Consider the following 57671-nt stretch of genomic DNA (forward strand, 5'->3'; position numbering starts at 1 on the left):
GGTGTAATTGAATTTCCGTCCAAAATCCCTTTGTAATCTTTAATTCCGGCAACATCCATAAATGTCGGGAAGAAATCTAAAACCGAAATCGCAACATCAGTTCTCCTAGCATTTACTTTCCCTTTCCAGTTCACTAGTGTAGGCACCTTGATTCCACCCTCATAAATATATCCTTTAGAATCTCTAAGAAGTTTGTTGGTACTAGGCCCTTCGTTTTGTCCATTATCAGACGTAACGATAATCATCGTGTTTTCTCTTAAATTATTTTTATCCAAATAATCAATCACTCTTTGAATATTATCATCTACAGACTCTACCATAGTGGCATATTCAACCATCGTTTGACGTCTTTTCCCTAAACCTTGCCCCGTGATTGGATCCCCTTCTTTCTTCGAATATTTATCCAACATTGCTTGATTACGTGCTAATATGGGATTATGTACCGCATAAAAATCTAAGTTTATCATGAAAGGTTCGTTTTTATGGGCTTCCATAAATTCAAGTGCTTCATCGGTCAATCGGTCAGTCAACCATTCATCCCCTTTTTTAGGTTCGATAAAAGGATTACTAAAAGGTGCTTTATACCCTTTCGTTTCACTCTTATATCCTCCTAATTCAAAGGCAGGATCTCCTCTAAAAGTACCACCAACATTTTTCAAAAAACCTCTTCCTTCTGGATAATACTGCTGTACCTCTTTGGATTTATGAAGTGCTACCCAATCATAATCACCTGGATCTGGTTGTCCTAGTTTTTCTTTCAGAGGATAACTCATCTTTAATTCATTTATTGGATCTGGTCCAACAATATGCCATTTCCCAAGATGGATTGCTTTGTATCCGGCTTTAGCTAAAGGTTCTGCATAGATTGGATGCTCTCTTCCTACTGTCCAACGGGAAAAAATATTTTCTTGATCAGTTCCTTTTTCTAAAACAGGAACGGTATAGACTCCCGTTCTAAAAGATTGCTTACCCGTAAAAATAGCAGTCCTTGATGGTGAACAGGTGGGATATGTATAGGAATTATCAAATACTAAACTCTCTTTGGCCAATTTATCTAAATTGGGTGTTTCATAAAACGTTGACCCATTAAACCCAACGTCAGCATAACCCAAATCATCGACCAAAATAAATACGATATTAGGTTTTTTATTTTGTGCATGCCCGAAACTCAGCCCAAGAAATAGAGTTACTATATAAATTAATTTATTCATTTGTCTTTACTTTTTTGATTAATCTTTTTTACTCTAACAAAGTACACAATCAATTTCCAATAATTTGTTCTCCTTAATTAATAGTTTGTATTCCTTAGTAAACAAAGGTTTTTTTTTAGTTAAATTACTCCATAGAAGTCAGGATTATTCATTTGATCGTCTATAATATATATCTTTATAAAAAACTAATAATGCGGTATATCCTAATTTTTCTATTTCTTAGCTATAACTTGAGCACTTTGGCACAAAATAGCATTCCAAATGTATTGAAAAAGTACAACAAAGAAACAGTACCCTATATTAAAATAAATGAGTTAAATAACTCTAGCTACATTCTTCTGGATTCCAGAGAACCCAGAGAATACGAAGTAAGTCACATTCCAAATGCCATTTTTGTAGGCTATGATCATTTCAAACCCGAAAAGATGAGTAAATTAATCAAAAACCGAAATACGCCAATAGTCGTATATTGTTCTATTGGTGTGCGATCTGAACAAATTGGAGAAAAACTACAAAAACTAGGTTATACCAACGTTCATAATCTTTATGGTGGTATTTTTGAATATAAAAATAATGGAGGTACAGTTGTCAATCAAAACAATAAAAAAACAGACAGTGTTCATGCCTACAACAAACAATGGAGTGTTTATCTTATCAAAGGAATTAAAATATATGAATAACGCCTTAATTATATTTACTCGAAATCCAGAATTAGGAAAAGTAAAAACTCGCTTAGCAAAATCGATTGGCGATGAAAAAGCCCTTCAGGTTTACACTGACTTGCTAGAACATACGATGTTGCAAACCCAATATTTGGATTGTGATAAATATGTTTTTTATGATACTATGATTATCGAAAATGACATTTGGGACAACAAAACCTATCATAAAAAACTACAAACAGAAGGGGATCTAGGAGAACGCATGCACGCCGCTTTTGAAGAGTTATTTGCAATAGGACATCAAAAATGTATTATTGTAGGTAGTGATTTATTCGACTTACAAACCATTGATATCAAACATGCTTTTCATGCTATGGATTACAATGAAGTCATAATAGGTCCCGCTTTAGATGGTGGTTATTATCTTTTAGGTCTAAAAAAAATGCATCCTACTCTTTTTAAAAATAAACAATGGGGAACAAATTCCGTATTATCAGATACTTTAAATAATATACCATTACACCATGTTTATCTTCTAAAAACATTAAACGACATCGACACAATCGAAGATTTAGAAAAAAGCAATTATATTTTTAAATAAATGAATAAATACTTACAAACTATACTAGACTCCTATACTGGATATTTCAACTATCTCCTCAATGAAATCCAATTCCCCAATTGGGACAATTATTTCTATGGATTAATTGCAATGTCTCTGGTTGTATGGATTTTGGAGTTACTTTTTCCTTGGCGAAAAAACCAAGCAATTTTGCGTAAAGATTTTTGGTTGGATTTATTCTATCTGTTTTTTAATTTCTTCCTCCTCAACCTTATTCTATTAATTGCCTTGTCCAATATAACAGCACAGCTCATTAATGATTTTTCAGGGATATTTGGACTCGAATTGACTTCCATACAACTCTTTGCTATTTCAGACTTACCCACTCCTTGGTCATTGCTGATTTTTTTTCTAATTAGTGATTTCATCCAGTGGAACGTACACCGATTGTTGCATATCGTTCCATTTTTATGGAAAATTCATCAAACGCATCATAGTGTTAAAGAAATGGGTTTTGCTGCACATTTTAGATACAACTGGATGGAACCCATAGTTTATAAATCAATTTTATACCTTCCTATTATGATTATTGGCGGTGTGAATGTTCAAGATGTATTTATTGTCCATTTCATTAGTATTGCTATTGGACATCTCAATCATGCCAACATTGGATGGGATTATGGTTATCTAAAATACATACTCAACAACCCAAAAATGCACATTTGGCACCACAGCAAAAAGCTACCGAATAAATATGGTGTGAATTTTGGAATCTCATTAAGTCTTTGGGATTATTTATTTGGAACAAATTATATCCCTAGTGATGGGAAAAACATTGAATTGGGGTTTAAAAATGACCATCAATTCCCCCAAGATTTTTTAGAACAAGAACTTTATCCCTTAAAAAAATAAGTTCATGGTGTCAGGAACATCAAAAAGCATCGTCTCTACTAACAAATAATTAAACTGTAATCATGAAAAAGCTACTCCTAACACTATTATTAATACCGCTACTGTCCATGTGCAACAACCGCTCAAAAGCCGATAGCGCACCAGAACAAATTCCAATCAGCACTAATGAGGTAATAAAAGAGATAGATCACTCTAAATGGGATGCTTTATTGAAAAAACATGTTTCTGTATCAGGAAATGTCAACTACAAAGGTTTTCTTAAAGATAAAAGAGAATTGGAATCCTACTTAGATGTTCTTGAAGCTAATACACCATCAAAATCTTGGAGTCGAAATGCAACTTTAGCGTATTGGATCAATGTTTATAATGCTTATACCGTAAAATTAATCGTTGACAATTATCCTGTAAAAAGCATCAAAGAAATCAGTAATCCTTGGGGTAAAAAATTCTTTACTCTAGGAGGAGAAAAATATAGTTTAGAAGAAGTAGAACATAAAATACTTCGAAAAATGGGAGAACCTAGAATACATTTTGCTATTAATTGCGCCTCGTATTCTTGTCCAAATTTATTAAACGAAGCCTATACTGAAGCTAAACTTAGTAAACAATTAGCCCAAGTTGCTAAAGATTTCATTAATGATAAAACTAAAAACACCATTACAACTTCAAGTATAGAAATCTCTGAAATTTTCAATTGGTTTGGTGGTGATTTCAAAACCAAAGGCTCTATAATTGATTTTCTAAACCAATACAGTACCGTAAAAATTAGTTCGAAAGCAAAAACGTCTTTCAAAGACTATAACTGGAATTTAAATGAATAAAATTTCCATAATCATACCTATATATAATGAGGTTGAAAACATTCAATCCGCTTTAATGTATATTGAACGTATGATTTCGAAAACTATTGGATATGAAATTATTATTGTCGACGGTGGCAGTACTGATGGTTCACAAGAAAAGATAAAACAATCTAAAACGATTCGGTTTATCAATTCTCCAAAAGGCAGAGCCATTCAGATGAATGCTGGAGCAAAAGTTACCACAGGAACTATTTTATACTTTTTACATTGCGATAGTTTGCCTCCAGAAAATTTTGATTTATCTATTGTACAACAAATAGAAAAAGGCAATCAAGCAGGCTGTTTCCGAATGAAATTTGACTGGAATCATCCTGTTTTATCTATTTCGCAATGGTTTACTAGATTCAATCACATTAGTTGTAGAGGCGGTGATCAATCCTTATTTGTGACTAAAGAGTTGTTCGATAGCATTAATGGTTTTGATGAAGCCTTTGTTATTTATGAAGACAACGAAATTATTAAACGATTGTATGCAAAAAAACAATTTGTGGTCATCCCACAATATGTGATTACATCGGCTAGAAAATATAAAAAAAATGGAGTTTGGCGTTTGCAATATCATTTTAGCATTATCCATCTCAAACGAAAAATGGGGCATTCAGTATCCAGTTTACAAACCTATTACAGAAAAAACATTATCTAAATATTAAACACAAAAAATGAATTTATTAAAACAATCAACGCTTTCAATTATTGTTCTAACTCTTAGTTTAACTGGATGTAAAACCCCTCAAAAAGAAGAAAGTTTTGTTGAAAAATCCGAAAAAGCACATGAGAAAGAAATATTTAACAATCAGGAAGCGGTGCAATTTGATATAAAAATAGAGTTTGGAGGTACAGAAAGAATGGATGCGACCATGACTTTATTGACCAATTCTAGTAAAGGTTTGATTGAATTCAAAAATGGTTCTAAAATTATTTATAATAAAGACCAAGTGTTTTATTCGCCTGATGTACCTTCAGAAAAATCAGTTCGTTTTGATGCTTATACTTGGGCTTACTTTTTTATGTTTCCAAATAAAATGAGCGATGGAGGAACCATTTGGAATCCTTACGAAAACCCTGCGACCAATAAAGAGCAGTTCGAAACTCAAAAATTAACCTTTGAATCAGGAATAGGAGATGCTCCCGATGATTGGTATGTAGTCTATAGTAATACAGAAACGCATTTGATTGAGCAATTAGCCTACATTGTTACTGCAAAATCAAAAAAAGAAGAAGCTGAAAAAGAACCACACGGAATTCAATACAAAGATTTTCAAACTGTCAATGGAATTCCAATCGCCACTAAATGGCAATTTTGTTCTTGGAATGAAAAAGATGAATTTGGAGAAACTATTGGAAACGCCAACCTTTCAAATATTAAATTTATTAGCGTCGAACCAGACACTTTTACGCCTGGAAAAGATTTCAAAACGATTTAAGTATTTTCAAAAACGAGTTTTCATTTTTAATACCACAACTTATGAAACATATTGTAATCATCGGAAACGGAATATCTGGAGTTACTCTGGCTCGATTCATTCGAAAAAAATCAGAGGCTAAAATCTCCATCATCTCTTCAGAAGCGAACTATTTCTTTTCACGCACAGCTTTGATGTATGTGTTTATGGGACATATGAAATTTGAACACACGCAACCCTACGAAAATGATTTTTGGGAGAAAAACAATATTGACTTAATTCATAAAACAGTTACTCAAGTTTTTCCAAAAGAAAAATCAATTGTAATAGAAGGTAATACTGTCATGAAATTTGACAAATTAGTGATTGCTACAGGCTCTAAATCTAATAAATTTGGCTGGCCAGGACAAGATTTAAAAGGTGTAACAGGCTTGTATCATAAACAAGATCTAGAAAACCTAGAACAATGGGCTTCAACTACTCAAAGAGCTGTAATTGTAGGTGGTGGCTTAATAGGAATTGAACTCGCTGAAATGTTGCGCGCTCGCAATATCGAAGTTACTTTTTTGGTTCGTGAAAAAAGTTTTTGGGATGGTGTTTTGCCTTTCGGCGAAAGCCAAATGATTAATCGTCATATTCTAGAACATCATATTGATTTGCGACTAGAAACGAGTTTAAAAGAAATTATTTCAGACGAAAATGGCAATGCCAAAGCCATTATTACAGACAAAGACGAAACTATTGAATGCCAAATTGTAGGCTTAACAGCTGGCGTTTCTCCTAATGTTGATTTCTTGAAAGAATCAGGAATAGAACTAGGTCGTGGCGTAAAAGTCAATCGCTTTTTAGAAACCAATCACAAAGATATTTACGCCATTGGTGATTGTGCTGAACAAAACGAAGCCATTGGTGAACGAAGAGCTATAGAAGCCGTTTGGTACACAGGAAGAATGATGGGAGAAACGTTAGCACAAACATTAACTGGTACTCCTACGGAATACAAACCAGGACACTGGTTCAATTCGGCTAAATTTTTAGATATCGAGTATCAAACGTATGGTTGGGTTTGGGCAAAGCCAAAGGAAAACGAAACACAATTTTACTGGGAACATAAAGACGGAAAGAAAGCCATCCGAATTGCTTTTGATAAAACAACCAGACAATTTATAGGTCTAAATACTTTCGGGATTCGAATGAGGCATGCCTTTTTTGATAAAGTCCTTTCTGAAAGCAAAACCGTTGATTATGTCATTGATCACTTAGCTGAAGCCAATTTTGATCCTGAATTTTATAACTCCTATAAAAAAGAAATCCAAAAAGAATTCACCAACCAATGTGTGGGACTTAAAACCGAATCAATATGAGCAAATCAGTAAAAAATATATCCGTCGCTTCTCACGAAAACTCAACCTTAGACGGCTTGCAAAAAACAGGAATAGCAATAGGACTCCTTGGACTTTTCATCATGGCACTAGCGCTTTTGAATGTTGAGTTTCCCAACAAAGAAATTTGGTTGACTATTTCCATAGTCTCTATTTTTTCAGGAATCATTTTATATGCCAATAGAACATATTTGAATAGTCCAGAAGGCATCAAAAACAACCATGTTTGGACCTCAAATTTGACACACAAAGGAACAATTGCATGGATGGTTGGACTAATTCTGACCTCTTTTTATGTGGTTTTATATTGGTTTCCACAATATTTAGGACTCAATGAAAACGGTGGTACAAATACTGGAATAGTTGGCTTTTTTGATCCTTTGAGCTTGATTTTGAACGGAAAACCTGCCAGTCAATGGTTTGTCTATGGAACTTTATATACTATTGCTATTCTGGGTCTAGGATACAAATTCATTTTAAAATACCGCCATAATAAATACCAATTGGTTCGTACCATTTCGGTTATGTTTTTCCAATTGGGTTTTGCCTTTTTAATCCCCGAAATTCTAGAAAAACTAAACCCTGAGAAAGCCTATTTTGCTAAAGATTTGAAAAATATGTGGCCATTAAATTATTACTTTTTTGACGAGTGGCATTTAAAAAATATGCTTGACGGAGGGAATTTAGGTTTGTTCATGCTTATTTTTGGAGTGGCTTTGATTTTTATCATCTCCCCTATTCTGACTTATTTCTATGGAAAACGTTGGTATTGCTCTTGGGTTTGTGGGTGTGGTGGATTGGCAGAAACTGCTGGAGATTCTTTCCGTCATTTGAGCGACAACTCAGTTAAAGCATGGAAAATTGAGCGTTGGATGATTCATTTGGTACTTGTGTTTTCATTTGTTAGTACTATAGCAGTGATTTTTACATTTCTCTCGAATAATCCTGGAATGAGTTTTATAACTAAAGACCAATTTGTTTGGGGAATCGTAATTTTTCTAGGGATTTTCACCTCTGCTTTATATTTTTTCAAAAGAAAAGAAATGGATATCGATGCGGTTTATACGATGCTTACTTTAGTTGCTATTATGGTTTTGGCTCTTTTGATGAATTATTTTTCAGGCAACCAAAACATCTTCTTTATGGACAGTTATAAAATGAGAGAATGGTATGGTTTTGCGATTGGAGCTGCTTTTAGTGGTGTAATAGGTGTAGGTTTCTACCCAATTATGGGGAATCGTGTTTGGTGTCGTTTTGGTTGCCCTATGGCGGCTGTTTTAGGATTACAACAACGATTATTTTCTAAATTCAGAATCACGACTAATGGTGGTCAATGCATCTCTTGTGGAAACTGTTCTACTTATTGTGAAATGGGAATCGATGTGAGAGCTTATGCTCAAAAAGGCGAAAATATTGTTCGTTCATCATGTGTGGGTTGTGGAATTTGTGCTGCAGTCTGTCCTCGTGGGGTTCTAAAGTTAGAAAATGATACTCCCGCTGGTCGAATTAATGCGAATGAAATATTGCTTGGAAATGATGTAGATTTGATGGATTTGATTAATCAAAAATAAAAAAAGTCGCCAAGACCCGAGCGATAGCGAACTGACGAAGTAATTTCACGAATTTTAAAATTAAATAATTGTTATTCGAAATAAAACAGGAATAAAAATTGAATTGTAATTTTTATAATACTTTGCGAAAGGTCGCTCCTATGGAGCTTATTTTTAAAACATTAATCAATCCTACAATCAATATTTCCCGATGGGACTAAAAAGAACTCCGATAGGAGTTAACTGTTTGAAGTGATTAATGTTTATGCGAGTATCTAGCTCCCTAGGAGCGACCTGTTTGTTTGGTATATTCCACTAATTGAAGTTGTAGAAGTATTTTTTTTATTTGCACAATTTTGCGTGAAGGAAAGTCCCGAAGTGTCGGGAGAAAATCCTTTTTTGGGGCTTTTTCTGCCCCAAAAAAGATTGAAGCGTCGGGAGCCTGACCCGCTTTTTCAACGTTCCGATAGCTATCGGGAGCCTAAAATTCATACAATGGTAAAAGGATTATTTTTTCTAGTTTTAATCACGGTTTTTGGAACTTCAGAACAGAAGAAGTATTCCAAAAACTATTTCCCTAATGGCAATATACAATCCGAAGGTTGGTTAAACCAAAACGATAAAGTTGATTATTGGTTTTACTATTATGAAAACGGTTCCAAAAAAGAAGAAGGTCATTATCTTAAAAACCATAAAGAAAAATGGTGGATTTACTACAACGTAGAAAAAGAAATAATTAGAAAAACAGAATACAAAAATGACAAGCCAGACGGACTTTCCATAGTCTATAAATCCGGAAATATTATTAAAGCTGAAAAATACAAAATGGGTATCAAAATAAACGAATGGAACACCCTATTGGATTACCAAAAAGACCCTAATAAATGAACACAATAGTTGTAATTATACCCGCTTTCAATGAAGAAAAAGCCATTGGTCATGTCATCAATGAAATCCCTAATATAGTTAGAGAAATCATTGTGGTAAACAACAACTCCAATGACAATACCGTTTTAGTAGCTCAAAAAGCGGGTGCAACCGTTTTATCCGAAAATAAAAAAGGATACGGCTATGCTTGTTTGAAAGGTTTAGAATATCTCGCCCAAAAAGAAACGAAACCCGATATTGTCGTTTTCTTAGATGGAGATTTTTCAGATTATCCGGAAGAATTGACTAAAATTGTCGGCCCTATTATCGAAGACAATATCGATTTTGTTATTGGGGCTAGAGTTGCTGCTTTACGTGAAAAATATTCCATGACACCACAACAAATTTTCGGGAATTGGCTAGCTACTTTTTTGATGAAAATGTTTTTTAAAGCTAATTTTTCCGATTTAGGTCCCTTTAGAGCTATTAAATACAAAAAATTGTTAGCTTTGAAAATGGAGGACCAAACTTATGGTTGGACGGTAGAAATGCAATTGAAAGTTCTCAAACAAAAAATGTCTTACGTAGAAATTCCGGTGCGCTATAAAAACCGAATTGGAGTTTCAAAAGTCTCTGGAACCGTAAAAGGAACTGTTATGGCTGGCATCAAAATCATAGGTTGGATTTTTAAATATACCTTCAAATAATTCTATGTTATCACTTTATTATATTATTTTATTCCTTTACTGTTTATCAATTGTATTGATATTCTTTTATGGATTATCACAGTTCAACTTGTTGCTTAATTATTTAAAAAGCAAAAAAAAGAACGACGATAGTCCTCAATACAATTTTGAAAACGGCGATAGTTTCCCTAAAGTCACTATTCAATTACCTTTATACAACGAAAAATACGTTGTAGAACGTCTGTTGCGAACTATAGCTCAAATGGATTACCCTAGAGAACAACTCGAAATCCAAGTACTGGACGACAGTACAGACGATAGTGTTATAGTTACCAAACAGTTAATTAATGAATTAGCACAATCTGGTTTAGACATCAAGCACATTACTCGTTCTAACAGAAAGGGTTATAAGGCAGGAGCATTAAAAGAAGGTTTGGCTGTAGCCAAAGGGGAATTAATCGCCATATTTGACGCTGATTTTGTTCCTCAGAAAAACTGGTTATTTCAAACGATTCCTTACTTTAAGGACCTTCAAATTGGTGTAGTTCAAACCCGTTGGGGACATTTGAACCGCAACTATTCGATCTTGACAAAAATACAAGCTTTTGCACTTGACGCACATTTTACTTTAGAACAAGTAGGACGTAATTCTCAATCACATTTTATCAATTTTAATGGAACAGCTGGAGTTTGGCGTAAATCCTGTATTCTGGATGCTGGAAACTGGCAAAGTGATACTTTAACCGAAGACTTGGATTTGAGCTACCGTGCGCAACTCAAAAACTGGAAATTCAAATACCTAGAAAATGTAGAAACTCCTGCCGAATTACCAGCAATTATTAGTGCGGCTCGTTCACAGCAATTCCGATGGAACAAAGGTGGAGCTGAAAATTTTAGTAAAAATGCCAAAAGGGTTCTGCAATCAAATACTATCGGATTTAAAACTAAAGCACATGGAGTTTTACATTTATTGAATAGCTCGATGTTTATGGCTATTTTTGTGATGTCCGTTTTGAGTATTCCGGTTTTGTACATCAAACAGGCATTTCCTCAATTTCATTTGTTGTTTAATTTTCTGTTATTTTTTATTATCACCTCGGTTTTGTTCTTTATCAGTTATTGGGTGACCTATAAAAATATTCATGGAGGAGGTTTTCAAAATTTCCTGCAATATTGCGGGTTGTTTATCACCTTTTATACCATAGCTATGGGATTTTCTTTTCACAATACTATTGCAGTATTAGAAGGTTTATGTGGCAAGAAAAGTGAATTTGTGCGAACGCCTAAATTAAACATCGAAGGCCTCAAAGATAAATGGAAACAAAATAGTTATTTGACAAAAAAGATCTCTAAAAATGTTTTTTTTGAAGGTCTATTGATGTTTTATTTTTTCTTTGGTATTTATAGTGCTTTTTACTTAGTGGATTATAGCTTGCTTTTTTTACATCTGATGTTAGCTGTAGGTTATGGTTACGTTTTTTTTCAGTCCATAGTCGCCCCTAAATGATAATCCCCACCTTACATACTATCAAAACAGTTATTTATCTATTGATAAGTATATTTCTGTATGGGTATTTAGGTTATGAACTGGAGCGAACCGAGTTTGTGCCCCTACTAGTTAGTTTTACTACTTTGTTTTTTTGTACTTATCAAATGATTCAATTGCAAAAGCACAATATTTCGTTTCTTATTGGCATCAGCTTTGCCATTAGAATAAGTTTATTAAATGTTATTCCCAATTTATCACAAGATTATTTTCGCTTTATATGGGACGGAAGATTGCTATTAGAAGGCCTCAACCCTTATTTATACTTACCCGATAATCTCATAAACCAATCAAATTTTTCGATTGCTAATGCTAAGGTTTTGTATGACGGTATGGGAAGTTTGAGTTCAGGGCATTATTCTAATTACCCTCCCATCAACCAATTTTTATTTGCTCTAGCAGCATTTTTTAGTAATAATACTATTGATGGGGCAGTAATAGGAATGCGACTCATTACTATCCTTGCTGATTTAGGGACTTTATTTTTTGGACTCAAACTATTAAGACGTTTAGGGATAGATAAACATCGCATTTTCTGGTATTTACTGAATCCTTTAGTCATTTTAGAACTGACCGGCAATTTGCATTTTGAAGGTGTTATGCTTTTCTTTTTGGTGTGGAGCATGTATCTATTGTACAAAAGAAAATGGAAAACTGCCGCATTAATTTTGGCTTTATCTATTTCAACTAAATTATTGCCCTTACTTTTACTTCCTTTATTTTTTCAAAAAATAGGTTGGAAAAAAATCATTCCTTTTTACAGTATCGTTATTGGGATTAACCTATTGCTATTCTTGCCTTTTCTCTCTCCTGAATTGATTCAGAATTACACCGAAACCATTGGGTTGTGGTTTACTAATTTTGAGTTTAATGCCAGTATTTATTACCTCATTAGAGAAATAGGTTTTTGGATCACAGGCTACAATATTATTCAGATGACAGGGAAAATAATTCCAATTTGTATGGTTCTTTTTATTCTATACCAAAGTTTTATAGGAAAGAACAAAACCACTGTTCAACTCTTCCAAAGTTTTTTATTAGTGCTTACAGTTTACTTTTTGACGAGTACCACAGTGCATCCTTGGTACATTATAAATCTTGTAGTCATTGGAATATTCACCTCCTTTAACTTTCCTATAATTTGGAGTCTAACAGTTATTTTAAGCTATAGTGCCTATAACAATATTGAGTTCAAAGAGAATTTTTGGTTAATTGGATTAGAATACCTCATTTTGATTTTATATATAATTTATGAAGTCCGTGGTAATTTTCATTTCAAAAAATCAGTATATTTGAATAAATCAACCACTGAACGTTAATTAAATGAGTGTTACTGTCGAAAATTCAAAAACAGTTTTAGAAAATTGGGTTCATCAGTTTAGTGATGAATTGTATTCTTGGGCCTTATATAAAACGACATCCAAAGAAACAGCCGAAGATTTGGTACAAGAAACATTCTTGGCCGCTTTTAACAAAATCGATAGTTTTCAAGGTAAAAGCCAACCCAAAACGTGGTTGTTTGCTATTTTAAACAATAAAGTAGTCGATTATTACCGTCTCAGTGCTCGCACAACCAAAAACAATTTTAGTTTGACAGAGGAAAGTGGTTATGAATTATCGGACGGACTATTCAACACTACTGAAAACTGGGTTAACATGGAATTAAATTCAATCTGGGAACAAGAGGGCGAATTGTTGGATAATGATGACTTTAATATGGTTTTTCAATATTGCATGGATGATTTACCCGAAAAATGGAAATTGGCCATTACATCAAAATATTTAACCGACAATAAAGCGGAGGCCATATGTAAGGAACTTGAAATCACGGCGTCTAATTATTGGCAGATCATTCATAGAGCAAAATTGCTTTTGAAAAAATGCCTAGAAAATAAATGGAAATAACGGATTTCAATAAAATGAATAAACTCATGCTAATGCTACTTAAATCCTGCAAGACAACTTCTGAATTAATTGACAAACAACAATTAACTCCTTTGTCTATTAAAGAAAAACTACAGTTACAAGCCCATAAAGCGTTGTGTAAAACTTGTAGCGCTTATGAAAGTCAATCCAAAACGATTGACAACTTGATTATAAAATGGTTTGGAAATAGCAAACTAAATAAAATAGAAAAATTGAGTGATCAAAAGAAAGAGGCTATTATTAATAAAATAAACAAAGTATAAACCAAAAAACCAGGCCTTTATGAGAGCATTAATCATATCAGGAGGCGGTAGCAAAGGAGCTTTTGCTGGCGGTATCGCTGAATATTTAATCAATGATTGTTGCAACAAATACGAACTATTTGTAGGTTGCTCTACAGGTTGTTTGCTATTGCCTCATTTGGCGTTAGGTAAAATTGAAAAAATAAAAAAAATATATACTTCTGTTTCTCAAGAAGATATTTTTAGCATCTCTCCTTTTATTATAAAAAAAACTAAGACAGGATATGATACTAAAATTAATCACTTCAACTCTGTTTTATCTTTTATCAAAGGCTGCCCTACCTTTGGCGAAAGCCTAAACCTACGAAAACTCATCAAAAAAAGTATAACTTCCGATGAATTTGACCAACTAAAAGAACAAAATAAAAAGGTTATCTTAACTGTTTCTAACCTAAGTTTAAATCAAATAGAATATTACAATTCTATGGATTGCAATCATGAAGATTTTTGTGATTGGTCCTGGGCATCATCTAATTATGTTCCGTTCATGAGTTTACTGACTAAAAATGGTTTCCAGTACGCTGATGGCGGTTTTGGTAATTTTGTACCCATATCTTGTGCTATCGAAAATGGAGCTACAGAAATAGATGTGATCATCCTTGAAAATGAAGTACAAACGATGCATCTACCAGAAGTAAAAAATGCCTTCTCTTTATTGTTTCGAACTTTTCAATTTATGAAAAACACGAATAACTCTAAAGATATTATCATAGGAAAGCTCATTGGTATGAATCAAAATATTAAAATCAACTTTTACTTCACCCCTGAACAACTTACCGACAACCCACTAATTTTTGATCCAACTGAAATGACACAATGGTGGAAAGATGGCTATGAATATGCCAAATCTAGACAACCAGATAGTTTTTGTCATATTCCTCAAAAAGAAAAAAAAACCACTGCCAGTCAAGAAGTTGAGGATTAAATCAACTTGAACAGCTTTTTTTTTAGATAAAACTCAATTCAAGAAATTTAAAACTTATGAAAAAGTCTGTTTTAGTATTACTCCTTTTTATCATCTTAATACTTAGCGCTGTTGGTTTTTGTGGTACAAATCCTTTTCTACCAAAAGATTCTAAAAAGACAGTTGATTATAAAGGAATGAATTTAGTTGCTCCGATCAAAGAAATTAATAATACTACATTTGAAGCACTCGTTCAGACTCATGTCAATGCAATTTCACTAATTCCTTATGCTTTTGTCAATATAGATAACGCTTCCGTATCCTACAATCATAAAAAACAATGGTGGGGCGAAAGCACTGCTGGAATTAGAACTTGTATCCAAAAAGCACATGCCTACAACATGAAAGTCATGCTCAAACCTCATCTATGGGTGAATCACCAATTTTACACAGGAAACCTCAACTTCACAACTACTTCCGAATGGGAAAATTGGGAAGCAGATTATGAAAAATATATTCTTGAATATGCCCGAATTGCACAAGATGAAAAAGTAGATTTATTTTGTTTTGGAACAGAACTACGCAATCCGATTGCCAAAAGACCACAATACTGGACGCAACTCATCACCAAAATCAAGAAAATTTATACCGGAAAATTGACCTATGCTGCTAACTGGGATGATTATGATAGCGTTCCGTTTTGGAGTCAAATGGATTACATTGGGATAGATGGTTATTTTCCGCTTTCGGACAAAGAAAATCCAAACGTCAGTGAACTAGAGAAAGACTGGCAAAAACATATAAAAAAAATGGATTTAACTCAAAAAAAGTGGCATAAAAAAATTCTCTTCACTGAGTTTGGGTACCGAAACTCTAATTTTGCGACTCAGGAACCTTGGAAGGAAAATCAAACTGAAGCAAACAACAATGCTCAAGCCAATGCTTTTCAAGCTTTGTTTACTACTTTAAATCATCAAAAATGGTACGCAGGAGGATTTGCTTGGAAATGGTATGCTGATGACTATCATAAAAGTAAAGAAGTGGATTATACGCCACAAGGCAAGCCCGCATTAGAGATAATTGCTAAATGGTATAAAAAATAAAAGATTCTCAACTTCTCTCGAATTGACAAAATAAAAAGTCAAAAATTTGAAGACAAATTAAGAATCTCTTGAAGAATAAAAATTACAAATCAATTATTTACCCTCTTGAAACAACATGGCTCCAGAGTTCATACAATAACGCAATCCTGTCGGTTGAGGACCATCATCAAATAAATGCCCTAAATGTCCTTCACAACGGGCACAAACAATTTCTCCTCGTACCATTCCGAGACTTTTATCTACTACTTCTTTAACTCTGTTTTTATCTAATACATCGTAAAAACTAGGCCATCCTGTACCCGACTCAAATTTGGTTGATGAAGAAAATAAAGGCAATTTACAAGCGGCACAAAAATAATTTCCTTTTTTGTGGTTGTCATATAAAGCATTTCGAAAAGGATATTCGGTACCTTTTTCTCTTAGAATATAGTATTGGTCTTTGGTTAGTTCTTTCTTCCATTCGGCATCCGACTTGGTTACTTTTTTTAATGAAGTATCCGTTAACGAAAGTTTTTCTTGTGTTGGTGAACTAATCTCCTGCATTTCGCTGCCTGTCTTTTTAGCTTGCATACAAGCCATAAAACTTACTGCGAGAAATGGAAGTGATACTAAATATAAATAGCGTTTCATAATATTGTGTTTTAAATGATTTGATTTGCTGCGAAGGCGCAAAATTTATTTTTTACCACGAAGACTCAAAAGCCCAAATTTTAAATAACTCATTGCAGCTACTTTTAAACATAAAGCTTACCTTAAAAAACTTAGAGCCTTACAGCCTTTGTGGCAAATAATTACTTTAGTTTCCCTTTATACGTCTTTTTAAACTGATTAAATCTCGGAATCGAAACTCCTTTTACATATCCTTGATTGGGATTGTGTTTCACATAATCTTGGTGATAGTCTTCGGCTTCATAAAAAGCAGAAACGGGTTTTACCTCCGTCACGATTGGCATTGCAAAAACTTTGGCTGCTGTTAAAACTGCAATTTTATCGTTTATGATTTTCTTTTCGTCCAAATTACCGTAAAAAGCTATAGAGCGATAGGACGAACCCACATCTGGTCCTTGCTGGTTGGGGGTGGTAGGGTCTTGAGAGGCAAAAAAAGCATCTACTAATTGTGCAAAAGAGACTTTTTTAGGGTCATAGAAAACAGCAATAGCTTCGGCATGACCGGTTTGATTGGCTCCTACTTGGTGGTAGCTTGGATTCTTTGTCGTTCCTCCAGTATATCCCGAAATGGCTTCATCAACGCCGTAAACTGCTTCGAATACGTGTTCGCTACACCAGAAACAACCTTCGGCAAAAACAGCAACCGCTTTTCCAGGCTTGGGTTTCAGGCTCAATTCTTTGGTTTGCGATTGACAACTTACAATTGTAAAAAGCAACATTAAATAAGGTAGTATTTTCATCTTTTCTAGGTTTATACTAATATACGATGGATAAACGGGTTTGGTTTTGAAACAATTGCTAAACTTATGTTAGAAGTTTAAGCAAGTGCCTTAAAAAATTAACGATTTTTGATTAACGATTGTTGATTTTAGATTTCGTTGTGGTAAATCATAACTTTTGATTTAAAAGGATTCTTTCCATCTGAAATCTTAATTCGTTAATCTGCATTCGAAAATCATTTCTCGCCCCAGACAGGAACGGTAGCCCCGAATGAAAAACGCCATTTTTACGGGAGTTACAGAGCTATCAAAATTAACGATTGTTGATTAACGATTGTTGATTTTAGATTTCGTTGTGGTAAATCATAACTTTTGATTTAAAAGGATTGTTTCCTTCTGAAATCATAAATCGTTAATCTGCATTCGAAAATCATTTCTCGCCCCAGACAGAAACGGCAGCCCCGAATGAAAAACGCCATTTTTACGGGAGTTACAGAGCGACCGGAGGAAGCTCCTGTAACGACCTAGTAAAAATAGCGTTTTGAATGAGGGCTAAAGTGTATGCCTGGATTAGGCGCCAAATATTTTAATTAACAACATCCTCCACCGTTATAATGAAAAGTACTTTCGGATATAAAAATGTCTTTTCGGTCTAAACTTGCAATTGCCGCAGCGGTTTTATCGCATACTGCTAGGGGTTGGTTTTTCATCAAAACGTGGCCTTTTTTATCATCGAAATAAGATTCTTTTCCGTAATAAATTGCCGCTTTTCCTGTAAACACACAAGGCCCATCGGCAGGCATTGGGTCTTTGATGGCGCAAACTTCGATGCTTTCGATAAAAATCAACTCCTCGGTTGGGTAATTTTCTGGATCTAAAATTCGGTACGGACGACGGCCACGAATTTCGATGGTTCCAAAACCTACATCGGTAAGTGCTTTGATATATTCCGCAATCGGAATACTTCCACTCAAGCATAAGGCACGTAGGTGGTCGTCGTTACGTAATTCTTCATTCATTTCTTGCTCGCAAGTTGGGTCGCTCATCACCAATCGACCATGAGGCTTAAGGACACGATACATTTCTTGCAAGGCTTTCTTCAAATCTTCGGCTTTAAAAATATTGAATAAGCAGTTTTGAGCGGCTATGTCGATGCTTTCATTTTCGATAGGCAAATTTAAGGCATCTCCTTTTTTGAGTTCCACAAAATCAGACTGGAACCAATCATTTTGTTTTTCGGCTTCTAGAAAATTTTGACGGGAAGCTTCGAGCATTTCGTCTACAACATCAACTCCTACTACTCCCCCTTTTTGACGAGAGAAATAAGAAAATTGTAGTAACTCCATTCCGCCACCCACACCTACATAAAGGACTTTTGGGTTATTGATTAGGTCTTGAGCCGAAATGGTACTTCCGCAACCGTAGTTCATCTCTTGCATGATGAGCGGAATTTCAAGGCCTGGGAATTTCCAAATGGGTGTGGTGGTGCAGCAAAGTCCAACATCTGGAGTTAGTGCTGCTTGTTTGTATAGGTCGTTGGTGGCATTTAGGTAGCTCATGTTTTTTTGTTTAGGGTTTAAAGGTTTAGGGTTTAATGTTGGTTTGCTAACTTGAAACCTTAAACTTGAAACTATTTTTACTTTCTAATCAACCCTTTGAAAAGCGTTACCATTTTTGGTTCGGCTTGACCTGCGATGGCGATAATTTCACCAATGTCAACAGGTTTTAAATCATCGGGATTGCATTCGTCTGTTAATACCGAAACGGCAATTACAGGCAAACGCAAATGATTGGCGACAATAATTTCGGGTACAGTACTCATTCCAACCGCATCGGCACCGATGGTTTTTAGATAACGGTATTCGGCTCTGGTTTCAAGTTGTGGTCCTACTACGGCAACATACACTCCTTTGTGTAAAGTGATGTTATTTTCTTTAGCGACTTCTAGCATCATCGCGTTCATAGTAGCGTCATAAGGGGCACACATATCGGTAAAACGGTCTCCAAAATCGGATACATTTTTGAAAGCCAATGGTGAACCACCTTGCAGGTTGATGTGGTCGTCAATCAGCATCATCTCTCCCTTTTTGTAAGTAAGATTGATTGCTCCAGCAGCATTAGACACTAATAATTTAGTAATTCCAAGTGCTTTCAATATTCGAATCGGAAAAGTGATTTCTTGTAACGAATAGCCTTCGTACAAATGAAAACGACCTTGCATCACCAAAACTTTTTTCCCTTCAAGAGTTCCTAATAGCAATTTCCCTGAATGAGACTCAACTGTTGAAACTGGAAAATGTGGAATTTCGGTATAATCAATTGATTCCTCAATGGCAATATGGTCTACTAATTGTCCGAGTCCTGTACCGAGTACGATTCCGATTTCTGCGTTTATGAATCCTTTGGCTCGCAAGAAAGCAACCGTTTCGTTTATTATTTTGATATCCATATATGATTGACTTTTGATTTAACCGCAAAGCTCGCAAAGGTTATACGCAAAGCTCGCTAAGCTTTTTATTCAAGATTATATTTTTATTTTTGAAATTGACTTTTGACCTTTGACCTTTGATTCTTGACTTTTAACTTTTAACTTTTAAAAAACTAAACCACTGCCCCTTGACAACTACTGCCCGCTCCTGCAGTGCAGCCATAACAATGTTGCGAAATGATTATATTACGTTTCGACAAATTCTCCTCGTTGTATTGCGAAATGTGTCTCTCTTTGGTAGCGACTTTCAAACCTAACATTTGGTTGAAATCACAATCGTACAGCCAACCATCCCAACTAACCGAGATGGTATTGGTACACATCACATTGGCGACCGCCGAAGGATTAAAGGCTTCGACCAAAGCATACATATAATCATCGTAATTATCGGAGGCTATCAAATAATCTAAAAAACGGGAAATAGGCAAATTAGTAATCGCAAAAAGGGAATGGAACACGATATCAAAATCTTCTTTTAAGGCTTTTTTGAAATCGTGTTCCAAAGCTTTTTGGTCGGTTGGTAAAAAAGCGCCGGATGGATTGTAAACCAAATCGAGTTTTAAATTCGACCCTGCTTTTCCGTAGCCCACTTTATTCAACATTTGTAACGCTTTGATGGATTGGTCAAAAACACCATCACCTCGTTGTTTGTCTGTTTTTTCTTTTTTATAAAAAGGTAGGGACGAAATCACATGTACATTATGCTTAGCAAAAAACTCAGGTAAATCGTGGTACTTTTTATTGGCCAAAATAATGGTCAAATTGGAACGAACAATAAAATCTTGCACTCCTAATAATGAAGCCTGTTCTACAAACCAACGAAAGTTAGGATTCATCTCTGGTGCTCCACCCGTTAAGTCTAAAGTATGTACTCCAGTATTTTTGATCACATCCAAACATTGCTGCATGGTTTCGACTGTCATAATTTCTTTACGGTCGGGACCAGCATCTACATGGCAATGTGCGCATACTTGGTTGCACATATACCCCACATTAAGTTGGAGGATTTCTATTTTTTTGGGCTGTAACGGAAAAGCGTTAACAGCTTTTATTTTATCTGCAAACGTAGGCAAACTTCCATCTTTGAAAATTCCATTGGAAAGTATTTCCAGTTGTTTTTCGGTTTTGGATAGATCGCTATGTTTTGCATGAAGTGATTTGAGCATTTCTTTTTTTATTTTTTTTACATCGAAAGTTTATCGTACTTATTCATCATTTGAACGCTATGAACCAAGGTAGCACCACCACGAATGGCTGCTGCTACATGAACCGCTTCCATCATTTCTTCTTTGGTAATTCCACGTTTCAAACCATCTCCTGTATAGGCATCTATGCAATACGGACATTGTACGGTATGCGAAACTGCTAAAGCAATCAATGATTTCTCACGAGCAGACAAACTTCCTTCTTCGAATACTTTACCATAGTAATCAAAAAACTTATCTCCTAATTCGGCATTCCAATCGGATATTTTTCCGAATTTTTTCAAGTCGGCTGGGTCATAATAGGTTTTGTCCATCTTTATAGTATAATTAATAGTTTGTTATTTCAAAAATACAATCTTGAATACAATATAGACATACGTTTTAATTTAATTTTGGGTTTTAATATCCCTAAGACAATCCAAATTGTTATTATATGTGACGATGATTCTCAGAGTTCCTGACAAGAAATACAAAAAAGTGGCATCCTCTACCCAATAAACCTCCATTTAGGATCTATCAACTTCTTCAAAACGGGCGAATTAGGCATTAACCGTTAGCATTACATAACCATTTATAAAAACCATTTCATTTACAAAACACCCATAAAGCTCAAAAAACTAAAAACACTTACTACAAAACAATACCCCCATAAAAATTAGGGGCACAAGCTAAACATTAAACAAAAAACACCGTTACATAAATAAAAAACAACCAAAAAATACAATCTAACCATAAAATAAATAGGGTTTGCTCAAATATACCCATTATTAAAATCATAATAAATATTAAAAAAAACTATTATTTAATTATTATTTGACGTGAATTTTCAAGTATCAACAATTCGTCTCAAATAGTAACAAAAAGTTAGTCAATTCTTATTTCGATTTGGAAAAAGTTAATAAATTCGCTGAAATCAAATGAAATTTTAGCAATAAAGCAACATAACACGCCAAGTCTTTATTATAAAAAAAAGAAGCATTAACCTTTATTTCAAAAACAAATTAAACATGAAAAAAATTGAAGCAACGATTAGAAAATCAAAATTTTCTGATGTAAAAAAAGCATTACATGAAGTAGGCGTAAGTTTCTTTACTTATTGGGATGTAACAGGATTAGGAAATGAAAAACAAGGTCACGTATATCGTGGAGTTACTTATAGTACGTCAGACATACAAAGACGACAACTTTCAATAGTTGTAAACGATGATTTCGAAGAAGTAACAATCAAGGCCATTCTAGAGGCAGCATCAACAGGTCATGTTGGTGACGGTAAAATATTTGTATCTGAGGTACAAGAAGCATACAGGATCCGTACAGGAGCAAAAGGTGGAGAAACATTAAAATAATAAAAAACATTACACATGGATACAGGATTATTAACAACAAACAACGTATGGATGATGCTATGTACAGCATTAGTATTCTTCATGCACTTAGGATTTTCATTTTTAGAAATTGGATTGACGAGACAAAAAAATACGATAAACATCTTATTTAAAAACTTATTCATCATTTGTATTGGACTACTTCTATATTGCTTAGTAGGATTCAACTTGATGTACCCAGGAGACTTTAATGGTTTCTTAGGATTTGCAGGTTTTGGTTTAGATGCCCCAATGAAAGATGGCGCTTTAGACTTAGCATACAATCAAGGTTACACCTATTGGACAGATTTCTTATTCCAAGGAATGTTTGCTGCTACTGCTGCAACTATCGTTTCTGGAGCTGTTGCTGAGAGAATAAAAATCAATTCATTCATGATCTTTGCTATCATATACGTAGGAATTGTTTATCCTATTGCAGGTTCTTGGAAATGGGGTGGTGGATTCCTTGACGAAATGGGATTCTATGACTTCGCAGGTTCTACTTTAGTTCACTCTGTAGGTGGATGGGCAGCCTTAGTTGCTATCTATTTATTAGGAGCACGTATTGGTAAATTTGACGAAAACGGAAAACCAAAGGTTATTCCTGGTCACAACTTACCATTAGCTACTGGTGGTGTATTAATATTATGGTTAGGATGGTTTGGATTTAACGGAGGTTCTGTACTTTCTGCTGATCCAGCATTGACTTCATTGACATTAGTAACAACCTGTTTAGCTGCCGCTGCAGGTGGAGTTGCCGCTATGATGTTCACACAATTTTTATACAAAAACTTAGATTTATCTATGTTCCTTAATGGTGTATTAGCTGGATTAGTAGGTATTACTGCTGGAGCTGACCAAATGGGACCAACAGACGCTATCTTAATCGGTCTTATCGCTGGTATGTTAGTTGTTGGAGCTGTAGCCTTAGTTGACAAACTAAGATTAGATGATCCCGTTGGAGCGGTTGCAGTTCACTTAGTATGTGGTATCTGGGGAACTCTTGCTGTAGGTATCTTTGGTGCAATGGCAAGTGTAGATCAATTTTTAATTCAACTAACGGGTGTTGCTGCAATTGGTGCTTTCTGCGTCATTTCATCATTCATCATCCTTATTATAATTAAGAAAACAATTGGACTAAGAGTTACTAAAGAAGAAGAAATTGAAGGACTTGATGAGCACGAACATGGAATGAGCGCTTATCCTGATTATAGAATGAACGACAACTAATAGTGTAATTTATTTCAAATTTTTTAAAAGACCTGTTCGAAATTATCGAGCAGGTCTTTTTTTTTTAGACAAGGGGCTAAACATTCAGAAATAGAACTGTACTATTTACAATTACATAATCACAAAATGCTCTACAATTGATTGTTGGAGTCTTTATTTTAACATAAAAGTAAGACTTCATTTAGAATAGTATAACTAAAATTTTCACCAACCGATAAACTAATTGCTTAATTTTAACCTTACAATTACTTTATTTAATCAATAAAAAAATATAGCCCTATGTGTTTACTATCTAACAATGTGATCCCTGGTACTCGCGGAACATTATTTGGCACTGATGCCAAAGAGGAAAATGACTTAAAAAACATTCAAAACATGATCTTAACCATTGACGGAATCAAAGAGGTTATGATTAATCTTTCACTATTTCCCAGAGAAATAAAAGTGTTTTCAAGCAAATTAATACCCGTACATCTAATTGAAACAAAAGTAAAATCAGTTGGATTTCATGCGATAAGCAAAGATCCTTTTCATATCTAAATAAAATATTGAATTTTAAATTCAAAAAACATCCTTTATCTGTGTTGAAGATAAAGGATGTTTTTTTTTACCCATATTTCTCCATCATAACTATTACTCCTATAAGTTGAGTATTTGCTTATAATTGCTTAATTTTAAAAAACAAAGACAGCCAAAGATCTAAATCGAAATTTGTATCACCTTAAAAAAAAATTATCATGAGTCTAATTACAAATAACATCATCCCTGGAAATCACGGACGGGTTTTCGGGACTAATGCAAAAGAAGATTCCGATTTAAAATCTATTGAAAAAAGTATCTTAGAAATTAACGGAGTCAAAGAAGTCGCTATAAACAATCATGTTTTCCCCAGAGAAATCACCGTTTATTCCACCAAAATCATCAACATCAATGAAATTGAAACTAAAGTAAAATCAATAGGATTTCATGTTATTCCTAAAGAAAATTTAGACGTATAATAACACAGTTGCAAAGTACAATTTCAAAAAAATAATCACTATATTTTTTTTACATCAATATATATCGTAATATTGCAATATAAATATATAGCGATGGGGACAACAAAAACCGAACACTTCACAACAGAACAAAACGAACTAGCAACGTTGACCAAAGCCATTGGACATCCGGCTCGCATTGCCATTATCCAACACCTTATCAAAGTGAACAGTTGTATTTGCGGAGACATCGTAAACGAGTTGCCGCTCTCCCAGCCTACCGTTTCCCAACATTTGAAAGAATTGAAAAACGCAGGATTAATCAAAGGAAGTTTGGAAGGGAATACAATTTGTTATTGTCTTGACGATGTAGGCTTTTCGAAAATAAAAGGCTTCTTTGAGATCATAGACACATATTTAACCAATAAAAACAGTTCTTGCTGCTAGAAATCAAACACAGATTGCACAGATTAGCACAGATTCAATTCTCACAAACTTTGCTTGCTAACAAAAATAATAAGGCACGCAGATTAATAAAGATTTAAGCAAATAAAAAAAATAAAATCCGCCCTTAATCCGTGGCTTCGCGATAGCGAATCCGTTTCATCAGCATACTATCTAACACAATACAAATTTTAAAACACATACAATATGAAACTATCAGAAATTAAACCGATCTTAAACACTGTAGAAACAGTAGCCTTTGTTTTACCAAACGGAACTTTCGTTCCAGAACACTTTCACGTAACCGAAGTAGGTCTAATCACCAAAAACTTCATCGATTGCGGCGGAACCGTACGCAAAGAAACGGTTGTAAACTTCCAATTATGGAACGCCAACGATTTTGAACACCGTCTAAAACCAGCCAAATTAGCAAGCATCATCGCTTTGTCTGAAAAAGTATTGGGTATCGAAGATTACGAAATCGAAGTCGAATACCAATCAGAAACTATTGGGAAATATGACTTGGGTTTCAACGGAACTGCTTTTACATTACTTAACAAACAAACCGCTTGTCTAGCTGAAGACGCGTGCGGAATTCCACCAGCAAAACAAAAAGTAAAAATCGCAGATGCAAGCAACGAACCATGTTGTTCTCCTGAAGGAAACTGCTGTTAATACAAACTGTCCGTCTGAGCCTGTCGAAGACCTCGTTTTAAAAAAATACTTCGACAAGCTCAGTGTGACAAACGTTTTCAAAATAATATTCAGTAGCCACCTGTCAGTCTGTCCCGATCCCGACGCTTCGGGACGGGAGTCGAAGACCTCGCTAGAACAAAGTACTTCGACAAACTCAGTATGACAAATCGATAAAAAATCACATAAAAACCGAAACTTATATGTTATTCCAATCCATCCAAAATCTAGTCGCTACACTAGACTTTACTTCCATTTCTGAAGAGCGAAAAGCAACTCTACAACCGCTTGTTGATTTTATTCAAACCAAGTACGCAGACAAAAAAGAAATCGCTCTTAATTTCATTTGCACGCACAACTCCCGTCGTAGTCACCTATCACAAGTTTGGGCGCAAGCTGCCGCAGCACATTACAACATTCCACAAGTAGTTTGTTATTCTGGCGGAACCGAAGCAACAGCCCTATTCCCGATGGCGGCAAAAACATTGGAAAATGCTGGTTTCCAAATCCAAATGCTATCCGAAGGCACAAACCCTGTTTACGCTATCAAATACAATCAAAACAACCATCCAATCATTTGCTTTTCAAAAACTTTTGATGATGCTTTCAATCCGCAATCTGGTTTTGCAGCCATTTTGACCTGCTCTAGTGCCGACCAAGGTTGTCCGTTCATCGCAGGAGCCGAAAAACGGATTCCGATTACGTTTGAAGACCCAAAAGCTTTTGACCACACACCACAACAAGCAGAAAAATACCAAGAAAGAAGCGTTCAAATCGCTACCGAACTATTTTATGTTTTTTCACAGATTAATTAAAATTAGACACGAATTTCACGAATTAGCACGAACTACATTGAACAGAGATTTCACAAATTTTCATAGATTTAGTGTTAGCCCGTCACGTCAGTTCGAGTGTTTTTTACGCAGCGGAGCGGAGAAAAAAAATGTATCGAGAACCCGTCTGGTTTACCGCAAAAGTTCTCGATACACTTTTACTTCCAAAGGCTATCGCATTTGAAAGCAGAAGCACTCGAACTGACGATTATAATAAACGATCAGAAAAAATAAACGAATTCAGAAAAATGTCATCAAACAACTGCGCACCAGCCGCCAACCGAAAAAAACTAAGTTTCCTAGACAGCTACCTTACCTTATGGATCTTCCTTGCCATGGCAATCGGAGTGGCTATTGGATACTTCATTCCGTCCAGCAGTGGGTTTATCAACTCGTTTTCCTCAGGAACGACTAATATTCCATTGGCGATCGGACTCATATTAATGATGTATCCGCCACTTGCCAAAGTGAACTACTCACAAATGGGAGCCGTTTTCAAAAACACCAAAATCCTAGGCGCATCCTTACTGCTCAACTGGGTCGTTGGACCCATTTTGATGTTTGCCCTCGCCTTACTTTTTCTCAACGGCTATCCCGAATACATGATTGGTGTCATCCTCATTGGTCTTGCCCGCTGCATCGCTATGGTCGTGGTGTGGAATGACCTCGCCGAAGGAAACCGCGAATATGCTGCTGGATTAATCGCCCTCAACTCCATATTTCAGGTGCTATTGTACAGTGTTTATGCCTATATTTTTATCACCGTTTTGCCACCTTATTTTGGTTACACTGGTTTTGAAGTCAACATCAGCATCGCACAAATCGCCGAAAGCGTCGGGATCTACCTCGGTCTTCCGTTTGCACTCGGTATCATCAGTCGTTATGGATTGATTGCCCTCAAAGGCGAAGAATGGTTTCAAACCAAATACATCCCGTTCATCTCCCCAATCACCCTCATCGCTTTGCTGTTTACCATCGTCATCATGTTCAGCCTCAAAGGCGAATTGATTGTACAAATCCCAATGGATGTCGTGCGCATAGCCATTCCGCTAGTGATTTATTTCACCTTGATGTTCGTGAGCAGCTTCTATTTAGGAAAATACTTCGGAGCCGATTATTCCAAAGCCACCGCCATTGCCTTCACCGCCACCGGAAACAATTTTGAACTCGCCATCGCAGTAGCCATTGGAGTCTTCGGCATCAACAGTGGCCAAGCATTCGCCGGTGTCATCGGTCCCTTGGTCGAAGTTCCCGCCCTAATCGCATTGGTAAACTTGGCCTTCTGGTTCCAGAAAAAATATTACACAGTTAGCGCCTAAAAAATTATTATTTGGGCGTGACCCCATTACTCAAAAACGGGCTCCTTACTTTGCGGTGAGGAGCCCGTTTTCAGTAATGCGGTCGGGCTTTCGCCGCTACTTCGGTAGCTTGCCTCAATCCCTCACGCAAGACTACGTTCATCAATAAATTTTACTTATTATTTGCACGCATATTTCGCAGGTTCCCGCAGATAAAAAAGAAAAATATGCCAAAATCTGCTAAATATGCGTGCCAAACTTTTATGCGCCTTTTCAAATTATAGCCACCAAAAACCGCAAACAAAAACCCAACAATCTCTTACTTTTTCGTAGATTTAATACACCCTAAAAACAATTAAAATGAAAAACAAAACAGCCACTTTACTCGAACTCTGGATAGAATCAAGAACCCGATTCACCAAACAACTCAATACCCTTACCGAAGCCGACCTTGCCAAAAAACTAGCCCCATCACCCAACTGTGTCGGATTCATAGTTCGTCATATTGGCGATATCGAACTCTTATTTGCTAAAAACGTATTTGGAGCCAGCGATGTCAAAGTAGTTGCCAAAACCGTAATCGCAAAACAAGACAGCGGCGAATGGACCAACCTACAAGAACTCAAAGACTATGTAACCCATTCTTTCGAAACCCTACAAGCCATCATTCAACAACAAACTAACGAAGACTGGGAAACCATCATCAACACCAACGAATTTGGAACCAAAACCAAAGCCGAAGCTTTTGGTAGGATTGTGTCGCATACCGCTTATCATGCGGGACAAATGGGGATTGTTTTGAAGTATGGGGGATAGGAATGGAAATCGAATTTAAATATAAAAATAACCTATCACCAATATAGCTTTAATGAGAAATCAAAACAATTAAGGTTTTTTCGTATATAAAAATCCTAGTCAAATAAAATTACAAGCATTAAATAAATTAGCAATTCATTATTTTTTTCTAAATTAGTCCTTTCTCTAGAGGCTTAATTAGCCTAAATAATTTTTCACGCCCCAAGAGAAAAATACTAAACAAATTCGAATCTAGAAAATTAAAATGATTAACGACCAAAACAAAATACCAAATCCATTTTACTTTTCTTGGTTAGTTGTCTAATTTAACACTTATACAAACATAGGATGACTAAGTTTGTTAAAATTCTTTGTAACTTCTCCGCTTTTCGAAGCCTTCACAAATCGTATTAAAAGTCCTGAAGCTGTGCGTACTCTCCCGACTTCGTACACAATCCAATATCCCGTTCCAGTTTAAAAAACTTGACAATTAAACTCCCCTTTACGGCCATGATTTAAATCTAAATAGTATACATGTTAAAGCAAATAGGAACGGGTACAAAGTCAAAAAGTGGTCACACCCGACCGCTCGGATTTGTAACCAATTAGTTAGCAGAATTGCATCCTGTCTCGTCCTAAAATAAGTGTACCTATTTATACTATATTGGATTTCATACCTCGACCAAAACAAAGCACAACCACTATGACTAGTTACATCCAAAAACTATTTCAGTATCACAACAAATTTAATTGTAGTTTTGACGTTCATTGGTCAGGTATGAAAAAGGAGCACTACTTGCTTCCTTAACTTGTCCAGAAAAACAAAACTCCAAACACATGTGGTGGCAATATCTATTAGTTTTTTTTGGTGCTTTATTATTTGACATAGTCCCTTTTCCGTTTGCACCAGCGTTTACAATAATGGTATTTCTTCAAATCCTTTTTGATTTAAATGTTTGGGCAGTGATTATTATTGGAGTTGCGGGCTCTGTTTTGGGTCGGTCTATTCTTCTATTATATGCTCCACTACTGGCTAACAAGTATTTAAAACCATCCAAAAATGAAGACATAAAGTTTCTTGGAGATAAAATGAACCAAAATAAATGGAAAGGTATTTTAGTGGTACTTGCTTATTCTTTGTTGCCTCTTCCTACCACACCACTTTTCTTAGGTGGGGGAATTTCAAAGATAAAACCCATTTATATCATTGCTCCTTTTTTAATAGGGAAATTTACTAGTGACTCTATCGCCTTACATTTAGGGAAATTTGCATCCGAAAACCAACAAAGTATCATTGATAATATGTTTTCGTGGCAGTCTATTGCTAGTTTTGTTTTGGGGTTTGTGATGCTATTTTGTTTGTTTTTTATAAATTGGCGTACCTTAATTCAAACTAAAAAATTAGCCTTTGATTTTAAAATCTTAAATTAAGTTTTTCAACCCGACCCCTTGATACATAAAATAGCAAAGGGTTAAACTGCTCACGAAAAGCAGGGTAAAAATGCTTAATTTTGATATATCTATCATACGTAGATACTATTTATTTTTTATAGGAATATGGAATTGCTTCGGCTGTTCGCAAAAGCTCGAGTCGCTTATTTTCATTGGTTTTCACGACCAAATCCTGTTGCTGCTCATTTCATTCTGCAAAGGTGAGCTGAACTTTCTAGAGCCGCTGCGCCGCTTTTCTAAATAAGTATACCAAAATGGAAATTTGTTATTTAAAATAGAGCTACAACTACATTTATTTTTTGGCTCTACCCAACTTACAAGGATTCTCACTGCCTTTCCTAATTATTGTTTTATATTTGAAGAATTAAATTCGATTAAAAGAAGAAGTGAAAAAAGCTGAAATCAAGCACAATAGTTGGACTTTTTGTCCTGACTGTCAAGGACGAGGAAAAAAAAGTAGAAGAATCAACAAAAAAGTACGACTCGATTACCAAAAAGCACTGGAACAATTTGAAAAATCGAATGGCGAAGGAGAAGCTCCTATTCGTCCTACGGCGCACCTAGATTCTTGCTCGAATTGTTCTGGATCGGGCTTGATTCCTGCCGTAAACCCTCCTATTACAGATACAGAAAACTACCCCAACGTTGCTATAATAGGCGGCGGTATTGGTGGAGTTGCTTTGGCTGTGGCTTGTTTGCACCGCGGAATTCCGTTTACTCTTTATGAACGCGATAGCGGCTTCGAGGCTCGTTCACAAGGCTATGGACTCACTTTGCAACAAGCGAGTAAAGCGATCGAGGGATTAGGTATTTTCAATTTAGAAAAAGGAGTCGTTTCTACCCGACATTTGGTTCATACTACAGATGGAAAAGTAATTGGGGAATGGGGAATGAGAAAGTGGATGCAAGGCGAGGAAAAAAAATCTCCCAAGCGTACCAATATCCATATCGCGCGGCAGTCGTTGCGGTTAGCACTACTGGAACAACTCGGCGGACACGATACTTTACAGTGGGGACATCAGTTAATCAACTTTAAGCAGTCTGACGATGAAAAAATGGACCTCAGCTTTGAAGTAAATGGACAAATAAAGACCACCAAGGCAGATCTTATCGTTGGAGCAGATGGTATTCGGAGTTCGGTTCGGAAGTTACTGATTGGTGATGACCGTAGCCCTTTGCGTTACCTAGATTGTATTGTGATATTAGGAATTTGTCCTTTGGCAGCTCTCAAAGGTATTGAGAGCCCATTGCTAGATTCAGCGACAGTATTTCAAACGGCCAATGGTAAAGAACGCATTTACATCATGCCTTATGCTTCAGACTCGGTAATGTGGCAACTGAGTTTTCCAATGCCCGAAGAACAGGCAAAAGTATTAAGTTCGAAAGGAGCACAAGCACTCAAAGAAGAAGCCTGTCGTAGAACGCAGTGGCACGATCCTATTCCACAAATTTTAGCAGCGACACTAGAAGCTCAGGTTTCTGGATACCCCGTCTATGACCGAGAATTACTGGATTCCGATTTGTTAGAAAAAATAGGACTTGTCACGCTAATTGGGGATGCGGCTCACCCTATGAGTCCGTTCAAAGGACAAGGAGCCAATCAAGCACTGCTCGATGCTTTGGCTCTGGCTCGAATGATCAAAAGAGAATGCAGACCCTTATCCCATTGGAGAGAAGCCGGACTTAGGAAAAGTGTATTAACTAATTTTGAATCCGAAATGCTAGAACGTTCTGCTATCAAAGTAAAACATTCAGCGGAAGCCGCACAGTTCCTACATTCGGATATTGTGCTGCATGAAGGTGATGAGCCTAGAGGAAGGATTCTAACGAAAAAAAACAAAAAATAATGACATTATTTAACTTGCCAACAAGTTAATCATAACCGATTGCTTCCGCAGTTCCCAGAACTACACGAAACTCCGCAAAATCACCCGACTTTTGCGGAGTTTTTATTTATTGGACTATGGTCAATTTTAAAATAACCTAACTGTCTTTCACCATAGAATAGATCGCTAAACAACCATAAACAACTGATATTCAATTACTTTTTTTAAGTTTTACGGTAAACACAATCACTTATTTTCGTAACTTCGTTTTTCCCCAACTACATATAGAATTACTTTCCAAAGCGCAAACGGCACCTACTGCCTTGACGTTACTCTTTATTTATAATATTATAACTAATTATACCCAAGCACCTTATTTTAGGTAACCAAAAAAAAAGTCTGAATAGGTCGAAAAAGGACTAGAAAAAGGAGTAGACAACAACATTTAAATTTTTAATTATGATACGTAAATATTCTTTTTTAATGCTTAGTATTTGTGCTCTATTAATCATTAGCTGTAGTGACGATGATAATCCTCCTGCAAAGACACTCACGCAATCTTTTAATATTGCGTTAAACAATGCAAACTCAATCCCTATGGTAACGGGCAGAAGTGAAACTGGAACTATACTGATGAGTTTGTTTGATGACAATTCGTTAGAATTTACCATTACTATAAATAATCTTTCTGCAACTGATGCTTTAACGACTGCTCATGTACATATAGGTGATGTAGTTACAGCAGGTGCCGTAGCGATAACTTTAGTTAATGGTAGCACTATCAAATTTTCAGGAAATACTGCTAAAGGAACTGTTTCATTAACAGCTGCTGAAGTTTTAACTTTAAAAGGTAGTAACGTATATGTTAATGTTCATTCTTCACTAAATCCTTTAGGTTTGGTAAGAGGACAAATAGACCAAACTATAGATAAGGCCTATAATGTAGCTTTATCCCCTGCAAACGAACTACCTGCCATAACAGGAAGAAGTGAAACAGGAACTGCTCATTTCAGGTTGGTAGGTACAACTATGTATTACAAAGCTATAGTAAATAATTTGGCTAGCACTGACGCTATTGTCGGAGGCCATATCCATGAAGGGAGCTCAACTGTTAATGGAGGAGTACTCATTAATCTTGACTTAACAAGTAGTACACAACTCAATATTACAAAAACGCTTACTTTAAGTGCAACTAACATTACCAAGATAAATAATGATGCCTTATATGTGAATATTCACTCAACCCAAATGGCAGGAGGTTTGTTACGTGGTCAGATTCGCTAATTATAAGTCTATCACACGGAATTGGTGCGTCCTGAAATAAGTTTACATATTCAATCAGCGCCACAAAGAGTTTCCTTATAATACAAAGTTCCGCAAAGTTACCCGACTTTGCGGAACTTCTATATTTATAAACGACTCATAATCAAAGCGCTGGAGAATATATACTTTAATAGTTTGGTCTTTTTAATATCCGTCGATTGCAACGTCAGACCATCAACAAAACCAACTGGATTTCTGATAAATAGGAAATTCAAAAAAACAACTAATTATAGGGCATTGCCGCAACATTTTATATATGTTAAATATGCACATTACGTTTCTTTCACAAGTCTATTTTCGTTATATTTGAGAGTACTATACAGTAGTTTTCCACATACTGATATGGACTTCCATTTGTGAAAAATAATTTAAATTTAAAGAAATAAATAATGACAAAAATACTATTCTTAACAGGAGATTATACCGAAGACTATGAAACAATGGTTCCTTTTCAAATGCTTGAAATGGTAGGTTATGAAGTGCATACCGTATGTCCAGATAAAAAAAAGGGAGATACTATTAAAACCGCAATTCATGATTTTGAAGGTGACCAAACGTATTCTGAAAAACCAGGGCATAATTTTGTATTGAATTACAGTTTTGATCAAGTAAAAGTGGAAGATTATGATGGCTTAGTAATTGCCGGAGGTAGAGCACCCGAATATTTAAGACTAAATAAAAAGATACTCGATATCGTGAAATATTTTTTCTTAACCAACAAACCTGTCGCCGCAATCTGCCACGGTATTCAGATATTGACGGCTGCTGATGTTGTCAAAGGAAGGAAATTAACTGCCTATCCTGCAGTTGGACCAGAAGTAACAATGGCAGGAGGAGAATTCCAATCGATCCCCGCTGACGAAGCTTATGTAGATGGTAATCTTGTCACCTCTCCAGCTTGGCCTGGTCATCCTAGCTTTATAAGAGAGTTTTTAAAAATAATGGGGGCGACTATTAGTGTCTAAAACTACTGAATAACACCCATTTTAAAATTATTTGAAAAAGAAACTAATTCTGAAATGAGTTTAATAGTAAACCATGTTCTGCAAAGTCCGCACTTTGCAGAACATTTTTAGACTCAAAATCATAGTATTACACCAACCAAAAGTCATTAATTCGTTTATTATTAAGATTTAAATAACAAACCTTTCTAAAATTAGTTTGTATACTTGCAAAGTGAAACAAAAACTGAACATAAAAAGCATTACGAACTTAGCCTCTCTTATTGGGTTAGCGCTTTTACTATTAGTTTCACCTTGTAAGGTTCGAAATTTTATTCAGGCAGAGCTTGGAGTTCCTCAAACAAAGGTCGTAAACAAGAATCAAACAACCTTTAGCAATTCTAATTGCCATACCGTTGCTATTGCTGAAAAAACATTCGATACAACAAAACCTTCTACTCCATTTTTACCTACCCTAACGGCAAAAATTACGCACTTTTATTTTAGTGGAGTCGATTATATCAATCGATCAACTCCTCCTTACAAAACTAGAAATCACTCGACTTCAGTCGCTCCTTACTACATTCTATTTCAAAACCTAAAAATTTATCTATCGTAATTTTTCTTTAAAAAGTTAACCAGTTTTCTCGAACTGGAATTTATTAATTATAGATAAACCCTATGAATATTCAAGATAAAAAACTTGAAGTAAGCTACCTATCGTTAGTTTTACTTCGGGTAATGCTTAGTTTTATATTTATTGTAGCAAGCATCAACCACTTATTCAATACCGAAAAAACAGTACATAAATTAGAAGTTGCCACTATGGGCTTTTTAGGAAAACTACTAGGACCACCCGAATTGGCAATAATCCTGTCTGGAATCGTAATGCTTATGGCTGGATTTTCCTTACTGATCGGTTTTAAAACACGCTTTGCAGCAATCCTTCTTATTACTCTATTAATCCCAATTACGGTCACTGTTCAAGTAGGCCAAACAGCAACGTTAGGCCCCCTTTTCAAGAATGTGGCTATACTTGGTGGCCTTCTCTTTTTTAGTATTAATTCAAATTTAAAAAATCAAAAACAATGAAAAATCTTTTTACATACATCGTCTTAATTTGCTTTCTAATAGCGGGAACTACCCAAATAAAAGCGCAAAATTTCAACCCCAAAAAAAATAATTATTTAGTGCTTTCGCAAAACATTCAACAACTTGAACCCATCTTGCTAACCGCAGAAGCACTAGCTCAAGAGGATGGTAAAAAATACGGCGATTTTTATGTGATTATTTGTGGTAAAACGGTAAATGATCTAATAAACAATTCTAGTCTAAATGAATTATTAAAACATGCAAAAGAAAAAAACGTAACTATTTATGCTTGTGGAATTTCGCTTAAAAAATTCAATATCACCCCAGATCAATTACCCGATAATCTAACGGTTGTTGAAAATGGAATTTTATATGGACTTCAACTCAATAAAAAAGGCTTTATAACTATTAGTATTTAATCACCAACGCCGATGTAAATAAACCTCAGACATTGTCTGAGGTTTGTATCTTATAAACTACATTTTCAAACTACAAACTAATACCGTCAAAGAAATCTTCTTGGTATTTATCTAATAGAGAATAAAAATGAAAAATAAAAATATAAAAAATGACGCAGGACTCTTAACTCTTGCCCTGAGATTGGTCATCGGTTGGACCTACTTTTCTGCCTTTTTCAGACGAACTATTCTAACCAATAAATTAGATACCGAAGTAGCAGACTACATCGGTGAAAAATTCAATCACTTTTTGCCCAATGCACTCGGAATAAAACCTGTAATCCAATATTTAGTTGAAAATCCAGACATTTTATGGATAAACATGGTCGTATTCACCATTATTGAAGGTATCGTTGGACTCTTTATCCTTTTGGGTTTATTTACTCGTTTAATGAGTGTTGGTGTATTTTTACTAGCAATGGGAATTCTTCTGGCCTCAGGATGGATAGGCACCACTTGTTTAGACGAATGGCAAATTGGCGTTTTGGGTATAGCAGCTGGTTTTGTATTATTCCTAACAGGTAGTAGCCATTATTCTTTGGATAATTATTTGATGAAAAATAATTATCCAATCTCCAAAAAGAAATCGTTTACCTGGATTGCTTCTGGCGAATTACTAATTAAAGAGAAAGTTGTTCTGAGAATAGTATTAATAGGTTCCCTTTTTGTTTTTGGAATGACATTAATGACCAATCAAATTTTTCATGGTGGATTATGGGGCACCCTTCATAACAAATCGGTAAAACCAAAAATCGAAATAACCGAAGGTAAAATTGAGAATAATAAACTATCGTTTGACGTTTATAGAACAGAAGGTGTTGATGTATATGGCTCTTGGGTAATTGGCATCGAATTATTGGATGAACAAAACAACACCATTATTCACTATTCACAGGAAGACTTAGCCTCACTGCAAGAGAACAATTTTGACAACTATTATGTGGCCAAAATCAAATCTGGAAAACATAGTATGATTGTCCCCTTGGGAGCAAAAGCAAAAATAAACCTAAAGAGTCCACTGATAGAAAAGTTGTCAAACGGAAAATACACCATTAAAATCACCGATATTAGTGGCGTTTTTTGGAAACATGAATTTACCAAATTATAACAATTGAGATAGAATCATTATTTGAATCCTTAGGTCATAACTCGTTTCTAATTTAACAAGATTTCGCAAAGCCAACCTGTTTTGCGGAATTACTTTTTTACAGATGTAATTCTAATATTTAAACCTTCAGCGTTAAAAAAGGGCTATTAGCAAAGCAAATTCAGTCCTATATAGCTTCCCTACATGATTAGTGTTCGTTACAACAAAATGCATTGGACATTTAAAAAACATAAAAATTCAGCATTTTAATAGACAAATCCAAAAAAACATATAAACTTGCAATTCTTAAGTAGTTTGCTACAAGTAAAAAAACACCATATGCCAATAGAAAACATACCTGAAATTTATTTTCAGAATCAAGAAACACCACAAGACCTATTTGTTTATGATTTTAAAATGACAAGCGATGTTGTAAAAAGCAAGGTTAATTTAAGCATGAATATGTTCAGCTTTTTACAAGTTGGTAAAAAGCAAGTGCATTTTGCAAACACCTCTATGGCCGTAAACAGTAAGCAATCTTTACTGCTAAAAAAAGGAAATTGGCTGTGGACAGAACTACTCGACACCGAAGCCATTTATTATTGTAAGCTCTTCTTTTTTTCTGAAAAGAAACTCACCGATTTTCTAAGCAAATACACTAACAATGTAAAGCCATCTAAGGAAGATGTGCCGTATTTTGTAATTGAAAACGATGATTACATTGCCGCTTTTATAACCTCTCTATCGTCTAGCACCTTTTCAAATCACAGTTATAGCGATGCTTTATTAGTTTTAAAATTTGAAGAGATTATGTTGTATTTGCTAAATAAATATGGCAATGAGTTTGAAAATTATTTGCATTCTTTAATTTCGAAAGAAGTTTCTCCCTTTAAAAACATCGTAGAAAGTAATGTACATTCGAATTTAAAATTGGAGGAAATCGCCTTTTTATGCAATATGAGTCTATCGACCTTTAAACGTCATTTTACTTCAGAGTATAATGAAGCTCCTGGGAAATGGCTACAAGACAAACGCCTACAGAAAGCCAAAGTCCTACTACAAACTGGTGATTTAAAAGCGTCTGATATCTATTTAGAAATTGGATATAACAACCTATCTAACTTTAGCATAGCTTTTAAAAACAAATTCGGAATCAGTCCAACCGAAATCTAAAATCAAATAAAAGCAACAACAAATACCTATTTTAGAGGACTTTTAAGCCAGAATAATATCGAAAAACACACAAACTAAAAACATTGAACCTTTTTCATAAGATTTTGAACCAAATCAATAACTAGAGACTTTAACTCCCGACCTACATTTGCAGTGTAATTAAAACAAAGCATTTTTGAAAAATAATTACACCTATATAATTTAAAAAAATCTAATTATGGCAAATGTAACTAAACCCGTTTTCAAAGAAAGATACGGGAATTTTATCGGCGGAAAATTCGTAGCCCCAGTTAAAGGACAATATTTTGATAACGTTTCTCCAGTTGATGGTAAAGTATTTACTCAAGCAGCTCGTTCAACACAAGAAGATATCGATCTTGCTTTGGATGCAGCACACGAAGCATTCCCATCTTGGAGTACTTCATCTGCAACAGAGCGTAGTAATGCACTATTAAAAATTGCGCAAGCAATGGAAGACAACTTCGAGTACTTAGCAACATTAGAAACTATCGACAACGGTAAACCAATTCGTGAATCCAGAGCGGCAGATATTCCTTATTGTATTGATCACTTCCGTTATTTTGCAGGGGTTATCCGTGCAGACGAAGGAAGCATCTCTGAGCATGACAAAAACACAGTAAGTATTGTTTTACACGAACCTATTGGAGTCGTTGGTGAAATCATTCCTTGGAACTTCCCAATGTTAATGCTTGCTTGGAAAATTGCTCCAGCTTTAGCAGCTGGTTGTACTGCAGTTGTGAAACCAGCAGAACAAACGCCTACAAGTGTTATCATGTTAATGGAACTTATTGGTGATATTTTACCTGCAGGTGTATTAAACATCGTAACTGGTTTTGGTGCAGAAGCAGGACAAGCTTTAGCAACATCTAAGCGTATTGCTAAACTTTCATTTACTGGTTCTACTGAAACAGGACGTAAAGTTTTACACAATGCTGCTGAGAACATTATTCCTGTAACAATGGAATTAGGCGGAAAATCTCCAAACATTTTCTTCCCATCGGTAGCAGATCACAACGATGATTTCTTTAGCAAAGCTATCGAAGGTGCATTGATGTTTGCTCTTAATCAAGGGGAAATTTGTACAGCTCCGTCTCGTATATTGGTTCACGAAGATATTGCTGATCGTTTTATCGAAAGAATGAAAGAGCGTTTGGGAGCAATCAAAACAGGTAATCCGCTAGATCCTGAAACAATGATTGGTTCTCAAGTTTCTAAACCACAATACGAAAAAATTCTTAACTATATCAAAATTGGTAAAGAAGAAGGTGCTGAAGTATTAGCTGGTGGTGACGCTGGTAACTACGAAGGAGAAATTTCGGAAGGATACTACATCCAACCAACAGTATTAAAAGGAACAAACAACATGCGTGTTTTCCAAGAAGAAATTTTTGGACCAGTTGTAGCCTTAACAACTTTTAGTTCTACTGAAGAAGCTATCGCTATCGCTAACGATACTCCTTACGGATTAGGTGCTGGTGTTTGGTCTCGTGATGCTCACGAATTATTCCAAGTTCCACGTGCTATCCAAGCGGGTAGAGTTTGGGTAAACCAATATCATACGTATCCTGCACACGCTCCTTTTGGTGGTGTGAAAGAATCTGGATTTGGTCGTGAAAACCACAAAATGGCATTAGATCATTACCGTGTTGTAAAAAACATGTTGATCTCTTACGACAAAAAACCTATGGGATTCTTTTAATTGAAACCTATAAATAAATTAAAACCCTGGCATTGCCGGGGTTTTCTTGTTTTAATCAAATGCACTTTTTGTTATAGTTGCGTACTAAATTTTGATTTAAGCAACCAATTTCTCTTTGGTGATTTTATCCACAATCAAGGCTATTGCACCGTCTCCTGTAACGTTGCAGGCAGTACCAAAACTATCCATTGCAATATATAAAGCAATCATTAACCCAATCATTTCTTCGCTGAATCCTAACATCGATTGCAAAATCCCTACAGCCGCCATAATCGCTCCTCCAGGAACCCCCGGAGCCGCAACCATAGCAATTCCTAGCATAAAAATAAAACCTGCAAATAAGGTAAAATCAAAAGGCAGTCCCTCTAAAATCATTAATGCCATCGCACAAGCGGTAATTTTCATGATACTTCCTGAAAGATGAATGGTAGCACATAACGGAATGACAAATCCAGCTATTTTCTCTGAAACACCATTTTTTAAAGTTTGCTCCAAGGTAACAGGAATAGTTGCCGCCGAAGACTGTGTTCCTAATGCAGTGAAATAGGCCGGCATCATCTTCGCTAATAATTTAAAAGGATTCTTCTTGGTAATCGCACCTGCAATGGTATATTGAAGCAGTAATAAGATTAGATGTAAAGCGAAAATTACCCCAATAATATTTATAAAAACCGAAAGGATTGAAAACACTTTTCCGCTAAAGGACATCCTCGCGAATATACCCAATATGAATAATGGCAATAGTGGGACTATGACGTTTTCTATTAATTGCATGATGATCTTCTCAAAGTCTTTGACTACTAATTTTAAGCTTGATTTTTCTTGGTATGAAAGCCCTAAACCAATCACAAATGCCAAAACTAAAGAGGTCATAACATCCAGTGCTGGCGGAATGGTAATGCTAAAATAGGGGGTTAATTCGGGACCTGAAGCACCAACTTGCGCAACCTCATTTACATGAGATACTAAAAGTTGAGGAAATATACCAGAGGCGACAAAATAGGTCATAAAGCCCGAAAATAAAGTCGAACCGTAGGCAATAGCAGCCGTAAGTAACAATAATTTACCAGCACCTTTTCCTAGGTCGGAGATGGCTGGCATTATCAACCCCATGATAATTAAAGGGATGGAGAAACTTAAAAACTGTCCGAAGAAAGCATTAAAAGTGGTAAATATTCTGTTTATTGATTCGGGTAAATATAGTCCGAAAACAATTCCTAGAACGATAGCTATAAAAACTTTAAAAAGTAAGTTCGAAAATAAATGCTTCATAATACAGATGCTAATGGATAAAAGACGGTCAATGTCTTAATGTAGATTTTTTTTAAGATTGCGAATATACTGCCAATGTTAGGAAAGTACGTTTTACAGCTCGTCTTTTTTTTCCCCTTTTTAATTCTCTTCGTTTTATATTTCCTTTGAAGTCTCTTTTAAACAAATGTTTTATAAGTATAGCCCAATTCCTTTTCAGGAAATTTGAACAAGTTTTGTAGCCTTAACATACAGTTCAATTGAACAAGCAATTACTGACGAAACTCCTTGAGGATTAGGTATTGGTGTCTAGCCTGGTGATACTGCCAAATTATTCCAATTTGCAACTGCTATCCAAGCTGGAAGAGTTTGCTTAAAATGATTTCATATGTATCCCACACATGCTCCTTTTGGTGGTATTAACAAATCTGTATTTAGTCGTGAAAACTACAAAATGCCACTAAATAATTACCCTGTTATAAAAAACACGTTGATCTCTTAGGTCTAGAAATCTTGTTTTTTTTTTAATTGAAAACGCTATAAAGTTTAAAACAAAAAATTCCATTCAAAATAAAAAGGAACAAAATAAAAGACAGCTATAAAGACTGACAAACATAATAAACATACTTGGTTAACTTTTATAAAATCCTGTCTAATTATTCAATTAATGTTCTATATTTGCTAGGAATGGCATTACATCAAACCACTTTCGCTAGTTGTAAAACAACAGTTTAGATTACTAAGTTATTGGCAATAACAACTCCATAAAGCAGTAAATCTATATCATAACGAAAGATTCAAAGAAAACCACAATAAAGAAAAATCAGCAATCTTGCCTTTTGACAGAATAGATATTATAAAAGTCTATTGTAACAACCTGAGAATATTACATTCAAATAGTATTCTTATTCTAATGAAATATCCTTATGTTCCCAATTGATATTCGCACCATTTATCTTAGCTTCATTATAATTAACATCATTAATCTGGTATTAATTAGTTCATTATATTTTCAAATAAAAAAGAGGTTCCCAGGAACGTTCTTAATCCTTCTGAGCTTTTTCATGAGTGCAACTGGAAACATTTTGGTATTTTTACGCAATTCAATTCCCAATTGGATTTCAATCCCTTTAGCCAATGTTCTAATCGTTTCATCAACCGTTGTATTACTGATTGGATTCGAGCAATTCGTCAAGAAAAAAGGATATCAAGTTCAAAACTATATTTTAATCGTTGTTTTTCTTCTAATTCATTCTTATTTTACTTTTGAAAAACCCGATTTACACGCCAGAAATATTAACATTTCAGCTGTTTACGTGCTGATTAGCGTTCAAATCGCTTATCTCATGCTAAAAAGAACCCCTTTATCGATGCGTAAGATAACGCGTCCAGTTGGCATAGTGTTCTTTACTGTTTGTATCATTCAACTTTTTCGTGTTTATTATCTTTTACAATTTCACCAATCACCAACTGAATTATTTAAATCAAATTCATCGGAATCTCTATTTCTATTAATTTGGGAAAGCATTATCATACTACTTGCTTATAGCATTTCATTGATGTACAATAAGCGTCTAATTATTGACATGAATGCCCAAGAGGAGAAGTTTTCCAAAGCATTCCATGCTGCCCCCTTCATGATCATGTTATCTAAATTTACAGATGGGAAAATTTTTGAAGTAAACAAAAATGTTCAATCAATTTCTGGCTATCATCCTAATGAGTTAATTGGCTTCAAATCATCAGAATTACATATTTGGGAACAAGATGAGGATCGTAATAAATTCATCACAGATTTAAACTCAAAGGGAGTAGTTTTCGAAAATGAATATGTCTATCGCAAAAAATCCGGCGAACTATTCCCTGGCTTAATGACAGCTGAAATAATCACGATAAATAATGAAAAATGTATTATTTCAGTAATACAAGACATAACCATTAGAAAACAAGCTGACCTTAAACTTATAAATAGTGAGGCTACTTTAAGAGAATTAAATGCAACAAAAGACAAGTTCTTTTCCATCATTGCACACGACTTAAAAAGTCCCTTTAACGGCATTATAGGTTTTAGTGAAATACTAAAAGAACAAGTTAAAGAAAATGATTATGAAGGAATTTATCAATATGCTGAGATTATTAATACTTCTTCACATCATGCCATGGATTTATTATCGAACTTGATGGAATGGTCGCAGTCACAAACTGGTCGCATGAAGTACAATCCAGAATACGTTGATATTGTTCTACTAATTAAATCTACTCTAGAATTACTAAATACATCATCTGAACAAAAATTAATCAACATTAACAAAAACACCCCTTTAGGTCTTGTCATACATGCAGATAAAGCAATGATAGAAGCCGTGCTACGAAATCTTATTTCTAATGCAATAAAATTTACCCCTCAGGAAGGAACAATTATTATTACTGCTGAAGAAAAAGAGAATACCTATTTAATTTCGGTAGCAGATAGAGGAGTTGGCATCGAAAACCGTAATGTTGAAAAATTATTCAAAATCGACAGCTCCTACTCCACTCTAGGTACCAATAACGAAGTTGGTACAGGGCTAGGACTCATACTTTGCAAAGACTTTATCGAATATCACAAAGGAAAAATTTGGGTAGAAAGTGAACTTGGTGTTGGAAGTACTTTTTATTTTTCGATTCCAAAAGTATAAGTAGTGCGACTATTTTTGTTACTCTGTATTCCCTTATGAGTATCTCAGTGAGACTAATTCAACAAAAAAGCTACTCAACCATTTGTAGAAAAATATTCTTTATAGACAAGGTTAAAGAAATCAAAATTATACCAAAACTAGTCTAATATAGTCCAATCTAATTTTTATCACATCGAGGAGTAATTTTTATTCGACAAAAGGCAATATAAAATGACGTTATTTGACTGTTTACACTTCTAATTCCCCTCTTGAGAGGGGCTAGGGGTGTGTTTTTTTTTAAGTATTTATATTCCAGCTATTTAAAGTAAAACGTCATAGATAGCGCAATGTCATTAAGTTAAGAGATTTTTGAACGAAGATTAACGATTTCAGATTTGGTATTAGTAAATAAAAAATTTGTTGATTCTAAGCGGTTTCGTCCATCTGAAATCAAAAATCGTTAATCAAAAATCTTAAATTATTTTATAGATTCATCCTTAACTTAATGACATTGCACTCGATGTGACAATTGAACTATTTCATAAACATTATTCGTATTAGTTTTTCTTAATCAGAAGTTTCTCTTTTAAAAGTTCTTTTAATTTAGCTACTATCTCAGGATGAGCATCGGCAATGTTTATCGATTCTTTTTCTTTTGAACTGTGATCGTATAATTCCATTGCTCCTTTTTCATGCACTGTCATTCGGTACTTATCCGTCCTAATTGAGTTTTCCTTTGAATTATAACTTAATCTGGTATGTCCAATTTTGCTAGGGTTTTCTAACATGGAAATTAAAGATTCTCCATTTGCAAAATTTGGAATTTTAATTCCTGTTAAATCACACAAAGTTGGAAAAACAGCTACTGTTTCTACTATTCCAGTTGTTTTCTTCCCCTTATATTTAAGGGCTGGATAAGCAATAATCAGTGGCGACCTTACTCCTTCTTCAAATAAATTATGTCTCCCCCAGATGGCATGTTCTCCCAAACATTTTGTGCTTTTTTTGATTGTGAGCTCAGTAAATTACAGTTTATTCCAGCCTTAAGAACATAAAGAACAATTAGCATTTTCATCTTACTTCAGCTAAATTTTAGAAATTGCAAGGTATTTATTAATTTCTACTAAATTCATTTTAACTAGAAATCCACTACTATTTTCGATAGAAACAAAAAACCTCAACTAAGTAAACAACTTAAAAATAGTTTCACCAAAACATATATCGCACAAAACTACGTATCAATCCTTCAATAAAAACACAAAACATTCATGATGAAAAATTACAAAAAAATCACATAATCCTACCAAAATGAAGGAACAACATTAAAAACGAACGATTATACTAAAATAAATCGTTAATTAATTACACAAAACACATTTTTTAATCAAAATTTTAAGAAATCCCCAATTAAGTATAAAAATATCAATTCTAAGCATTGTAATTAAGTATAACTACGTATATTTGCTACGTAATACTTAATAATGATATTATGATTAAAATAATAGTAGTCGGAAACGGCATGGTGGGTTTCAAATTTTGCGAAAAATTTATCTCAAAATCTGGACAAGAAAAATATCAAATTACCGTATTTGGTGAAGAACCAAGACGTGCTTATGACCGCGTTCACCTTAGTGAATATTTTGCAGGAAAAACAGCTGATGATTTATCAATGTCAACCGCAAATTGGTACGAAGAAAATAATATCATATTAAATACTTCTGAATTAATAACAGATATTCATAAAGAAAGCAAAACCATTACTACTCATTTAGAAAAAACACATTCTTATGACTATTTGGTTTTAGCTACAGGATCATCTGCTTTTGTACCTCCAATTGAAGGAGTAGAAAAAGAAGGGGTTTTTGTTTATAGAACCATCGAAGATCTTGATGCTATTATGGCTTACGCCAAAAAAATAAAAGCAAACGGTTCGACTGAAGCTGCCGTTTTAGGTGGTGGATTACTAGGTCTTGAAGCTGCCAAAGCTGTTCGTGATTTGGGATTAAATCCTCATGTAGTTGAATTTGCGCCTCGATTGATGCCAAGACAATTGGACAAAGGAGCAAGTAATATGTTGCAATCAAAAATTGAAGCATTAAATATAGGAATACACCTTAACAAATCGACTCAATATATTGCCGGAAAGGACGCTATAACAGGCATGATGTTTGAAGGTGATCATTTACTTAAAGTAGATATGTTAGTAATCTCTGCAGGTATCAAACCAAGAGACGAATTAGGAAAAGGTGCGGGTCTAGAAGTAGGCGTACGTGGTGGTATTGTGGTAAATAACAAAATGCAAACTTCAGACCCAAACATTTTTGCTATTGGAGAAGTCGCTTTGTACAATCATATGATTTACGGATTGGTTGCTCCAGGTTATGAAATGGCCGATGTAGCTGCTGAACAAATTATAGGGTCAGATAAACTGATGAGAGAAACCATAGATATGTCGACTCAATTGAAATTGATCGGTGTTGAAGTGGCTAGTTTTGGAGATCCTTTTATCGAAAACGAAGAGGTTACGGCTATTGTTTTCGAAAATAAATTCAATGGCACTTACAAAAGAATCAATGTAACCAAAGACGGGAAAACATTATTAGGAGGAATTCTAGTGGGTGATTCTAGCGATTATAACGGTTTATTCCAAATATATAGTAATGCAATGGCATTACCCCCAAATCCCGAGGACTTAATCTTAGGATCAAGAGGTGGCGAAGGTTCTACATTAGGAAACGCAATGGACTTACCCGATACTGCGGTAATTTGTTCTTGCGAAAATGTAACCAAAGGTGCAATTTGTTGCTCCATTACTGACGGAACCTGCGAAACTATGGGTGATGTTGTAAAATTGACCAAAGCAACTTCTGGTTGTGGTGGTTGTAAACCAATGGTTGTTGACTTGGTAAAAGCGGCTCAAAAATCGATTGGTAAAGAAGTAAAAGAAAGTATTTGTGAACACTTTCATTATACGAGACAAGAGTTATTTGATATTGTAAAAATCAACAAATATACCAACTTTTACGAAGTAGTCGATCATCACGGAAACGGAGATGGTTGCGAGGTTTGTAAACCAGTTGTTGCCTCTATTTTCTCTAGTATCTATAACGATACTGCCAACAAGCACGTTACGACTCAAGATACCAACGATAGATACTTAGCCAACATTCAACGTAACGGAACCTATTCTGTAGTTCCTAGAATTGCTGGAGGTGAAATCACTCCTGAGAAACTTGTTGTTATTGGTGAAGTTGCCAAACAATTTGGATTGTATACTAAAATTACGGGTGCACAACGTCTCGATTTATTTGGAGCAACCTTAAATGATTTGCCTGCTATCTGGAAAATACTAATCGATAATGGATTTGAAAGCGGTCACGCTTACGGAAAATCATTAAGAGCAGTTAAGAGTTGTGTAGGTAATGCATGGTGTCGCTACGGTATGGATGACAGTACAACTTTTGCAATCGAATTGGAAAACCGTTACAAAGGAATTCGTTCTCCTCATAAATTAAAAGGTGGTGTTTCTGCTTGTATTAGAGAATGTGCCGAAGCTAGAGGTAAAGATTTTGGTGTAATCGCTGTTGAAGGTGGGTGGAACTTATACATCTGTGGAAACGGTGGAGCCAATCCAAAACACGCTGTTCTTTTGGCCGAAACAATAGACAAAGAAACCGTTTTCAAATACATGGATCGTTTCTTAATGTACTATGTACGCACCGCAGGACCATTAGTACGTACTTCTACTTGGTTAGAAAAACTAGATGGTGGATTGGACTACTTAAAAGAAGTAATTATTCATGACCGTATTGGAATTTGTGAAGCTTTGGAAGCTGAAATGCAATCACTTATTGGTACTTACGAATGCGAATGGAAACAAGTACTAGAAAAACCAAGGTTGATGAAACGTTTTAGCCATTTTGTAAACTCAGATGACAAAGACGATAACATCGAATATGTACCAATCAGAGACCAACACATGCCAAAATCTTGGAATTTTTAATACTAACTAAGGAGGAAATATTCAGTTTCTAAGTTACTAAGACGCTGAGTTTCTAAGTTTTTTTTGATGATGGTTATATATTTTATAATTGGTCGAATAAATCTTAGGAACTCAAAATTCAAAAACTTAGGAACTTAGATACTCAGAAACTACTCAAGACTTACAAAAAAGTTATAAACTAAGCTAAAAGCTACTTACCAAAAGCTAAAAGCTACTTACAAAAAGCTAAAAGCTAAAAAATTAAAGAACATGGAACACGTATTAGACAAATATAAAACGGTTACTCTTGAAGATGTAAAAGTTTGGTTTAAAGCCGGAACACTTAAAGATTTCCCAAGTAACAGAGGAGGTTGCGTAAAATACAAAGACAAACAAATTGCTGTTTTTAACTTTGAAAGAAGAAATGAATGGTATGCCTGTCAAAATGTTTGCCCTCACAAGCTAGAAATGGTTCTTTCGAGAGGAATGACTGGATCTGCCGATAACGTTCCTAAAATCGCTTGTCCAATGCATAAGAAAACATTTTCACTTGTGGACGGTAGCAACTTGAATGGTGAAGATTATTCGATTGCAACTTATCCCGTAAAAGTTGTTGAAGGAGAAGTATTGATTGGGTTTATTGATTAAAGTATGTATATTTGAAGTATCAAAAAATACTCCAAATGACAACTACACCCTTCCAACAAGCAAGCCAATGGATTGATGCCGAAAACGCTCAAGATCCAAATATAGAAATACACGAATCCATAAGTTTTCCAAAAGAACTATTATACTCTAATAGAATGTTTGCAAAACTTATGGATTTTTATCCTTCTGCCTCAGAAGAAGTACAAATAGCTTCCAAAGCACAACACATCTGTCGTTGGAAAATCGCCCGTGACTCCTACCCAATGGATCGTGTAGGTTATTTGAAATGGAGAGAAGATTTGAAAAAATTTCATGCCAAAACTACGGCCGAGATACTTGGCAAAGCAGGTTATGATGCTGAATTTATTGCTAGAGTTACTTTCTTGATCGAAAAGAAATTACTTAAAAAAGATGCTGAAACTCAATTACTGGAAGATGTTATCTGTCTGGTATTTCTAGAGTACTACTTAGAACCTTTTGTAGCAAAACACGACACAGAAAAATTAAAAAACATCATTCTTAAGACATGGAATAAAATGTCTGAAGCGGGACACCAAGCTGCTTTAAAAATCAATTACACAGCAGCAAATCTTGATTTGATCAAAGAAGCACTTGGACTATAAGCCTATGAATAAAAATCTATCTGAATCTACCAGAAACTTTAACTTCAAAAGCTTAAAGAAGCGTTATATTTTTGCGCTAGTCACTATTGCCATAACGGTATTATTGAGTCAATTATTGATTCAATATAATATCAATACGCAAATGGATGACTCCCGATTAATCAACATCTCTGGAAAACAAAGAATGTTGAGTCAAAAATTAGTAAAAGAGATTCTGATACTCAATACCATTTCCGATTCAGATAAAATAAACCAGCAAATCAACCAAATCCAGGAAACAGTTGCTATCTGGAAAGGGACTCAAATAGGACTGCAATTTGGAAACGAAAGTTTGAATTTTCCGGCTGATCATAGTGCCAAAATGACCGCTTTATTCGAAAGTATCAATCCAAATTTTGATTCGATTGTACAAACTACAACACTCATTTTACAAAATCGAAAAGCAGGTGATGGTCCAATTGAAAACCAATCTTTAATTCAAAAAATACTAGACAATCAGGCTCTTTTCTTAAAAAAAATGAATCTGATTGTAGGACAATATGAAAAAGAGGCTTACCACAAAGTAACCTTACAGCGCAATATAGAATACGGCATTTTAGCCTTCACCTTAATGGTTTTGTTACTGGAATTTCATTTTATTTTTAAACCCACCAATAAAAGGATCGAGGAGCTTATTTTTCAGCTTTTAAGTTCTGAGAAGAAAGCACTCAAACTCGCCTACAATACCGAAGTTTTGAGCGAACTAAAAGAGAATTCTGTCAAGGAGTTGAAATCGCTCAACTATGCGATGGAGAATACCTTGCTCTACTGCCGTGTCGCCAATGACGGAACGATTATTCATATTGGAGAAAAATTCGCCAAACTCATCAACTATACCGCTTTTCAGGCTGATAAGAAGTTCTCAAAAATACTGACACCTATAGAAAGCGAACAACTTTTTGTTGATCGAATTATAAGCGGAAAACAACGAAACGGCTGGCAAGGCGAACTAAACCTTACAAATAACAATAACGAATCGATTTGGTTTGACTTATCTATGATTCCGGTTTCTATCCGTAAAGAAGAATCAGAGTTGTTAATTATTTGTTTTGATATTACTATTCGAAAAAATGCAGAGCAAGAAGTAGAACGCTTGAGCGCTGAAAACATAGCCGAAAAAATAAACCAACAAAAAATCATTTCGAGTAGAATTGTCGAAAACCAAGAAAACGAACAAAACCGAATTGCCAGAGAAATTCACGACGGAATTGGTCAAATGTTAACGGGCTTAAAATTTAGTCTCGAAAGCATTAATTTGGACGACAAAGAGAAGTCGGCACAGAAAATTGAGTACCTTAAAAAATTATCTTTAGACATTATTAAAGGTGTTCGAACAGCTACTTTCAACTTAATGCCGCCCGAATTAAGCGATCATGGAATTGTATCCTCAATTGCCAAACTAACACAAGAACTATCCAAATTGACTGGGAAAAATATTTTGTTTTACAACAAAACTAATTTTGACCAACGACTCGATTCATTAATAGAAATAAATTTATATCGACTAACCCAAGAAGCGATTAACAATGCCATTAAATATGCGGATTCCTCACACATTATAGTGCAACTTTCGCACAGTAGCAACCTACTAAGTATTACCATTGACGACAATGGCAAAGGTTTTGACCTAAGTACGGTAGACCAAAAGAAAACCAGTGAATCTGGTATGGGATTGCTATTTATGAAAGAGCGAATTCAATACATAAACGGTCGTGTGTTTTTTAACTCTATTGTTGGCGAAGGAACTAGAATTACTTTCAATATTCCTATTTAAGTCTACATTTGGCACGAAAGTACAAAGTCTCTATGTTTTAAAAAAGCAGACAGGTTCATTAGAACAAACACAACAGTAATTTTTGGCCACAACCCGACCGAAAACGAACAGGCGAAGCAATCACACCACATTCAAATTCGTTACCATTCGTGTAATTCGTGGCTGAATATTTTATTTTAAAACCTCATCCGTATACACTAACGCCTCTACTCTTTTTTTTCAAAACTAAAGAATTAATACGTATATTGCAGCCTATTTTAGTGTTTAATACGTAACACATTCTTATTTTAACTTAAGTACATTATGAGTGATATTATTCGAGTAGTTCTAGCAGATGACCATGTTTTTGTACGAGATGGAGTAAAATCCTTGTTAGAATCTGAAGAAAACATAGTCGTTGTTGGCGAAGCAACAGATGGCCTTGAAGCCCTTACAGTTGTTGAAGAAACCAAACCCGACTTACTGATTATCGATATTCGTATGCCAAATATGACTGGTATTGAAGCCGTAGATAAACTACGTAAATCTGGAAATTTCGTCAAAGCAATTGTACTCTCTATGCACGACTCAGAAGAATACGTATTGAAAGCAATCCAAGCTGGTGCAGACGGCTACTTACTAAAAGGATCTAGCAAAGAAGAATTCTTGAAAGCATTGCATACCGTAAGTAATGGCGGTAAGTACTTCACAGGAGATATTTCGTCTATATTAATCAACCAATTGTCAAACGGCGGTGCGGTTGAGCAAAAAAGCCCAATGGCCGAGGAATTGACAATCACCAAAAGAGAAAAAGAAATTTTAAAATTATTGCTTTCTGGTAAAGGAAATAAAGAAATCGCCGAAACACTCGAAATCAGTAAACGAACTGCCGAAGTACACCGTTTCAACCTGATGAAGAAATTAAAAGTCAAAAATTTAATGGAACTTTCGAATAAAGCAACTGAATATTCTTTGTTGTAAATCTAAAGTTTAAAAAACATATTGTCCGTTCCTTCAAAAAACAATTTTGAAGGAACGGATTTTTTTATACTCCATTTTAAGGTTGAGGCATCAAAGGTTTTTGACACGAATTAACACGAATAGGCACGAATTAAAATAAAATTCCACGAATTCCTTTCGCACTTAGAATGAGAAGTTTTGCAATAATTTGTAAATCACAATTCAATAGAATCGGGTTTTAACCTGATTACACAATACAATCCGCACAGGGCTTTAGCCAAAATAATGGAATCTAAAAACATTGTACCTCATCAATCCTAAAACATCGGGATAAATCCCGACGCAATTCAACAAATCTCCTTTCAATAAATACTCAAATCGAAACTTTTTTTTTGCATGAGGGATAGTAGTGGAAATCCTTTTTTGGGGCTTTTTCTGCCCCAAAAAAGATTGGAACGGATAGCCCGGCCCGCGTTTTTCAGCGGGACATGCCCAAATAAACCATCATATCACTATGAATAAACCTCAAAAAACGCCTGAAAATAAACGAAAATCTCAAAAACAACAAAAACTACGTATTATTACGTAAAAATACGTATTTATTTTTCAAAAACTGCGTTTTCGCAGGTTTTCACTAGCATTTACTACTTATCTTTGTCAAAAAAAATATAAGTACATATGGAAAATACAACTTCTTTATCAAAATCACACCGCATGTTATTCCTCAACACGCTGGCATTTACAATTTGCTTTGCTTGTTGGACATTAAATGGTGTACTAGTTACCTTCTTAGTAGACAAAGGTATTTTTAACTGGAGCGTTGTACAAGTAGGATGGTTATTGGGAATCCCGATTTTAACCGGTTCTATCATGCGTTTACCAATTGGAATCCTAACAGATAAATATGGCGGAAAATATGTTTTTGCCACCTTACTTCTCTTATGCTCTATTCCGCTTTTCCTTTTACCATTGGCCGATAGCTTTTTCATGTTTGCTATTTTAAGCTTTTTGTTTGGATTGGTAGGAACCAGCTTTGCCGTTGGAATTGGATACACTTCAATATTTTATCCAAAAGAATGGCAAGGTAGAGCATTGGGGATTTTTGGAATGGGTAATGCAGGCGCCGCTATTACAACTTTTGTAGCGCCATCATTACTAAATCAATTCTCTATTGCAGACCCTGAAAACGGATGGAAAATGCTTCCAATAGTTTATGGAGCTGTTTTATTAGTCATTGGATTAATCTTCTTATTTTTTGCAGAAAACAGAAAATTAGAAAAATCAAACCGTACGATTCCGCAAATGCTTACTACCTTAAAAAGTGCTAGAGTTTGGCGTTTTGGAGCGTATTATTTCTTAGTATTTGGATGTTTTGTAGCGTATTCACAATGGTTACTACCCAACTTTATGAATGTTTACTCAACAAGTTTGGTCATGGGTGGAATGTTTGCCACCATGTTTAGCTTACCGTCTGGAGTAATTCGTGCTTTTGGAGGATATTTGTCTGATAAATTTGGAGCTCGTAAAGTAATGTATTGGGTATTGAGTTCTTCAGTTATTTTGAGTGCTTTGTTGATGATTCCAAAAATGGAAATCACCACTGCAGGACCAGGTGTTATGGCTGGTAAAAAAGGAATCGTGACCGCAATCTCACCAGAGAAAGTATCTATTGGAGACAAAGAATATGCCATTGATTCCAAACCAGAAGCCACAGAACAAGGGAATATTTTCCCAACTAAGTCCTCTTGGCAAAAAGTAATTGTGGAGCAAAACCAAGAAGTAAACAAGAAAGAATTAATTGCCAAAGGAGTAACAAGAATCAACTTTGACGCCAATATGTGGGTGTTCTTAGTCTTAGTAATCTTGATTGGTATTTCATGGGGAATTGGTAAAGCAGCGGTGTACAAACACATCCCAGAATATTTCCCTACCGAAATCGGTGTTGTTGGTGGAATGGTAGGATTACTAGGTGGACTAGGTGGCTTCTTTTGTCCAATTATCTTTAGTTACCTATTAACTACAACTGGAATCTGGTCTAGTTCTTGGATTTTTGTATTGCTTTTCTCTGCAATTTGTTTGATCTGGATGCACGTAACCATCACCAACATGATGAACGAAAAACAACCCGGAATGGCAAATCAAATCGATAGAAAAAATTAATATTAACTTCTTGGTTTTATAAAATAACAAATCCCGTTTTCAGATGATGAAAACGGGATTTTATAGTTAAACTCTACTTTAAACGGATTACTGCACGACAATCTTCTTGATTGTTTTTTGTTTCCCAACAACAAATTCGACCAAATAATTCCCAGGAACTAAATCAGAAACGCGCATTTCTTTTCCCTGTGTACTATTACTATTTTTAATCAAACGACCCGTAAAATCGTAAACAGTTACCGTAAATTCCTCCTCTGTTTCAATATACAAAACATCTGAAACAGGATTAGGATAAACAGAAAGCGAAGCAATAGCGTTAAAATTACTAACCGCCAAATTTTCGTTTTGATTGATAACACCCACTGCGTCTAAGTCAAACCCTCCAGAGGCAAAAGGAGTGCTATACAGTTCATTTATAATATTTCCTTTGCTATCATAAGAAGCATACAAAGGATCAATGGTACCAATAACATCTATTATTTTGATATGAGTGATTATATCTTTATTCAATAAAACATTATCTTCAAGATCTGATAAATCAAATGGCGTTCCATAATTGGATTTATACTTACCTGCAAGATTATGAATGTATGTTGCATTTACAGAACCAAAACCACCAATTTGAGTTGTAGTTTGTGTTTCGCTGTGCGAAGGGAATCTGAAAAAATGCACTCCATCTGAACTCACCTCAACAAAAGCTAATTCTAAAAAGGTATCCGAAAAGCCATTCTCAAAAACGGCAAAATCAAAACCATCTCCATTCATAATTGGCTTTGCAAAAGTTACAATGGCACTACCACCATCGCCCAAACTCACTACACCCGAACCATTGGGCGCGCCTAGAGCACTATCTGCTGTACCTACCGTAGCTACTGGTCCTGTTGGATTTTTGATATCTTGTGGCCCACGAGTAATTGTTGCTCCGGTTGCCCAAGCTTTAAAAACAGAACTTGTTCCTGCTATAGCCGTCGAACCTGCCTGTCCTGCTGGACCTGGATACGATTGTGAATACCCACAAATAGTCAATAAAAATAGACTTAAAAATAATTTTCCTTTCATAATTTCTTCTTTTTAGTGCATAAAAAAACCGTCTAAAAAGCCTATCTGCATCCAAGATCTATTACTTTTTTAAAATTTAGTATTAGATATTAGTTTTAGGATAGCTATTTAATTTTTCCCTTTGGGATAAAAAAAATACTTTTTAGACAGTTCTTATTTGATTATAATTTTAATTTATTTGTTTGAGTAAAAGCTATTTGGACCTTTGCCTACCGTAAATGTTTTAACCACAGTCCCTGTTGAATTGTACACCGTAACTGTACCATCGGCTGTAAATCCATTGGCATCTGCCGTATAGATATTCCCATCTATAACATTAAATCCATAAAAAGTAGAATAAGGAGTATACGCTACTGAGATTAAAGCTGTTTCAGAAAAACTAGTTGCGGTAGTATTCATCACATAAACTCCTGCACCACTTGTATAATAAATTTTATCTCCTTCAACATCCATGTTCAACGATCCTGTCAATGTGGTAGACTCAAAAGAAGTTGCCGTATCTGAAGAAGAATTAATTTTAAACAATTTACTTCTAGCTGAATTTCCGCATAAAACATACACCACTCCATTTTTTTCTTCGATAGAATTAACACCTTCTTCAACAGTAATGGTCGATACAATAGCTTTTGTTGTTGGGTTTACAACCGTTACTTGATTTCCGTACCCATAAGCACCATTCATTACGTATAACTTTCCGTTTGCAGTTACAATTTTTTCGGCTGTTTTATTCAACTCAATTGAAGCAATATAGCTGAATGTAGTTGCGTCATAAATAGTAATTGCTTTAGAAGTTGCATTTGTAACATACAATTTCCCGTTAAGAACAACACTAAAACGTGGATTTTTTATGTTTTCAGTTATCGTTCCCAAACTTTCAAAAGTATATCGATTTACTACTTCGACTTTGTTCGAATTATTTATAACAATATAGGCCTTGTCATTGTCAAAACTCATAGATTGTGCTACATCTCCTAATACTTTAGTTGGATTAACAGTCAAGAAAATATTGTTTTGAAATGTCAAAAAGTCATTTGAAATATAGGAAATTGATGCGTTTGGAGTACCATAATTCCCTTCATTCAAAATTAAAATACCGTTATCATAGGCTCCTAACGGAACATCATTTTCTGCAACATCATCCTTTGTACAAGAAGCAAACAAAAAGGCAATGGCAAGAATGCTTACATAGTGTTTTTTAAATTTCATTTTTTAATAATTAAGATTCAAATAAATAGTTAAATTTCGCCCAGGCATATAGCGGCTAGGTAGCGCTTGATAATTTTCGTTCCAAAGATTGGCTGCTTTTATACCTACTTTAAAAATATTTTTTTTGCTAAAATTATAATCAACCCCTACATTAGAAACAGTGTAAGCATTTAGAATATACTTAGGACTATTATCTGAAGTTGTAAAAACATCACCAGTGTACATCAACTGATAATAGGCAGCTACTTTTTTGTAATTGTATTGCAATGCTCCCGTAAGTTTATGGTATGGCACGTAGAAAAGTTGTTTTTGAGTTCTCTCGTCTTTTGAAACCGTATAAGAGTAGGTTCCACTAAAACCAAAACTATGCGAATTCCATTTTTTTGAATACCCCAACAAAGCTTCAGCACCATAAATAGCAACCTTATCGGTATTGATAGGTGACCAATTCCCGGAGTTTGTAGGCAACCAGCGAATCATATCATCAATCTTGGAACCGTAAGCCGTAACTGTTGCTCGAAAACCATTATAGTGAAAATCATTTCCAATTTCTATTTGATAGGATTGCTCCGGTTTTAAATCTAAATTTCCGCTTCCGACCCAATACAAATCATTAAAGGTTGGAATTCTATAATTTTTAGAAAAATTAAACTTTAAGTCATATACTTTAGAAAAAGAATATCGAGATCCAACAGAAAAAAGCACGGGACTTTTATATACATTTGAGAATTCTTTCCTCAGACTTCCTTCGTAATTCCATTGCTGCGTTAATTGTTGTTTCCACAGAAGGCTAGCACCTGCAATGTCACGACTATTTTTTTCTATTCCAGAACCCGTTCCATTGTTCCTTGTATAATCAATAAGAGTGGTTATTTTAGTATTTTTAAATACTGTATAATCAAGACTGTACTTTCCAATAAAGCTTCTCACGCCTCCAGAACTAAGTCCGTCCCTATTGATATCTTCAAAATAATTATAGTGCTCTGTAATATAAGCTAACTTTAAATCGGTCGTAAAAATCCCAAATGAGCTGCCCCAACTCAGTAAATTTCGAGTATTAAAATCTTGGTATTTTGTTTTGGTTGCATTTGGAGAGGTTAGGGAAAAATGACGTTCACCATCATAAATTTCGCTATAAAATTTCAAGCTATTCTTGTGATTTATTTTATATCCAAAAGCTACATCTAGCACATTATTATAATATTGCCCATTTAAATTCCGATCTTCTTTACCAACAAACTTAAAATCATTATCAGAACTAGTGCGAGAAAAACTAGCATCAAAACTGATGTTTTGGGTTGCAGCTGTAATTCCATATACCGCACTTAGCGTATTAAAATCACCGTAGTTAATTTGCAAATCATTGGTAAATGTATCGGTAAATTTTAAGTCATTATTCAAATGAATTGTACCACCAACAGCACCACTACCATAGACAACGCTTCCGCCACCTGCTTTTACATCAATCGAATTAAAGCCACGAGTTGAGATCGTATTGAAATCGGTTTGCCCTAAAAGTTGTGAATTAATGTTTATTCCGTTCCAAATTACTGCTGTTTGCTGTGCCGAAGTCCCTCTAAAAGATGGAGAAGAAACCATTCCCAGACCATTTTCTTTAAAATAAAGTACCGTGTTGAAATTCAAAAGTGAGGTAAGCGAAGCTCCAT

General features: G+C 35.0%; 54 protein-coding genes (2 of these 54 cut by a window edge). 42 read left to right on the forward strand and 12 right to left on the reverse strand.

Going from position 1 to position 57671, the window contains the following annotated elements; genetic code table 11:
* On the reverse strand, positions 1-1211 hold the 5' portion of the coding sequence (locus ABZP37_RS16710; protein ID WP_366184344.1) for a sulfatase. 286 nt of this gene lie to the left of the window's left edge; only the first 1211 of its 1497 coding nucleotides appear in the window; its start codon is at positions 1209-1211; the stop codon falls past the left edge of the window.
* 239 nt (positions 1212-1450) lie between these two features.
* On the opposite strand from ABZP37_RS16710, the gene ABZP37_RS16715 reads away from it, so the two are divergent.
* The 16 genes from ABZP37_RS16715 (at position 1451) to ABZP37_RS16790 (ending at position 15879) form a co-directional block, all read left to right on the forward strand.
* Positions 1451-1891 (forward strand): rhodanese-like domain-containing protein, encoded by a 441-nt coding sequence (locus tag ABZP37_RS16715; protein WP_366184345.1) that lies wholly within the window; start codon positions 1451-1453, stop codon positions 1889-1891.
* Complete coding sequence (locus tag ABZP37_RS16720) at positions 1884-2474, forward strand: TIGR04282 family arsenosugar biosynthesis glycosyltransferase (RefSeq protein WP_366184347.1); 591 nt, start codon at positions 1884-1886, stop codon at positions 2472-2474. The genes ABZP37_RS16715 and ABZP37_RS16720 overlap by 8 nt, the downstream gene beginning before the upstream one ends.
* A complete protein-coding gene (locus tag ABZP37_RS16725) occupies positions 2475-3347 on the forward strand; it encodes a sterol desaturase family protein (protein ID WP_366184349.1) in 873 nt (290 codons plus the stop codon).
* A 62-nt stretch (positions 3348-3409) separates the two neighbouring features.
* Positions 3410-4168 carry a DUF547 domain-containing protein gene (locus tag ABZP37_RS16730; protein WP_366184351.1) on the forward strand — a complete coding sequence of 253 codons (759 nt, stop codon included), beginning with the start codon at positions 3410-3412 and terminating at the stop codon, positions 4166-4168.
* Complete coding sequence (locus ABZP37_RS16735) at positions 4161-4853, forward strand: TIGR04283 family arsenosugar biosynthesis glycosyltransferase (protein WP_366184353.1); 693 nt, start codon at positions 4161-4163, stop codon at positions 4851-4853. The genes ABZP37_RS16730 and ABZP37_RS16735 overlap by 8 nt, the downstream gene beginning before the upstream one ends.
* 16 nt (positions 4854-4869) lie before the next feature.
* A complete protein-coding gene (locus ABZP37_RS16740) occupies positions 4870-5634 on the forward strand; it encodes a hypothetical protein (RefSeq protein ID WP_366184355.1) in 765 nt (254 codons plus the stop codon).
* Positions 5635-5675: 41 nt separating this feature from the next.
* On the forward strand, positions 5676-6977 hold the full coding sequence (locus ABZP37_RS16745; protein ID WP_366184357.1) for an FAD/NAD(P)-binding oxidoreductase: 1302 nt from the start codon (positions 5676-5678) through the stop codon (positions 6975-6977).
* On the forward strand, positions 6974-8566 hold the full coding sequence (locus tag ABZP37_RS16750; RefSeq protein ID WP_366184359.1) for a 4Fe-4S dicluster domain-containing protein: 1593 nt from the start codon (positions 6974-6976) through the stop codon (positions 8564-8566). Before ABZP37_RS16745 ends, ABZP37_RS16750 begins: the two co-directional genes overlap by 4 nt.
* Before the next feature lie 474 nt (positions 8567-9040).
* Positions 9041-9433 carry a hypothetical protein gene (locus ABZP37_RS16755; RefSeq protein ID WP_366184361.1) on the forward strand — a complete coding sequence of 131 codons (393 nt, stop codon included), beginning with the start codon at positions 9041-9043 and terminating at the stop codon, positions 9431-9433.
* A complete protein-coding gene (locus ABZP37_RS16760; protein WP_366184363.1) occupies positions 9430-10119 on the forward strand; it encodes a glycosyltransferase family 2 protein in 690 nt (229 codons plus the stop codon). The genes ABZP37_RS16755 and ABZP37_RS16760 overlap by 4 nt, the downstream gene beginning before the upstream one ends.
* A 4-nt stretch (positions 10120-10123) precedes the next feature.
* Positions 10124-11605, forward strand: coding sequence for a cellulose synthase family protein (locus ABZP37_RS16765; protein ID WP_366184364.1), 1482 nt, complete (start codon positions 10124-10126; stop codon positions 11603-11605).
* Between the two features lie 146 nt (positions 11606-11751).
* Positions 11752-12963 (forward strand): glycosyltransferase 87 family protein, encoded by a 1212-nt coding sequence (locus ABZP37_RS16770; RefSeq protein WP_366184366.1) that lies wholly within the window; start codon positions 11752-11754, stop codon positions 12961-12963.
* A gap of 4 nt (positions 12964-12967) precedes the next feature.
* Positions 12968-13549 (forward strand): sigma-70 family RNA polymerase sigma factor, encoded by a 582-nt coding sequence (locus ABZP37_RS16775; protein ID WP_366184368.1) that lies wholly within the window; start codon positions 12968-12970, stop codon positions 13547-13549.
* A 32-nt stretch (positions 13550-13581) separates the two neighbouring features.
* Positions 13582-13833, forward strand: a complete 252-nt coding sequence (locus ABZP37_RS16780; RefSeq protein ID WP_366184370.1) for a hypothetical protein — start codon at positions 13582-13584, stop codon at positions 13831-13833.
* Positions 13834-13852: 19 nt separating this feature from the next.
* Complete coding sequence (locus tag ABZP37_RS16785; protein WP_366184372.1) at positions 13853-14797, forward strand: patatin-like phospholipase family protein; 945 nt, start codon at positions 13853-13855, stop codon at positions 14795-14797.
* Positions 14798-14853: 56 nt separating this feature from the next.
* On the forward strand, positions 14854-15879 hold the full coding sequence (locus ABZP37_RS16790; RefSeq protein WP_366184374.1) for a hypothetical protein: 1026 nt from the start codon (positions 14854-14856) through the stop codon (positions 15877-15879).
* Positions 15880-15972: 93 nt separating this feature from the next.
* On the opposite strand, the gene msrB is transcribed toward ABZP37_RS16790, so the two are convergent.
* The 6 genes from msrB to ABZP37_RS16820 form a co-directional block, all read right to left on the reverse strand.
* A complete protein-coding gene (gene msrB / locus ABZP37_RS16795; RefSeq protein WP_366184376.1) occupies positions 15973-16509 on the reverse strand; it encodes a peptide-methionine (R)-S-oxide reductase MsrB in 537 nt (178 codons plus the stop codon).
* 161 nt (positions 16510-16670) lie between these two features.
* Positions 16671-17288, reverse strand: a complete 618-nt coding sequence (msrA, locus tag ABZP37_RS16800) for a peptide-methionine (S)-S-oxide reductase MsrA (protein ID WP_366184378.1) — start codon at positions 17286-17288, stop codon at positions 16671-16673.
* Between the two features lie 569 nt (positions 17289-17857).
* On the reverse strand, positions 17858-18826 hold the full coding sequence (arsM, locus tag ABZP37_RS16805; protein WP_366184380.1) for an arsenosugar biosynthesis arsenite methyltransferase ArsM: 969 nt from the start codon (positions 18824-18826) through the stop codon (positions 17858-17860).
* 77 nt (positions 18827-18903) lie between these two features.
* Positions 18904-19716 (reverse strand): purine-nucleoside phosphorylase, encoded by an 813-nt coding sequence (locus ABZP37_RS16810; protein ID WP_366184382.1) that lies wholly within the window; start codon positions 19714-19716, stop codon positions 18904-18906.
* Between the two features lie 152 nt (positions 19717-19868).
* Entirely contained in the window at positions 19869-20921 is a 1053-nt protein-coding gene (gene arsS, locus ABZP37_RS16815) for an arsenosugar biosynthesis radical SAM (seleno)protein ArsS (RefSeq protein ID WP_366184383.1), read from the reverse strand.
* A gap of 17 nt (positions 20922-20938) precedes the next feature.
* Positions 20939-21274: an arsenosugar biosynthesis-associated peroxidase-like protein gene (locus ABZP37_RS16820; protein ID WP_366184385.1), complete on the reverse strand. Its 336-nt coding sequence runs from the start codon at positions 21272-21274 to the stop codon at positions 20939-20941.
* 693 nt (positions 21275-21967) lie between these two features.
* On the opposite strand from ABZP37_RS16820, the gene ABZP37_RS16825 reads away from it, so the two are divergent.
* From ABZP37_RS16825 to ABZP37_RS16915, 19 genes are all read left to right on the forward strand, one after another.
* Positions 21968-22306, forward strand: a complete 339-nt coding sequence (locus ABZP37_RS16825) for a P-II family nitrogen regulator (protein ID WP_366184387.1) — start codon at positions 21968-21970, stop codon at positions 22304-22306.
* A 15-nt stretch (positions 22307-22321) separates the two neighbouring features.
* Positions 22322-23554, forward strand: a complete 1233-nt coding sequence (gene amt / locus ABZP37_RS16830; protein ID WP_366184389.1) for an ammonium transporter — start codon at positions 22322-22324, stop codon at positions 23552-23554.
* A 279-nt stretch (positions 23555-23833) separates the two neighbouring features.
* On the forward strand, positions 23834-24094 hold the full coding sequence (locus tag ABZP37_RS16835; protein ID WP_366184391.1) for a heavy-metal-associated domain-containing protein: 261 nt from the start codon (positions 23834-23836) through the stop codon (positions 24092-24094).
* A gap of 197 nt (positions 24095-24291) precedes the next feature.
* Positions 24292-24552: a heavy-metal-associated domain-containing protein gene (locus ABZP37_RS16840; protein ID WP_366184393.1), complete on the forward strand. Its 261-nt coding sequence runs from the start codon at positions 24292-24294 to the stop codon at positions 24550-24552.
* Positions 24553-24645: 93 nt separating this feature from the next.
* Positions 24646-24978, forward strand: a complete 333-nt coding sequence (locus ABZP37_RS16845) for a metalloregulator ArsR/SmtB family transcription factor (protein ID WP_366184395.1) — start codon at positions 24646-24648, stop codon at positions 24976-24978.
* 204 nt (positions 24979-25182) lie between these two features.
* Positions 25183-25650, forward strand: a complete 468-nt coding sequence (locus ABZP37_RS16850) for a DUF6428 family protein (RefSeq protein ID WP_366184396.1) — start codon at positions 25183-25185, stop codon at positions 25648-25650.
* 221 nt (positions 25651-25871) lie between these two features.
* Positions 25872-26483 carry a protein-tyrosine-phosphatase gene (locus ABZP37_RS16855; RefSeq protein WP_366184398.1) on the forward strand — a complete coding sequence of 204 codons (612 nt, stop codon included), beginning with the start codon at positions 25872-25874 and terminating at the stop codon, positions 26481-26483.
* A 266-nt stretch (positions 26484-26749) separates the two neighbouring features.
* Positions 26750-27820: an ACR3 family arsenite efflux transporter gene (gene arsB, locus ABZP37_RS16860; RefSeq protein WP_366187553.1), complete on the forward strand. Its 1071-nt coding sequence runs from the start codon at positions 26750-26752 to the stop codon at positions 27818-27820.
* Positions 27821-28159: 339 nt separating this feature from the next.
* On the forward strand, positions 28160-28615 hold the full coding sequence (locus tag ABZP37_RS16865) for a DinB family protein (RefSeq protein WP_366184399.1): 456 nt from the start codon (positions 28160-28162) through the stop codon (positions 28613-28615).
* 816 nt (positions 28616-29431) lie between these two features.
* Complete coding sequence (locus ABZP37_RS16870) at positions 29432-30025, forward strand: hypothetical protein (RefSeq protein ID WP_366184400.1); 594 nt, start codon at positions 29432-29434, stop codon at positions 30023-30025.
* 407 nt (positions 30026-30432) lie between these two features.
* Positions 30433-31893 carry an NAD(P)/FAD-dependent oxidoreductase gene (locus tag ABZP37_RS16875; RefSeq protein ID WP_366184401.1) on the forward strand — a complete coding sequence of 487 codons (1461 nt, stop codon included), beginning with the start codon at positions 30433-30435 and terminating at the stop codon, positions 31891-31893.
* Positions 31894-32331: 438 nt separating this feature from the next.
* Positions 32332-33156, forward strand: coding sequence for a CHRD domain-containing protein (locus ABZP37_RS16880; protein ID WP_366184402.1), 825 nt, complete (start codon positions 32332-32334; stop codon positions 33154-33156).
* A 428-nt stretch (positions 33157-33584) separates the two neighbouring features.
* The gene (locus ABZP37_RS16885; RefSeq protein WP_366184403.1) at positions 33585-34160 is read left to right on the forward strand and encodes a DJ-1/PfpI family protein; all 576 of its coding nucleotides are present in this window, start codon (positions 33585-33587) and stop codon (positions 34158-34160) included.
* 211 nt (positions 34161-34371) lie between these two features.
* Entirely contained in the window at positions 34372-34755 is a 384-nt protein-coding gene (locus ABZP37_RS16890; protein ID WP_366184404.1) for a hypothetical protein, read from the forward strand.
* Positions 34756-34817: 62 nt separating this feature from the next.
* Positions 34818-35228, forward strand: coding sequence for a DoxX family protein (locus tag ABZP37_RS16895; RefSeq protein WP_366184405.1), 411 nt, complete (start codon positions 34818-34820; stop codon positions 35226-35228).
* The gene (locus ABZP37_RS16900) at positions 35225-35647 is read left to right on the forward strand and encodes a DsrE family protein (protein WP_366184406.1); all 423 of its coding nucleotides are present in this window, start codon (positions 35225-35227) and stop codon (positions 35645-35647) included. The genes ABZP37_RS16895 and ABZP37_RS16900 overlap by 4 nt, the downstream gene beginning before the upstream one ends.
* A 127-nt stretch (positions 35648-35774) precedes the next feature.
* Complete coding sequence (locus ABZP37_RS16905) at positions 35775-36794, forward strand: TQO small subunit DoxD (protein WP_366184407.1); 1020 nt, start codon at positions 35775-35777, stop codon at positions 36792-36794.
* 318 nt (positions 36795-37112) lie between these two features.
* Positions 37113-37946 (forward strand): AraC family transcriptional regulator, encoded by an 834-nt coding sequence (locus tag ABZP37_RS16910; RefSeq protein ID WP_366184408.1) that lies wholly within the window; start codon positions 37113-37115, stop codon positions 37944-37946.
* A 217-nt stretch (positions 37947-38163) separates the two neighbouring features.
* Positions 38164-39666 carry an aldehyde dehydrogenase family protein gene (locus ABZP37_RS16915; RefSeq protein ID WP_366184410.1) on the forward strand — a complete coding sequence of 501 codons (1503 nt, stop codon included), beginning with the start codon at positions 38164-38166 and terminating at the stop codon, positions 39664-39666.
* A gap of 96 nt (positions 39667-39762) precedes the next feature.
* Here ABZP37_RS16915 and ABZP37_RS16920 read toward each other — a convergent pair whose 3' ends face one another.
* The gene (locus ABZP37_RS16920; protein ID WP_366184412.1) at positions 39763-40938 is read right to left on the reverse strand and encodes a dicarboxylate/amino acid:cation symporter; all 1176 of its coding nucleotides are present in this window, start codon (positions 40936-40938) and stop codon (positions 39763-39765) included.
* Between the two features lie 1325 nt (positions 40939-42263).
* On the opposite strand from ABZP37_RS16920, the gene ABZP37_RS16925 reads away from it, so the two are divergent.
* Positions 42264-43595, forward strand: a complete 1332-nt coding sequence (locus ABZP37_RS16925) for a PAS domain-containing sensor histidine kinase (protein ID WP_366184414.1) — start codon at positions 42264-42266, stop codon at positions 43593-43595.
* A gap of 536 nt (positions 43596-44131) precedes the next feature.
* On the opposite strand, the gene ABZP37_RS16930 is transcribed toward ABZP37_RS16925, so the two are convergent.
* A complete protein-coding gene (locus tag ABZP37_RS16930) occupies positions 44132-44563 on the reverse strand; it encodes a sulfatase/phosphatase domain-containing protein (protein ID WP_366184416.1) in 432 nt (143 codons plus the stop codon).
* 500 nt (positions 44564-45063) lie between these two features.
* Between ABZP37_RS16930 and nirB the strand changes: the two genes are divergently transcribed.
* The 6 genes from nirB (at position 45064) to ABZP37_RS16960 (ending at position 53739) form a co-directional block, all read left to right on the forward strand.
* Entirely contained in the window at positions 45064-47577 is a 2514-nt protein-coding gene (nirB, locus tag ABZP37_RS16935; protein ID WP_366184418.1) for a nitrite reductase large subunit NirB, read from the forward strand.
* Between the two features lie 249 nt (positions 47578-47826).
* Positions 47827-48204 (forward strand): nitrite reductase small subunit NirD, encoded by a 378-nt coding sequence (nirD, locus tag ABZP37_RS16940; RefSeq protein ID WP_366184419.1) that lies wholly within the window; start codon positions 47827-47829, stop codon positions 48202-48204.
* A gap of 35 nt (positions 48205-48239) precedes the next feature.
* Positions 48240-48827 carry a DUF4202 domain-containing protein gene (locus ABZP37_RS16945; protein ID WP_366184420.1) on the forward strand — a complete coding sequence of 196 codons (588 nt, stop codon included), beginning with the start codon at positions 48240-48242 and terminating at the stop codon, positions 48825-48827.
* Positions 48828-48831: 4 nt separating this feature from the next.
* Positions 48832-50640 (forward strand): ATP-binding protein, encoded by a 1809-nt coding sequence (locus ABZP37_RS16950; protein ID WP_366184421.1) that lies wholly within the window; start codon positions 48832-48834, stop codon positions 50638-50640.
* A 303-nt stretch (positions 50641-50943) separates the two neighbouring features.
* Positions 50944-51600, forward strand: coding sequence for a response regulator transcription factor (locus tag ABZP37_RS16955; protein ID WP_366184422.1), 657 nt, complete (start codon positions 50944-50946; stop codon positions 51598-51600).
* 657 nt (positions 51601-52257) lie between these two features.
* Positions 52258-53739, forward strand: a complete 1482-nt coding sequence (locus tag ABZP37_RS16960) for an MFS transporter (RefSeq protein WP_366184423.1) — start codon at positions 52258-52260, stop codon at positions 53737-53739.
* An 87-nt stretch (positions 53740-53826) separates the two neighbouring features.
* On the opposite strand, the gene ABZP37_RS16965 is transcribed toward ABZP37_RS16960, so the two are convergent.
* The 3 genes from ABZP37_RS16965 to ABZP37_RS16975 all read right to left on the reverse strand — a co-directional run.
* Positions 53827-54798, reverse strand: coding sequence for a T9SS type A sorting domain-containing protein (locus ABZP37_RS16965; protein ID WP_264620562.1), 972 nt, complete (start codon positions 54796-54798; stop codon positions 53827-53829).
* Between the two features lie 174 nt (positions 54799-54972).
* Positions 54973-56004 carry a DUF5074 domain-containing protein gene (locus ABZP37_RS16970; protein ID WP_366184426.1) on the reverse strand — a complete coding sequence of 344 codons (1032 nt, stop codon included), beginning with the start codon at positions 56002-56004 and terminating at the stop codon, positions 54973-54975.
* Positions 56005-56007: 3 nt separating this feature from the next.
* A protein-coding gene (locus ABZP37_RS16975) for a TonB-dependent receptor (RefSeq protein WP_366184428.1) crosses the window boundary here: on the reverse strand, positions 56008-57671 show its 3' portion. The gene runs 172 nt beyond the window's last position; 1664 of the gene's 1836 nt are visible here — the last part of the coding sequence; its start codon lies off the right edge, out of view; the stop codon is at positions 56008-56010.

It is taken from the genome of Flavobacterium ovatum, assembly GCF_040703125.1.
Classification (GTDB): Bacteria; Bacteroidota; Bacteroidia; order Flavobacteriales; family Flavobacteriaceae; genus Flavobacterium; species Flavobacterium ovatum.

Coding starts and splice junctions, on each gene's coding strand:
- ABZP37_RS16720 (WP_366184347.1), top strand. CDS start 1,884: ATGAATAACGCCTTAATTATATTTACTCGAAATCCAGAATTAGGAAAA.
- ABZP37_RS16725 (WP_366184349.1), top strand. CDS start 2,475: ATGAATAAATACTTACAAACTATACTAGACTCCTATACTGGATATTTC.
- ABZP37_RS16730 (WP_366184351.1), top strand. CDS start 3,410: ATGAAAAAGCTACTCCTAACACTATTATTAATACCGCTACTGTCCATG.
- ABZP37_RS16735 (WP_366184353.1), top strand. CDS start 4,161: ATGAATAAAATTTCCATAATCATACCTATATATAATGAGGTTGAAAAC.
- ABZP37_RS16740 (WP_366184355.1), top strand. CDS start 4,870: ATGAATTTATTAAAACAATCAACGCTTTCAATTATTGTTCTAACTCTT.
- ABZP37_RS16745 (WP_366184357.1), top strand. CDS start 5,676: ATGAAACATATTGTAATCATCGGAAACGGAATATCTGGAGTTACTCTG.
- ABZP37_RS16750 (WP_366184359.1), top strand. CDS start 6,974: ATGAGCAAATCAGTAAAAAATATATCCGTCGCTTCTCACGAAAACTCA.
- ABZP37_RS16755 (WP_366184361.1), top strand. CDS start 9,041: ATGGTAAAAGGATTATTTTTTCTAGTTTTAATCACGGTTTTTGGAACT.
- ABZP37_RS16760 (WP_366184363.1), top strand. CDS start 9,430: ATGAACACAATAGTTGTAATTATACCCGCTTTCAATGAAGAAAAAGCC.
- ABZP37_RS16765 (WP_366184364.1), top strand. CDS start 10,124: ATGTTATCACTTTATTATATTATTTTATTCCTTTACTGTTTATCAATT.
- ABZP37_RS16770 (WP_366184366.1), top strand. CDS start 11,752: ATGATTCAATTGCAAAAGCACAATATTTCGTTTCTTATTGGCATCAGC.
- ABZP37_RS16775 (WP_366184368.1), top strand. CDS start 12,968: ATGAGTGTTACTGTCGAAAATTCAAAAACAGTTTTAGAAAATTGGGTT.
- ABZP37_RS16780 (WP_366184370.1), top strand. CDS start 13,582: ATGCTACTTAAATCCTGCAAGACAACTTCTGAATTAATTGACAAACAA.
- ABZP37_RS16785 (WP_366184372.1), top strand. CDS start 13,853: ATGAGAGCATTAATCATATCAGGAGGCGGTAGCAAAGGAGCTTTTGCT.
- ABZP37_RS16790 (WP_366184374.1), top strand. CDS start 14,854: ATGAAAAAGTCTGTTTTAGTATTACTCCTTTTTATCATCTTAATACTT.
- msrB (WP_366184376.1), bottom strand. CDS start 16,509: ATGAAACGCTATTTATATTTAGTATCACTTCCATTTCTCGCAGTAAGT.
- msrA (WP_366184378.1), bottom strand. CDS start 17,288: ATGAAAATACTACCTTATTTAATGTTGCTTTTTACAATTGTAAGTTGT.
- arsM (WP_366184380.1), bottom strand. CDS start 18,826: ATGAGCTACCTAAATGCCACCAACGACCTATACAAACAAGCAGCACTA.
- ABZP37_RS16810 (WP_366184382.1), bottom strand. CDS start 19,716: ATGGATATCAAAATAATAAACGAAACGGTTGCTTTCTTGCGAGCCAAA.
- arsS (WP_366184383.1), bottom strand. CDS start 20,921: ATGCTCAAATCACTTCATGCAAAACATAGCGATCTATCCAAAACCGAA.
- ABZP37_RS16820 (WP_366184385.1), bottom strand. CDS start 21,274: ATGGACAAAACCTATTATGACCCAGCCGACTTGAAAAAATTCGGAAAA.
- ABZP37_RS16825 (WP_366184387.1), top strand. CDS start 21,968: ATGAAAAAAATTGAAGCAACGATTAGAAAATCAAAATTTTCTGATGTA.
- amt (WP_366184389.1), top strand. CDS start 22,322: ATGGATACAGGATTATTAACAACAAACAACGTATGGATGATGCTATGT.
- ABZP37_RS16835 (WP_366184391.1), top strand. CDS start 23,834: ATGTGTTTACTATCTAACAATGTGATCCCTGGTACTCGCGGAACATTA.
- ABZP37_RS16840 (WP_366184393.1), top strand. CDS start 24,292: ATGAGTCTAATTACAAATAACATCATCCCTGGAAATCACGGACGGGTT.
- ABZP37_RS16845 (WP_366184395.1), top strand. CDS start 24,646: ATGGGGACAACAAAAACCGAACACTTCACAACAGAACAAAACGAACTA.
- ABZP37_RS16850 (WP_366184396.1), top strand. CDS start 25,183: ATGAAACTATCAGAAATTAAACCGATCTTAAACACTGTAGAAACAGTA.
- ABZP37_RS16855 (WP_366184398.1), top strand. CDS start 25,872: ATGTTATTCCAATCCATCCAAAATCTAGTCGCTACACTAGACTTTACT.
- arsB (WP_366187553.1), top strand. CDS start 26,750: ATGTCATCAAACAACTGCGCACCAGCCGCCAACCGAAAAAAACTAAGT.
- ABZP37_RS16865 (WP_366184399.1), top strand. CDS start 28,160: ATGAAAAACAAAACAGCCACTTTACTCGAACTCTGGATAGAATCAAGA.
- ABZP37_RS16870 (WP_366184400.1), top strand. CDS start 29,432: ATGTGGTGGCAATATCTATTAGTTTTTTTTGGTGCTTTATTATTTGAC.
- ABZP37_RS16880 (WP_366184402.1), top strand. CDS start 32,332: ATGATACGTAAATATTCTTTTTTAATGCTTAGTATTTGTGCTCTATTA.
- ABZP37_RS16885 (WP_366184403.1), top strand. CDS start 33,585: ATGACAAAAATACTATTCTTAACAGGAGATTATACCGAAGACTATGAA.
- ABZP37_RS16895 (WP_366184405.1), top strand. CDS start 34,818: ATGAATATTCAAGATAAAAAACTTGAAGTAAGCTACCTATCGTTAGTT.
- ABZP37_RS16900 (WP_366184406.1), top strand. CDS start 35,225: ATGAAAAATCTTTTTACATACATCGTCTTAATTTGCTTTCTAATAGCG.
- ABZP37_RS16905 (WP_366184407.1), top strand. CDS start 35,775: ATGAAAAATAAAAATATAAAAAATGACGCAGGACTCTTAACTCTTGCC.
- ABZP37_RS16910 (WP_366184408.1), top strand. CDS start 37,113: ATGCCAATAGAAAACATACCTGAAATTTATTTTCAGAATCAAGAAACA.
- ABZP37_RS16915 (WP_366184410.1), top strand. CDS start 38,164: ATGGCAAATGTAACTAAACCCGTTTTCAAAGAAAGATACGGGAATTTT.
- ABZP37_RS16920 (WP_366184412.1), bottom strand. CDS start 40,938: ATGAAGCATTTATTTTCGAACTTACTTTTTAAAGTTTTTATAGCTATC.
- ABZP37_RS16925 (WP_366184414.1), top strand. CDS start 42,264: ATGCTAAAAAGAACCCCTTTATCGATGCGTAAGATAACGCGTCCAGTT.
- nirB (WP_366184418.1), top strand. CDS start 45,064: ATGATTAAAATAATAGTAGTCGGAAACGGCATGGTGGGTTTCAAATTT.
- nirD (WP_366184419.1), top strand. CDS start 47,827: ATGGAACACGTATTAGACAAATATAAAACGGTTACTCTTGAAGATGTA.
- ABZP37_RS16945 (WP_366184420.1), top strand. CDS start 48,240: ATGACAACTACACCCTTCCAACAAGCAAGCCAATGGATTGATGCCGAA.
- ABZP37_RS16950 (WP_366184421.1), top strand. CDS start 48,832: ATGAATAAAAATCTATCTGAATCTACCAGAAACTTTAACTTCAAAAGC.
- ABZP37_RS16955 (WP_366184422.1), top strand. CDS start 50,944: ATGAGTGATATTATTCGAGTAGTTCTAGCAGATGACCATGTTTTTGTA.
- ABZP37_RS16960 (WP_366184423.1), top strand. CDS start 52,258: ATGGAAAATACAACTTCTTTATCAAAATCACACCGCATGTTATTCCTC.
- ABZP37_RS16965 (WP_264620562.1), bottom strand. CDS start 54,798: ATGAAAGGAAAATTATTTTTAAGTCTATTTTTATTGACTATTTGTGGG.
- ABZP37_RS16970 (WP_366184426.1), bottom strand. CDS start 56,004: ATGAAATTTAAAAAACACTATGTAAGCATTCTTGCCATTGCCTTTTTG.